The sequence below is a fragment of the Providencia sp. PROV114 genome (assembly GCF_032704305.1).
GTDB lineage: Bacteria > Pseudomonadota > Gammaproteobacteria > Enterobacterales > Enterobacteriaceae > Providencia > Providencia rettgeri.
The window spans coordinates 2,652,882-2,709,937 of the sequence record NZ_CP120528.1 but is presented as its reverse complement, the minus strand read 5'-3'; the positions used below and the strand labels follow the sequence as shown (position 1 = coordinate 2,709,937).

At 40.3% G+C, this 57,056-nt stretch carries 60 protein-coding genes (2 of these 60 cut by a window edge); 31 read left to right on the top strand and 29 right to left on the bottom strand.

Annotated features, from left to right (window positions below; all coding sequences use genetic code 11):
- A protein-coding gene (gene flgA, locus P3L37_RS12125) for a flagellar basal body P-ring formation chaperone FlgA (protein ID WP_110731850.1) crosses the window boundary here: on the bottom strand, positions 1 to 511 show its 5' portion. 158 nt of this gene lie to the left of the window's left edge; the window shows 511 of its 669 coding nt (coding positions 1-511); the start codon lies at positions 509 to 511; the stop codon falls past the left edge of the window.
- Between the two features lie 206 nt (positions 512 to 717).
- Here flgA and flgB point away from each other — a divergent pair, with 206 nt between their 5' ends.
- From flgB to flgL, 11 genes are all read left to right on the top strand, one after another.
- Positions 718 to 1,131, top strand: coding sequence for a flagellar basal body rod protein FlgB (gene flgB / locus P3L37_RS12120; RefSeq protein WP_110731851.1), 414 nt, complete (start codon positions 718 to 720; stop codon positions 1,129 to 1,131).
- Between the two features lie 5 nt (positions 1,132 to 1,136).
- Positions 1,137 to 1,541 carry a flagellar basal body rod protein FlgC gene (flgC, locus tag P3L37_RS12115; RefSeq protein WP_004909868.1) on the top strand — a complete coding sequence of 135 codons (405 nt, stop codon included), beginning with the start codon at positions 1,137 to 1,139 and terminating at the stop codon, positions 1,539 to 1,541.
- Positions 1,542 to 1,553: 12 nt separating this feature from the next.
- Positions 1,554 to 2,411 (top strand): flagellar hook assembly protein FlgD, encoded by an 858-nt coding sequence (locus P3L37_RS12110; protein ID WP_004909870.1) that lies wholly within the window; start codon positions 1,554 to 1,556, stop codon positions 2,409 to 2,411.
- A 27-nt stretch (positions 2,412 to 2,438) separates the two neighbouring features.
- On the top strand, positions 2,439 to 3,707 hold the full coding sequence (gene flgE, locus P3L37_RS12105) for a flagellar hook protein FlgE (RefSeq protein ID WP_004909872.1): 1,269 nt from the start codon (positions 2,439 to 2,441) through the stop codon (positions 3,705 to 3,707).
- Between the two features lie 15 nt (positions 3,708 to 3,722).
- Positions 3,723 to 4,478, top strand: coding sequence for a flagellar basal body rod protein FlgF (locus P3L37_RS12100; protein ID WP_109911160.1), 756 nt, complete (start codon positions 3,723 to 3,725; stop codon positions 4,476 to 4,478).
- 18 nt (positions 4,479 to 4,496) lie between these two features.
- Positions 4,497 to 5,279, top strand: a complete 783-nt coding sequence (flgG, locus tag P3L37_RS12095; protein ID WP_004909875.1) for a flagellar basal-body rod protein FlgG — start codon at positions 4,497 to 4,499, stop codon at positions 5,277 to 5,279.
- A 70-nt stretch (positions 5,280 to 5,349) separates the two neighbouring features.
- Positions 5,350 to 6,132, top strand: a complete 783-nt coding sequence (locus P3L37_RS12090; RefSeq protein WP_004909879.1) for a flagellar basal body L-ring protein FlgH — start codon at positions 5,350 to 5,352, stop codon at positions 6,130 to 6,132.
- 35 nt (positions 6,133 to 6,167) lie between these two features.
- Positions 6,168 to 7,271, top strand: coding sequence for a flagellar basal body P-ring protein FlgI (locus tag P3L37_RS12085; protein WP_109911161.1), 1,104 nt, complete (start codon positions 6,168 to 6,170; stop codon positions 7,269 to 7,271).
- Positions 7,271 to 8,251: a flagellar assembly peptidoglycan hydrolase FlgJ gene (flgJ, locus tag P3L37_RS12080; RefSeq protein ID WP_109911162.1), complete on the top strand. Its 981-nt coding sequence runs from the start codon at positions 7,271 to 7,273 to the stop codon at positions 8,249 to 8,251. Before P3L37_RS12085 ends, flgJ begins: the two co-directional genes overlap by 1 nt.
- Positions 8,252 to 8,392: 141 nt before the next feature.
- A complete protein-coding gene (gene flgK / locus P3L37_RS12075) occupies positions 8,393 to 10,036 on the top strand; it encodes a flagellar hook-associated protein FlgK (RefSeq protein WP_110731852.1) in 1,644 nt (547 codons plus the stop codon).
- Between the two features lie 28 nt (positions 10,037 to 10,064).
- Positions 10,065 to 11,000, top strand: a complete 936-nt coding sequence (gene flgL, locus P3L37_RS12070) for a flagellar hook-associated protein FlgL (RefSeq protein ID WP_109911164.1) — start codon at positions 10,065 to 10,067, stop codon at positions 10,998 to 11,000.
- Between the two features lie 885 nt (positions 11,001 to 11,885).
- Here the strand turns inward: flgL and fliR are convergent.
- The 13 genes from fliR to fliF all read right to left on the bottom strand — a co-directional run bounded on the left by fliR (position 11,886) and on the right by fliF (position 22,841).
- A complete protein-coding gene (gene fliR, locus P3L37_RS12065) occupies positions 11,886 to 12,665 on the bottom strand; it encodes a flagellar biosynthetic protein FliR (RefSeq protein WP_109911165.1) in 780 nt (259 codons plus the stop codon).
- Positions 12,666 to 12,667: 2 nt separating this feature from the next.
- Positions 12,668 to 12,937, bottom strand: a complete 270-nt coding sequence (gene fliQ, locus P3L37_RS12060; RefSeq protein WP_004255630.1) for a flagellar biosynthesis protein FliQ — start codon at positions 12,935 to 12,937, stop codon at positions 12,668 to 12,670.
- Positions 12,938 to 12,959: 22 nt separating this feature from the next.
- Entirely contained in the window at positions 12,960 to 13,703 is a 744-nt protein-coding gene (gene fliP, locus P3L37_RS12055; RefSeq protein WP_004909893.1) for a flagellar type III secretion system pore protein FliP, read from the bottom strand.
- Positions 13,704 to 13,716: 13 nt separating this feature from the next.
- A complete protein-coding gene (gene fliO / locus P3L37_RS12050) occupies positions 13,717 to 14,175 on the bottom strand; it encodes a flagellar biosynthetic protein FliO (RefSeq protein ID WP_109911166.1) in 459 nt (152 codons plus the stop codon).
- A 22-nt stretch (positions 14,176 to 14,197) separates the two neighbouring features.
- A complete protein-coding gene (gene fliN, locus P3L37_RS12045; RefSeq protein WP_004255621.1) occupies positions 14,198 to 14,614 on the bottom strand; it encodes a flagellar motor switch protein FliN in 417 nt (138 codons plus the stop codon).
- On the bottom strand, positions 14,607 to 15,614 hold the full coding sequence (gene fliM, locus P3L37_RS12040) for a flagellar motor switch protein FliM (RefSeq protein WP_004909898.1): 1,008 nt from the start codon (positions 15,612 to 15,614) through the stop codon (positions 14,607 to 14,609). The genes fliN and fliM overlap by 8 nt, the downstream gene beginning before the upstream one ends.
- Before the next feature lie 5 nt (positions 15,615 to 15,619).
- Positions 15,620 to 16,099: a flagellar basal body-associated protein FliL gene (fliL, locus tag P3L37_RS12035; protein WP_109911167.1), complete on the bottom strand. Its 480-nt coding sequence runs from the start codon at positions 16,097 to 16,099 to the stop codon at positions 15,620 to 15,622.
- Positions 16,100 to 16,261: 162 nt separating this feature from the next.
- Positions 16,262 to 17,629 (bottom strand): flagellar hook-length control protein FliK, encoded by a 1,368-nt coding sequence (locus P3L37_RS12030; protein ID WP_109911168.1) that lies wholly within the window; start codon positions 17,627 to 17,629, stop codon positions 16,262 to 16,264.
- On the bottom strand, positions 17,630 to 18,073 hold the full coding sequence (fliJ, locus tag P3L37_RS12025) for a flagellar export protein FliJ (protein ID WP_004909907.1): 444 nt from the start codon (positions 18,071 to 18,073) through the stop codon (positions 17,630 to 17,632).
- A gap of 11 nt (positions 18,074 to 18,084) precedes the next feature.
- On the bottom strand, positions 18,085 to 19,449 hold the full coding sequence (gene fliI / locus P3L37_RS12020) for a flagellar protein export ATPase FliI (protein ID WP_004909909.1): 1,365 nt from the start codon (positions 19,447 to 19,449) through the stop codon (positions 18,085 to 18,087).
- Positions 19,446 to 20,174, bottom strand: coding sequence for a flagellar assembly protein FliH (fliH, locus tag P3L37_RS12015; RefSeq protein ID WP_109911169.1), 729 nt, complete (start codon positions 20,172 to 20,174; stop codon positions 19,446 to 19,448). The genes fliI and fliH overlap by 4 nt, the downstream gene beginning before the upstream one ends.
- A complete protein-coding gene (gene fliG / locus P3L37_RS12010) occupies positions 20,167 to 21,159 on the bottom strand; it encodes a flagellar motor switch protein FliG (RefSeq protein WP_004909913.1) in 993 nt (330 codons plus the stop codon). The genes fliH and fliG overlap by 8 nt, the downstream gene beginning before the upstream one ends.
- The gene (gene fliF, locus P3L37_RS12005; RefSeq protein WP_109911170.1) at positions 21,156 to 22,841 is read right to left on the bottom strand and encodes a flagellar basal-body MS-ring/collar protein FliF; all 1,686 of its coding nucleotides are present in this window, start codon (positions 22,839 to 22,841) and stop codon (positions 21,156 to 21,158) included. The genes fliG and fliF overlap by 4 nt, the downstream gene beginning before the upstream one ends.
- Positions 22,842 to 23,087: 246 nt before the next feature.
- Here fliF and fliE point away from each other — a divergent pair, with 246 nt between their 5' ends.
- Positions 23,088 to 23,399: a flagellar hook-basal body complex protein FliE gene (gene fliE / locus P3L37_RS12000; RefSeq protein ID WP_004909916.1), complete on the top strand. Its 312-nt coding sequence runs from the start codon at positions 23,088 to 23,090 to the stop codon at positions 23,397 to 23,399.
- Positions 23,400 to 23,837: 438 nt separating this feature from the next.
- Here the strand turns inward: fliE and P3L37_RS11995 are convergent, their stop codons facing one another.
- Positions 23,838 to 23,969, bottom strand: coding sequence for an entericidin A/B family lipoprotein (locus P3L37_RS11995; RefSeq protein ID WP_109911171.1), 132 nt, complete (start codon positions 23,967 to 23,969; stop codon positions 23,838 to 23,840).
- 400 nt (positions 23,970 to 24,369) lie between these two features.
- Here P3L37_RS11995 and P3L37_RS11990 point away from each other — a divergent pair, with 400 nt between their 5' ends.
- The 5 genes from P3L37_RS11990 to P3L37_RS11975 all read left to right on the top strand — a co-directional run bounded on the left by P3L37_RS11990 (position 24,370) and on the right by P3L37_RS11975 (position 27,163).
- The gene (locus P3L37_RS11990) at positions 24,370 to 24,885 is read left to right on the top strand and encodes a lipocalin family protein (RefSeq protein WP_004261469.1); all 516 of its coding nucleotides are present in this window, start codon (positions 24,370 to 24,372) and stop codon (positions 24,883 to 24,885) included.
- Positions 24,886 to 25,026: 141 nt separating this feature from the next.
- Complete coding sequence (locus tag P3L37_RS21410; protein ID WP_410479527.1) at positions 25,027 to 25,170, top strand: terminase small subunit; 144 nt, start codon at positions 25,027 to 25,029, stop codon at positions 25,168 to 25,170.
- A 65-nt stretch (positions 25,171 to 25,235) separates the two neighbouring features.
- The gene (locus tag P3L37_RS21405; RefSeq protein ID WP_004909922.1) at positions 25,236 to 25,409 is read left to right on the top strand and encodes a hypothetical protein; all 174 of its coding nucleotides are present in this window, start codon (positions 25,236 to 25,238) and stop codon (positions 25,407 to 25,409) included.
- A 727-nt stretch (positions 25,410 to 26,136) separates the two neighbouring features.
- Positions 26,137 to 26,403 (top strand): helix-turn-helix domain-containing protein, encoded by a 267-nt coding sequence (locus tag P3L37_RS11980; RefSeq protein ID WP_109911172.1) that lies wholly within the window; start codon positions 26,137 to 26,139, stop codon positions 26,401 to 26,403.
- A gap of 199 nt (positions 26,404 to 26,602) precedes the next feature.
- Complete coding sequence (locus P3L37_RS11975; protein ID WP_109911173.1) at positions 26,603 to 27,163, top strand: DedA family protein; 561 nt, start codon at positions 26,603 to 26,605, stop codon at positions 27,161 to 27,163.
- A gap of 85 nt (positions 27,164 to 27,248) precedes the next feature.
- Here the strand turns inward: P3L37_RS11975 and uraH are convergent, their stop codons facing one another.
- On the bottom strand, positions 27,249 to 27,659 hold the full coding sequence (gene uraH / locus P3L37_RS11970; protein ID WP_109911174.1) for a hydroxyisourate hydrolase: 411 nt from the start codon (positions 27,657 to 27,659) through the stop codon (positions 27,249 to 27,251).
- Positions 27,660 to 28,821: 1,162 nt separating this feature from the next.
- Here uraH and P3L37_RS11965 point away from each other — a divergent pair.
- On the top strand, positions 28,822 to 29,034 hold the full coding sequence (locus P3L37_RS11965; protein ID WP_004909940.1) for a cold shock domain-containing protein: 213 nt from the start codon (positions 28,822 to 28,824) through the stop codon (positions 29,032 to 29,034).
- A 93-nt stretch (positions 29,035 to 29,127) separates the two neighbouring features.
- Here the strand turns inward: P3L37_RS11965 and aes are convergent, their stop codons facing one another.
- The 3 genes from aes to P3L37_RS11950 form a co-directional block, all read right to left on the bottom strand.
- Positions 29,128 to 30,093, bottom strand: a complete 966-nt coding sequence (gene aes / locus P3L37_RS11960; protein WP_110731853.1) for an acetyl esterase — start codon at positions 30,091 to 30,093, stop codon at positions 29,128 to 29,130.
- 218 nt (positions 30,094 to 30,311) lie between these two features.
- On the bottom strand, positions 30,312 to 30,443 hold the full coding sequence (locus P3L37_RS11955) for an entericidin A/B family lipoprotein (protein WP_004909948.1): 132 nt from the start codon (positions 30,441 to 30,443) through the stop codon (positions 30,312 to 30,314).
- A gap of 551 nt (positions 30,444 to 30,994) precedes the next feature.
- Positions 30,995 to 31,462: a DUF1097 domain-containing protein gene (locus P3L37_RS11950; RefSeq protein ID WP_004909951.1), complete on the bottom strand. Its 468-nt coding sequence runs from the start codon at positions 31,460 to 31,462 to the stop codon at positions 30,995 to 30,997.
- Between the two features lie 464 nt (positions 31,463 to 31,926).
- Here P3L37_RS11950 and P3L37_RS11945 point away from each other — a divergent pair, with 464 nt between their 5' ends.
- Positions 31,927 to 32,427: a hypothetical protein gene (locus tag P3L37_RS11945; RefSeq protein ID WP_042851567.1), complete on the top strand. Its 501-nt coding sequence runs from the start codon at positions 31,927 to 31,929 to the stop codon at positions 32,425 to 32,427.
- Positions 32,428 to 32,561: 134 nt separating this feature from the next.
- Here P3L37_RS11945 and P3L37_RS11940 read toward each other — a convergent pair whose 3' ends face one another.
- Entirely contained in the window at positions 32,562 to 33,476 is a 915-nt protein-coding gene (locus P3L37_RS11940) for a YadA C-terminal domain-containing protein (protein WP_228367055.1), read from the bottom strand.
- 706 nt (positions 33,477 to 34,182) lie between these two features.
- Here P3L37_RS11940 and def point away from each other — a divergent pair.
- Positions 34,183 to 34,692 carry a peptide deformylase gene (gene def / locus P3L37_RS11935; RefSeq protein ID WP_004909962.1) on the top strand — a complete coding sequence of 170 codons (510 nt, stop codon included), beginning with the start codon at positions 34,183 to 34,185 and terminating at the stop codon, positions 34,690 to 34,692.
- Between the two features lie 52 nt (positions 34,693 to 34,744).
- Here the strand turns inward: def and fliT are convergent, their stop codons facing one another.
- The 3 genes from fliT to fliD are packed head-to-tail and all read right to left on the bottom strand — an operon-like array spanning position 34,745 to position 36,977.
- On the bottom strand, positions 34,745 to 35,134 hold the full coding sequence (gene fliT / locus P3L37_RS11930) for a flagellar protein FliT (protein ID WP_109911176.1): 390 nt from the start codon (positions 35,132 to 35,134) through the stop codon (positions 34,745 to 34,747).
- Positions 35,124 to 35,522, bottom strand: coding sequence for a flagellar export chaperone FliS (gene fliS, locus P3L37_RS11925; RefSeq protein ID WP_004909969.1), 399 nt, complete (start codon positions 35,520 to 35,522; stop codon positions 35,124 to 35,126). The genes fliT and fliS overlap by 11 nt, the downstream gene beginning before the upstream one ends.
- Before the next feature lie 18 nt (positions 35,523 to 35,540).
- Entirely contained in the window at positions 35,541 to 36,977 is a 1,437-nt protein-coding gene (gene fliD / locus P3L37_RS11920; RefSeq protein ID WP_109911177.1) for a flagellar filament capping protein FliD, read from the bottom strand.
- Positions 36,978 to 37,358: 381 nt separating this feature from the next.
- Here fliD and P3L37_RS11915 point away from each other — a divergent pair, with 381 nt between their 5' ends.
- Together P3L37_RS11915 and P3L37_RS11910 are read left to right on the top strand one after the other, a co-directional pair.
- Complete coding sequence (locus P3L37_RS11915) at positions 37,359 to 38,453, top strand: FliC/FljB family flagellin (protein WP_004909974.1); 1,095 nt, start codon at positions 37,359 to 37,361, stop codon at positions 38,451 to 38,453.
- Between the two features lie 449 nt (positions 38,454 to 38,902).
- On the top strand, positions 38,903 to 39,616 hold the full coding sequence (locus tag P3L37_RS11910; protein WP_109911178.1) for an RNA polymerase sigma factor FliA: 714 nt from the start codon (positions 38,903 to 38,905) through the stop codon (positions 39,614 to 39,616).
- A 368-nt stretch (positions 39,617 to 39,984) separates the two neighbouring features.
- Here P3L37_RS11910 and P3L37_RS11905 read toward each other — a convergent pair whose 3' ends face one another.
- Complete coding sequence (locus tag P3L37_RS11905) at positions 39,985 to 40,434, bottom strand: GNAT family N-acetyltransferase (RefSeq protein ID WP_110731854.1); 450 nt, start codon at positions 40,432 to 40,434, stop codon at positions 39,985 to 39,987.
- A 209-nt stretch (positions 40,435 to 40,643) separates the two neighbouring features.
- Here P3L37_RS11905 and cbpA point away from each other — a divergent pair, with 209 nt between their 5' ends.
- Positions 40,644 to 41,585 (top strand): curved DNA-binding protein, encoded by a 942-nt coding sequence (gene cbpA / locus P3L37_RS11900; RefSeq protein WP_123382179.1) that lies wholly within the window; start codon positions 40,644 to 40,646, stop codon positions 41,583 to 41,585.
- On the top strand, positions 41,585 to 41,878 hold the full coding sequence (locus P3L37_RS11895) for a chaperone modulator CbpM (protein ID WP_004910002.1): 294 nt from the start codon (positions 41,585 to 41,587) through the stop codon (positions 41,876 to 41,878). Before cbpA ends, P3L37_RS11895 begins: the two co-directional genes overlap by 1 nt.
- 225 nt (positions 41,879 to 42,103) lie before the next feature.
- Here the strand turns inward: P3L37_RS11895 and P3L37_RS11890 are convergent, their stop codons facing one another.
- Together P3L37_RS11890 and P3L37_RS11885 are read right to left on the bottom strand one after the other, a co-directional pair.
- A complete protein-coding gene (locus P3L37_RS11890; protein WP_110731856.1) occupies positions 42,104 to 42,721 on the bottom strand; it encodes a bifunctional 4-hydroxy-2-oxoglutarate aldolase/2-dehydro-3-deoxy-phosphogluconate aldolase in 618 nt (205 codons plus the stop codon).
- Between the two features lie 12 nt (positions 42,722 to 42,733).
- Entirely contained in the window at positions 42,734 to 43,693 is a 960-nt protein-coding gene (locus tag P3L37_RS11885; RefSeq protein ID WP_109911181.1) for a sugar kinase, read from the bottom strand.
- Between the two features lie 237 nt (positions 43,694 to 43,930).
- On the opposite strand from P3L37_RS11885, the gene kdgR reads away from it, so the two are divergent.
- Positions 43,931 to 44,710: a DNA-binding transcriptional regulator KdgR gene (gene kdgR, locus P3L37_RS11880; RefSeq protein WP_110731857.1), complete on the top strand. Its 780-nt coding sequence runs from the start codon at positions 43,931 to 43,933 to the stop codon at positions 44,708 to 44,710.
- A 19-nt stretch (positions 44,711 to 44,729) separates the two neighbouring features.
- Here kdgR and P3L37_RS11875 read toward each other — a convergent pair whose 3' ends face one another.
- Positions 44,730 to 45,650: a chitinase gene (locus P3L37_RS11875; protein WP_109911183.1), complete on the bottom strand. Its 921-nt coding sequence runs from the start codon at positions 45,648 to 45,650 to the stop codon at positions 44,730 to 44,732.
- A 714-nt stretch (positions 45,651 to 46,364) separates the two neighbouring features.
- On the opposite strand from P3L37_RS11875, the gene P3L37_RS11870 reads away from it, so the two are divergent.
- The gene (locus P3L37_RS11870; protein ID WP_232800765.1) at positions 46,365 to 46,724 is read left to right on the top strand and encodes a hypothetical protein; all 360 of its coding nucleotides are present in this window, start codon (positions 46,365 to 46,367) and stop codon (positions 46,722 to 46,724) included.
- A gap of 52 nt (positions 46,725 to 46,776) precedes the next feature.
- On the opposite strand, the gene P3L37_RS11865 is transcribed toward P3L37_RS11870, so the two are convergent.
- Positions 46,777 to 48,819: a choline transporter gene (locus P3L37_RS11865; protein WP_109911184.1), complete on the bottom strand. Its 2,043-nt coding sequence runs from the start codon at positions 48,817 to 48,819 to the stop codon at positions 46,777 to 46,779.
- Between the two features lie 209 nt (positions 48,820 to 49,028).
- Between P3L37_RS11865 and betI the strand changes: the two genes are divergently transcribed.
- From betI to P3L37_RS11845, 4 genes are all read left to right on the top strand, one after another.
- On the top strand, positions 49,029 to 49,631 hold the full coding sequence (gene betI / locus P3L37_RS11860; RefSeq protein ID WP_164528940.1) for a transcriptional regulator BetI: 603 nt from the start codon (positions 49,029 to 49,031) through the stop codon (positions 49,629 to 49,631).
- A gap of 22 nt (positions 49,632 to 49,653) precedes the next feature.
- The gene (gene betB, locus P3L37_RS11855; protein WP_272537819.1) at positions 49,654 to 51,132 is read left to right on the top strand and encodes a betaine-aldehyde dehydrogenase; all 1,479 of its coding nucleotides are present in this window, start codon (positions 49,654 to 49,656) and stop codon (positions 51,130 to 51,132) included.
- Between the two features lie 39 nt (positions 51,133 to 51,171).
- Positions 51,172 to 52,851, top strand: a complete 1,680-nt coding sequence (gene betA, locus P3L37_RS11850; RefSeq protein WP_123382056.1) for a choline dehydrogenase — start codon at positions 51,172 to 51,174, stop codon at positions 52,849 to 52,851.
- Between the two features lie 368 nt (positions 52,852 to 53,219).
- A complete protein-coding gene (locus tag P3L37_RS11845) occupies positions 53,220 to 55,475 on the top strand; it encodes a TonB-dependent receptor domain-containing protein (protein ID WP_109911187.1) in 2,256 nt (751 codons plus the stop codon).
- Positions 55,476 to 55,827: 352 nt separating this feature from the next.
- On the opposite strand, the gene cutA is transcribed toward P3L37_RS11845, so the two are convergent.
- Positions 55,828 to 56,175, bottom strand: coding sequence for a divalent-cation tolerance protein CutA (cutA, locus tag P3L37_RS11840; RefSeq protein ID WP_004910033.1), 348 nt, complete (start codon positions 56,173 to 56,175; stop codon positions 55,828 to 55,830).
- 638 nt (positions 56,176 to 56,813) lie between these two features.
- Between cutA and P3L37_RS11835 the strand changes: the two genes are divergently transcribed.
- Positions 56,814 to 57,056: the beginning of an anion permease gene (locus tag P3L37_RS11835; RefSeq protein WP_004910038.1), read on the top strand. The gene runs 1,230 nt beyond the window's last position; 243 of the gene's 1,473 nt are visible here — the first part of the coding sequence; the start codon lies at positions 56,814 to 56,816; its stop codon lies beyond the right edge, outside the window.

Sequence of the window (57,056 nt, the reverse complement as noted above, 5' to 3'; positions counted from 1 at the left end):
ATACCGTTTGTCCCGCTTTTATTGCCCAAGGCTGTCTTGTCATTGATTTTGTGAATGTTTGCCCGGCAGGAATATTACGCAGGGCTATCGCACCACGTAGCGCGATTTTATCGGTGCTTGCACCTGTGGGGAGTTTATGTAATAAGCCCTTCTTGGTACCGATATCGACAAATTGTATGGATTCCCCTCTATTTATATTACGTGTTGCCACGTAATACTGACCTGTCACATTCACGGTAAGCTGAATAAACTGCTTTTTCTTACCACATTGTATCGGTAGGGAAACATTACCCATATTGCGCCCACCAACTGGGGGGTTGAGCTGGGGGTTTTCACAAGTCGGCCAACGCTCAATCGGCGTTTTAATCTCAATTGAAACTTGCTTGCCTTTACCATGAATTTGGCGAAAGTATTGGTTGATATCTTGAGGTAACGACGCTTGAGAAAGTGTTGGAGTAAATCCTAACAAGCTGATTATCAAGTAAAATGGCAATTTTTTAGCGTAATTCATCCCTTTTATCTCCCCCAGCAAGCAAACTTTTTCACGATTGCAGTTTACGCAGCTCTGAAATAACGAATGAGCCAAATAGGTCAATTATTTTGCCTTTATCTCGCCATTAGAATTTTTCGTAGGCCGCTAAGATATGCAGGTCGAATTTTAATTTTTACTCGCGAACGTTCAAATCAGGGATCGCGTTATCTCCATTGAGGGCCACTATGATTGATAAATTAAACGCCACGTTTGCTTTCCAGCAACAGGCTTTGTCAATACGCGAAGCAAGGCAGACCGTATTAGCTTCAAACATTGCTAATGCCGATACACCCGGCTACCAAGCACGTGATATTGACTTTAATCGTCAACTTCAACAAGCCATGGATAAAGGTGTGGCAGGGGGAAAAGGTGTGACTCTTGCTGTCACTTCGAAAGGGCATATCGAAGGGCGAGGAGGCAAAGCCCCCAATATTGACCTGAAATATCGAGTTCCTTACCAAACCTCAATGGATGGTAATACGGTAGATATGGACATTGAACGTAGCCAATTCGCAGATAACACCTTGAAATATCAGGCCGACCTTACATTCATCAATAGCCGCGTCAAAAGTATGTTGGCTGTCTTACAGCAAGGGTAATCTTCATGGCTTTACTGAGTATTTTTGATATCTCTGCATCAGCATTGACCGCGCAATCTCAACGCTTGAATGTCAGTGCGAGCAATATGGCCAATGCAGAAAGTATAGCAGGGCCTGATGGCCAACCATACCGTGCAAAACAAGTGGTTTTTCAAATGGCACCACAAGGGCGCCATGAAGTAGGTGGTGTACGTGTGAGCGAGTTGATAGAAGACCCTACGCCACCTCGTATGGAATATAAGCCCGGCCACCCGTCAGCGAATGAAAAAGGCTATGTGCAAATGCCAAATGTCGACATGGTCGGTGAAATGATCAACACCATTTCAGCTTCCCGTAGCTATCAAGCCAATTTAGAAGTGATGAATACAGCAAAAACCTTGCTGCAAAAGACACTCACAATAGGCCAGTAAGGGAGCGTTTTCATGGGAATTGCAGCCACAATGTACGACCCTTTGGATAATACAACCGCTGGCCCTGAGCCAGCTGCGAGTAATGTGCCAAAGAAAAGTCAAAGTGACGATATGCGTGACACTTTTTTAAAAATGATTGTCACGCAAATGCAAAACCAAGACCCAACCAAGCCAATGGAAAACACGGACTTAACCAGCCAATTGGCGCAAATTGCCACGCTTGAAAGCATGAATAAACTCAGCGATAGCGTGAGTGGTATTTCCCAACAAATTGGTTCAGGTCAGTCATTACAAGCCACTCAGCTGGTTGGTAAGGGTGTGCTTATTCCGCGCAATGAAATCATCTTAGCGCCGCTCAAGAAAGAGAGCACAGGTGAAGACAGCAATGTGACTAAGCCATCAAACCCGCTTCCTGATGAAGGCATCAGCCCAAATAGCCCTTCAATGTTTGGATTGAGTAACAAAGATGCCATTGAAGGTGAAGAGGGCGCTGAAGAGCCGCAATCTGAATATATTTCTTCGCCGTTTGGTTTCTTTTTACCGAAATTGGCAGACAAAGTTGAAATTACTATTCGTGATAAAAACCGAATGGTTGTGCGAACCATTACCTATGATACGGAAGTTAAACCCGATATCTATGATATGGCGTGGGATGGTCGTGATAACAACGGAAACTTAGTCACAGATACAACAGGAAAATATTACTTTGATGTGAAAGCCGTCAGTTCGGGGGCTGAAATCGAAGTCACCAAACTGGGGTATACCCGTGTTAACGGTGTGACTCCAGGGGCTGACGCACCATTACTTGATGTTGGCATTGGGCAAAGTGTCCCGCTGAGCAGCATTTTCAAGGTTTATCCATCTTCTTAATTTACCCCCAATACTCATGGAGAAAATATGTCTTTTTCACAAGCAGTCAGTGGCTTAAATGCAGCCTCAGCGGGGCTTGATTCAATTGGTAATAATATTGCCAACTCCGCAACAAATGGTTTTAAAGGAGCGACAACCTCATTTGCAGATATGTTTGCAGGTTCAGGTGTTGGTCTCGGTGTTAATGTGGCCGCGGTGACACAAAATTTTAAAGATGGCCCAATCACGCGTACGGATAGAGCGACAGATGTTGCTATCTCCGGAAATGGCTTTTTCCGTGTACAAGACCAAAACGGTGATACTTATTACAGCCGAGATGGCCAATTCTTACGGGATAAAAGCGGTAACCTAGTGAATAACCAAGGTATGGTGGTCACAGGCTATCCTGCGAGTGTCGACGAAAAAGGCAATGTTACCATTCAAAGTGGTGGTGTACCTGAGGGCTTGAATATCCCAACGGATATGATGGATGCAAAAGCATCGGAGTTAGCGAAATTAACCATTAATTTGAATTCAGAAGACAAAATCAAAGATAAAGCTTTCGATGTTGATAACCCTGATGATTCCGCGACTTATAATTTCAGTACAACCATGACGGCGTATGATAGCCAAGGTAACACGCATGAAATCTCTGTTTATTTTGTAAAAACAGCGGACAACAAGTGGACGGCTTACGCTAAAGATGCGAATGACACAGCAGCAACTAAGCTGGGGGATATGTCATTTGATGGTAACGGAAAATTGGTGACAGAAACGGTAACACCGGGCCCGAATCCAGGTGATGACCCTGTTGTAACGCCAATAGAAACAACGTTTGATTTTGCATACAAAGGGCTAAATGGTGCAAATGATGGCACCTTAAAAGTTGATTTAGGGAAAACTCGTCAACAAAAAGTCAGCGAATCTTCCGTCAGTGCGATTGATGTGAATGGTTATCCTGCTGGTGAATACACCACCTTTAAAATTGAAGATAACGGTTTGATTACCGCTAACTATTCTAACCAACAAAAACGTGTGGTTGGCCAAGTGGCGTTATCTGCGTTCGCAAACCCAAATGGTCTGGTATCCCAAGGTGGCAACGTTTGGGCCTCTTCTAATGCCTCTGGTAACCCAATGGACGGTGTTCCGGGTGTCGGCCAGTTTGGTAAATTAACCAGTGGTGCATTGGAATCTTCTAACGTCGATATGAGCCAAGAGTTAATCAGCATGATTGTGATGCAGCGTAATTACCAATCAAACGCGCAAACCATAAAAACACAAGATCAGATGTTACAGACGCTGGTTAACTTACGATAAAACAAGAGGGTGGCCATGGATCACGTCATTTATACCGCGATGGGGGGAGCGCGTCATGCGCTGGAAAACCAAGCGATTGTTTCAAATAACATTGCCAATGTGTCAACTGCAGGCTTTAAAGCGCAATTGTCCGCAATGCGTGCCGTTCCAATAAATGGTGACAGCGAGCAAACCAGAACGCTGGTGGTGGCATCGACTCCTGGTGCTGATATGAGCCAAGGGCCACTCAATTATACGGGTAAACAAACCGATGTTGCGTTAAACGATAAGCATTTTTTGGCTGTTGAGTTAGCCGATGGCACAGAGGCTTATACCCGTAACGGCAACATCCAAGTGTCTAGCGAAGGTGAACTTGTCATTGGCGAGCGCCGCTTACAAGGTGATGGTGGGCCGATTAACGTTCCGCCAAATGCAGAATTAACCATTGGTGCAGACGGGACAGTTACCGCACTTTTAGCCACTGACCCGCCAACGATGTTAGGGCAAATCGGGCGTTTGAAAGTGGTTGAAGCGCAACCGCAAGACTTGATCCGTGGCGAAGATGGTTTGTTCCATTTATCACCACAAGGGCAAGCGGCAAATGGCAATGCTTTGCCACAAAGTGAACGAGGAATTGTCACCGCGGGAGTCATTGAAGGCAGTAATGTCAATGCCGCGGAAGCGATGGTTTCTATGATTGCTAATGCAAGGCACTTTGAAATGCAAATGAAAGTTGTCCGCAGTGCTGATGAAAATGCACAACGGGCGAACCAACTGCTCGCTGTTAGCTAATTTCACAAAGGAATTATTATGATCCGCTCATTATGGATTGCCAAAACAGGGCTTGATGCTCAACAAACTAACCTTGATGTTATTTCCAATAACTTAGCCAACGTTAGTACGAATGGTTTTAAGCGCCAACGTGCTGTTTTTGAAGATTTAATGTACCAAAATATTCGCCAGCCGGGTGCCATGAGTTCAGAACAAACTTCGTTACCATCTGGTTTACAAATGGGTACAGGTTCACGCCCTGTTGCCACAATGCGTATTCATGCGCAAGGCGCATTAAATAAAACGGGAAATACCAACGATATCGCTATCAGAGGGCAAGGTTTTTTACATGTGCAAATGCCGGATGGTACAGATGCTTATACTCGTGATGGGGCATTACAGCCAAACCAAGATGGCCAGTTAGTGACCTCAAGTGGTTATCAAATCGTTCCTGCGATTATGATCCCCGATAACGCGAATAGCTTGTCAATTGCGCGCGATGGTACCGTGACTATCACTGTATATGGCGATAACCAACCACAGCAAATTGGCCAAATAACATTAACCACCTTCATCAATGACGCCGGTTTGGAAAGTATGGGTGAAAACCTGTATATGGAAACGGCCAGTTCTGGTGCACCAAATGAGAGCGCACCAGGTACTAACGGCGCCGGTTTACTTTATCAACATATGTTAGAAACCTCTAACGTTAACGTGGCAGAAGAGTTGGTCAACATGATCCAAACTCAACGTGCTTATGAAATCAACAGTAAGGCGGTATCCGCTTCTGACCAAATGTTACAGCGCTTAACGCAATTGTAATTGGTAAAAAATACGTAAAAATAACTCATTGCGATAGTGATGAGTTATCAATGAGAGGGATCTCTTCGTGATGATAAAACGTACACAGCAGCAAAAGAGTAACATGATGATTGAAAGCGGCACGATTTCTCAACAGCAAAAAACAGCGTTGCTAACGCATTTCATAGCGCCTAAACAGGCAGGGTTACTTGCCATTTTGGTCTTAGTTACCAGCGGTTGTGCACAAATCAAATCGCGTCCATTAGTGGACACACAAACCACTGCAATTCCAACAGCACCGACAGCACCTGCACCCAATGGCTCGATATTTCAAAGCGCGCAACCCGCTTATTATGGTTATCAACCGTTGTTTGAAGACAGGCGCCCTCGTAATGTTGGCGATATTTTAACCATTAATTTGCAAGAAAACGTAAGTGCGAGCAAAAATTCCTCTGCGAATGCGAATCGTAGTGGGAAAACAGGTTTCTTAGCTGCGATCTTACCGGGTTTCATGCAAGGGTGGATTGGCGGTAAAAACACAGAATTAGATATTAAAGGTAACAGTGACTTTAGCGGCAAAGGCGGTGCCAATGCCAACAACACCTTTAAAGGCACCATTACTGTCACAGTAGATCAATTATTGGCGAACGGTAACTTACATGTGGTTGGTGAGAAACGTATCGCGATAAACCAAGGTACTGAGTCGATTCGTTTCTCGGGAGTGGTTAACCCACGCACAATTGGTTCAGACAATCATGTGAGTTCGACACAAGTCGCTGATGCACGTATTGAATATGTGGGCGACGGCTATATTAACGAATCGCAAAACATGGGATGGCTACAACGCTTTTTCTTAAATGTTTCGCCTTATTAATTAAACATTAGCGAGAAAACAGCCGAGATAATTCAATGAAAAATAAAGTAATAATTTTGCTATCACTATTTTTTTGCTTCGCTTTTTCAGCATACAGTGAGCGTATTAAAGATTTAACTACCGTACAAGGTGTACGAGATAACGCGTTGATTGGCTATGGTTTAGTCGTTGGTCTGGATGGGACAGGTGACCAAACCATGCAAACGCCGTTTACCACACAAAGCTTGAATAACATGCTGTCACAAATGGGGATTACGGTTCCGCCGGGTACCAATATGCAATTAAAGAATGTGGCAGCGGTCATGGTCACCGCGAAATTGCCGCCTTTTGCACGTACTGGGCAGTCCGTAGATATTGTTGTTTCCTCAATGGGTAACGCGAAAAGCTTACGTGGTGGTACGCTGCTGATGACCCCCCTAAAAGGGGTAGATGGGCAAATTTATGCAATGGCTCAGGGTAACATCTTAGTGGGTGGTGCGGGTGCCAGTGGCGGTGGGAGTAGTATTAAGGTTAATCAACTCAATGGTGGCCGTATTACAGGTGGAGCGACTATTGAGCGCGAATTACCGAGCAGTTTCGGGCAAAACGGTGCGATTAACCTGCAATTAAACGAAGATAGCTTCACATTGGCACAAGATATTGCTGATGCAATTAACCGTATGGGCGGTATGGGGACTGCATCGGCGTTAGATTCAAGAACGGTACAACTACTGGTGCCTGCCAATAACCGTGACCAAGTGCGTTTTTTAGCCCGGGTACAGGAACTGAATGTACGTGCGCCAGTGGCTGAGGCGAAAGTCATTCTCAATTCACGTACGGGATCTGTGGTGATTAACCGCAGTGTCACTTTAGATAGCTGTGCTGTTGCACACGGCAGTTTAGCGGTTACGGTAGAAAGACAAACTCAAGTTAGCCAACCGGATACCCCATTTGCGGGAGGGCAAACCGTAGTGACTCGTAATACCAATGTTGGGGTGCGTGATCAAGGTGGGGCGCTGCAAAAAGTCAATGCAAGTGTGCAATTAAACCAAGTTATTCAAGCACTGAATACACTCGGTGCAACACCAAACGATTTGATGTCGATATTACAAGCGATGGAAAGCGCAGGTTGTTTACGCGCGAAACTGGAGATCATCTAATGAGTGACATGCAGCTATTGCAAGGTGCCGCATTTGATTTACAGTCACTGGGGCAGTTAAAAGGTGAACTGAATAAAAATTCGGAGCAAGGGCTGCGCCATGTCACGCAGCAACTTGAGGCAACATTCGTTCAATTGATGCTAAAAAGTATGCGTGACGCACTCCCGCAAGATGGCTTATTTTCCAGCGACCAAACACGCATGCTGACCAGTATGTATGACCAGCAAATCGCCCAAGATCTTTCGCAAAAAGGTTTAGGTTTCGGGGAAATGATGTACCAACAGCTCACTCGAGACCAACATACTTCAAGCGAGCCAACATCCAACAGCTTACTAGCGTTAGATGAAAAAACAGCACAATCATTACCACCATTTAATATGGAACAAATGATGCGACACTTTGCGCCAATGGGCGATGCACTATCGGCACCATTCCAAAAAATCAAAGCATTATCGCTTAACAGCAGCAATTTTATTAGCCGATTAATTGGCCCCGCAAAAGCCGCGAGCCAAGACAGCGGTATTTCACATTTTCTGGTATTAGCACAGGCGGCATTAGAAAGTGGTTGGGGTCAGCGAGAAATTCTGAAGTCAGATGGAAAAACCAGTCATAACTTATTTGGGATCAAAGCGGGAAAAAACTGGCAAGGGCCTGTTACGAATATTATGACAACAGAAGTGATTAACGGCAAAACCATCAAAATACGTGATGATTTCCGCGTTTATGGCTCTTATGAAGAGGCGATTGCGGATTATATCAATCTATTGACAGAAAACCCGCGTTATAAAGACGTCAAAAAAGCGCCGACACCAGAGATTGCTGCACGCCGTTTACATCAAGCAGGATATGCCACAGACCCGAGTTATTCGGACAAACTGATTACTTTGATTAATCAAATACGTGGTCATCAACCAATAGGTAGTCATTCTGCTTCAAGGGCTGTACAGGCATATACCATAGATTTGAACGATATCTTCTAAAAATACGGAATTATTGGGAGTTTGGACTAAACAATTACGCTGAATTTCCGATAACCAAATATGCTCTAAATAATTTGAGTTGCTATCGCTTTCATTGTGTCAGCCAATGGTGGCGATAAGCACCCAGAACAGGAAAAGCTTATGCTGAACAATGTAATGAATAATGCGCTCAGTGGTGTGAACGCTGCACAAGGCGGGTTAAGTGTTATTTCTAACAACTTAGCCAACGCTGGTGTGGGTTACTATCACCGCCAAAGTGCTGTTTTCGGGGAGAATCCCGGTACGATGACACCTAATGGCTATTTTGGTAACGGCACTTATTTCAGCCATGTTCGCCGTGAGTTTGATGAATTTATCAATGCGCAGTACAGCCAATCCCGCGCACGTAGTGGCGACTATGAGGCGTACGTTAAGAATTGTAATAAAGTTGATGATTTGCTTACTAATGATATTGAAGATATCTCAAGCAATATTGGTAGCTTTTTCACCGCGTTAGATGCAGCTAGCAGTGATGCAAGTGACAAAACGTTGATTGACGTTTTTTTAGGCAATTCAAATGCACTACTAAGCCAGTTTAAAGAAGCGGATCGTCGTCTGCAGGAAATGGAACGCGATACCAATCATCAGATAGAAAATAAAGTAAAAGACATCAATATCTACGCTGAAAAAATTGCCGGCTTAAACCAGCAAATTTCACGGATCCGTTCAGTAAGTGGTTCAGAGCCAAACGATTTATTAGACGTGCGTGACCGTTTAGTCAATGAAATTAACTCATTAATTGGAGTGAAGGTTATTGAGCAAAACGGTAACTATAATGTGACCTTTGCCAATGGGTTACCACTAGTCACGGGGGAGAAAGCTAATCGTCTGGAAGCGGTTCCGTCTTCTAAAGATGATAGCCGTTTTAGTATTGGCTTTGTTGGAGCTAATGGCCAAGTCCGCGAAATTCCTGACGAATCATTTCGTGGTGGGGAACTCAGTGGTATTTTGCGTTCTCGCCAAGAAGTCATGGACCCGGCTTATCAAAAACTCAATAAGTTAGCATTAGTTTTCGCGACTAAATTCAATGAAGTACATAGCAAAGGTTATGATGCCAACGGCAACACGGGCAAAGACTTCTTTGAAATTGGTAAAGGAACTGTCGTTAGCAACACCCATAATAGTGGCAAAGCGGACTTTGATCTCAGTTATAGCGATGTGTCTAAAGTCACAGGCAATAACTACGAGATGCGTTTTGACGGCAGTGAATGGAATGTCACACGTTTACCAGAAGGTACCAAAGTACCTGTGGATTCAAATACGGCAGGGACACTGAAATTTGATGGTTTAGAAATCAAAATCAGCAATAGTACGGGTATGTCAAAAGGTGACTCATTTCTGGTGAAGCCAGTGAGTGGTGTGATCAACGGTATGCAGACCTTGGTCAGCAATGCATCCGATTTTGCGGCAGCGGGAAGCAAAGACAGTGGCCCTGGTGACAATGAAAACATTAAAGAACTGGTTAAATTACAAGACGAAAAACTGATTGATGGTAGTTCTACGTTTTCCGATTTCTATGCAACGTTAGTTAATGATGTGGGTAGTAAAACTAAACAAGCGCAAATTGATTCAGAAACACAGAACAAGATGACCGAGAGCTTCTATGAGCAAGAACAAGCTATCTCGGGCGTGAATATGAATGAAGAAAGTATTCAGATGCAGAAAATCCAACAGTTTTTCAATGCCAATGCGCAAGTGCTAAAAACGGTGGATGATTTATTTAACGCATTGATGCGTGCATTCTAAATATTAGCGATAGGATAAGGATTTAGCGATGCGTTTAAGTACCAATATGATTTATCACCAACGCTTGCAAGACATGAATAGTGCGCAAGCGCGTTGGATGGATGCAGGGAGCCAATTAGCTTCTGGTAAGCGTGTAAGCAAGCCTTCTGATGACCCGCAAGCATCTTCGCAAGCGGTGCGGATTAATCAGTCAGAAAACCGTAACCAACAATATGTAGCAAGCCGTGGATTTGCGAAAACGGGAATGACATTGCAAATGAGTATTTTGACTCAGATGACGGATGTGACGACGCAAATCGATACCACGATTATTCAGGCATCAAACCAAGGTGCTTTAAGCGATAAAGACCGCAGTACTTTGGCTGAACAGCTAACGGGTTTAAAAGAGCAATTAGTGGCGTTAGGTAACTCGACAGATGGAAATGGTCGGTATATTTTTGCGGGTTTTAAATCAGATAAACCGCCATTTGAAATTGATGCTAGTGGTGAGGTGCTCTATCACGGTGGTGATAAAGCCATTATGCAGAATGTGGCGAGTGACCGTGAGATGACAACCTATTTCACCGGTGCGCAAGTGTTTGATACAGACAGTAATGGTGTGGTCAATATTTTTAAAGCGTTGAACACGGGTATCGAATCACTGAAAAAACCATTGCAAGGAGCACCACAAGCAGATTTAGACCAAGCGCAAGCAGAGTTGGGTGAAGCGAACAGTGCCATCAAGTCCGCATTAGATCAAATTTCCAACATTGAAGCTAAGCAAGGTCTACAGCTACAGGAAATTGATAAATTAGACTTTTTAGCTGACACGCGCTCTATTCAAAATGCAGCCCGTAAAAGTGAGTTGTTAGAAACCAACTGGACTGGCACCACTACAGATTATTATAAAGAAAAAGCGATGTTTGAAGCTTCACAAAGTATTTTTAAAGACTTAAACAGCATGTCACTTTTCGGCAGCCGTTAATTATTTAATATTATTTTTACTCACCGCGCTTTGGAGTGATCCAAGCGCGGTTTTTTTGAGCTTTAAAAATGCTATGTTAGACAATATGTTATAGATTTGATGTAAAAAATTTGAATTAATGTTTTATTACGCAATAAACTTTAATAATTAAATGATAATATGTATTATTCTCATTTGAGTGTTTTGTGATATAGGAGATTTATGCGAGTTTTTAAGGTAAATACTAAATGGGTTTTCACTATTATTGTTTTATTAGGAGCTATTCCTTTAGCTGCAATATGGCTAAATGTGTTCTCAAATTCTACTGTAACTAATATTAATAACTGGTTGGGTGAGTTTCATGCAATATACATTAGCAGCATCACTTAACGAAATATTACCATGTGCTGTGGGAGCGATTCCATCGTATATCAAATTATCACGGAAACTACTATGTGGGGTAACTACCATTACATCATTCATCTGATTTCCTCTTTATGAAAATATAAATAAATTACAATATTTAAATACATTCATTAAAGAAATGAAACAATACACAAAATATAATGACACTTATTAAAATATTAATGAGAAGTCAATGATGTGAGAGAATGGCTATTGTGACATGTTCAGAGCGACACTGGCATATAAATTTATTTGCGAAAATAAATTAATTTTATACCTAAATTTTAGTTAGGTTTAGTATTGGGTATTTACTGAGACTGTCATTAGATAGTTTAGAAATGTATCAAATAATAGGTGATATTTACAACTATACTAGTTGCTTTTAATATAGACTACAAATAGGAAATTAAATCAGTTTTTCTTGGGCTACTTTAATTATCAAATTCGAAAAATTACTTTGATAATCAATTAATCATTAATTAATTGATTAATTATCTATTCTCAAACAAACAAATTAAACATCAATGATAGCTGCTCAAATGCTTGGTGGATAAGCCGTTCCGTGTAGCGGGGAAGTATAGAAATAATCAACCCTAACATACTGATACCGATGGTTAATGTAAGGGGGAAACCTACCACAAACACGGATAGCTGTGGGGTCATTCGGTTTAGAATACCGAGAGCAAGGTTAAGAATGAGAAATAGTGTAATGAACGGTAGTGCTAGCATTAACCCATTAATAAATATAGTGTTAGCAAATTGAACAAACACCCAAAAACCATCGCGATTTAATGGTGCGGTTTGAATTGGGATAAGTTCAAATGAATTGACCACAATATAAATAAGCCACAGGTGCCCATCGAAAGCGAGAAACAATAAAATAGTGATGACGTTAAATATGCGCCCTAAAATCGGCATATTAGGTCCACCGGTCGGGTCAAAAAAGGTGGCGAACGATAACCCCATTTGCAAACCAATCACTTCTCCCGCATGGCGCACGGCAGCAAATGCCATTTGCATTGTGAGTCCCATCGCAATACCAATCACCATTTGCTGCACGATAACCCATAGCCCCATGGCAGAAAATAGGGGAATATTTACGACAGGAAGTTGTGGGGAAACAATCAAGACGACAAAAAAAGCCAATGCGACGCGAACTTTGGTAATTGCCTGTTTTTCATTAAAAAAGGGCGCTGTACCAAACAGCGCCAAAAGGCGTATGAAAGGGTAAAAACCTTGGCTTAGCCACAATGTGAGTGTTTCGCTGGTGATAGTTAGCATTGTTAGCCAATAATAAACGGTAAATTGCTCAACAATGACCGCATATAATCGGTAAGTAAATTCAGCATCCAGGGCCCTGCAATAATAATCACAGAAATGACCGATAAAATTTTAGGGATAAAAGATAGCGTCATTTCATTCACTTGTGTGGCGGCTTGCAGTAAGCTGATAATTAAACCTGCGGCTAAAGCGGCTAATAACAAGGGAGCCGCTAGCATCAGTGCGATTTTCATCGCCTCAGTTCCCATCGCCATCACTGATTCAGGTGTCATAACTACTCCGAGTAAAATAATCCTAATTAAAAAAGCTTTGCGATAATGAGCCAAGTAATAATTGCCAGCCATCAACCAAAACAAACAACATTAATTTAAATGGCAAGGAAACTGTTGCAGGTGGAACCATCATCATCCCTAATGCCATTAAAACACTGGCAACCACTAAGTCGATGATTAAAAATGGAATAAAAATGGTAAAGCCAATTTGGAATGCGGTTTTTAGTTCGCTGGTAATAAAAGCGGGTACTAAAATACGTAACGGAACATCTTTCGCTTCTTGAATTTCACCGACTTTAGCTATCCTTGCAAACAGGGCCAAGTCGGATTCTCGCGTTTGCCCTAGCATGAAGGTTCTTAATGGTGCAGTGCCTTTCTCTAAAGCGGTTTCGAGGCTAATTTTATCTTCGCTAAACGGCTGGTAGGCTTCGCGGTAAACTTGGTCAGCAACGGGTGACATCACAAAAAAGGTCAAAAATAGCGCCAAGCCTAGTAAGACTTGATTCGGAGGCGCGGAGGGCGTTCCGAGAGCGTTACGTAATAAACCTAAAACAATAATGATGCGAGTAAAACTGGTCATCATTAACAATAAGGCAGGAATAAAGCCTAATAAGGTTAAAAATAATAGAGTTTGAACGGGTAAAGACCAAGTTTGTCCCCCATCTGCTAGAGAATGGCTAATAACGGCAGGTAGTGCCGCAGAAGCTGAATTCGGCAGTAAAAACAAGAGCGCAGTAATCGTGAAAAGAGATTTTAGAGGTAACATTGAGTGCTTCCGATTACTTATGCATAGATGTCACTGAAGCTGCAAATTTTGCAGCCTCTTGTTTTTTCTTTAATAAAGACTGAAATGTGAGCGGTTCAACTGGCAATCCCGTTGTGCTTTCAGGTTCTGATGAGTATTGGTGTAACAGGCTGATATTTTGTGTGGTAACACCTAATACTAAGCACTCATTATTCACCTCAACCACCACAATACGTTCTTTATTTCCTAATGAGCAGCGGCTTTTGACTTTTATGATTTGCTCATTGCCCATTTTTTTTGGCGCAAATCCTAATTTTTTCACCAACCAAGCCCCTGCTAATATCAATAAAATAATCCCCCCTAAAGTACCGGATATCTGCGTTAAGCTATCATTATGGTCAATAGCCGGCGCATTAGGTTCACTCGAGGAAACGGTTGTTGATAAAAAAGGCACAGATGTCGGTGCCTGCTCAGTTTGATTGGATATTGCCATTATTAGCGACTCACGTTGTTAATTAACGGCTTAAACGGCGCATACGTTCAGAAGGCGTGATGATATCAGTGATACGAATACCGTAATTGTCTGAAACCACGACCACTTCACCTTGTGCAATTAAATAGCCATTGATTAAAATATCCAGCGGCTCACCCGCTAAGCCATCCAGAGAAACCACTGAACCCTGGGATAAGCTCAGTAACTTTTTAATGGTCATTTTAGTGCGACCCAATTCAACAGAAAGACGCACTGGGATGTCCATGATCATATCGATATCGGACAGCTGATTTAGCGGGTTTTGTCCATCAAAGTTGTCGAAAGCCTGTGCACCAGCTGAGGCGGATTCCGCTTTTTTTTGCTGTTCCAGCGCTTCAGCCCATAGGTCTTCACTATCGTGATTGGTTGATGCATCAGGAGAGTTCTTCGCCTCACTCATTGGTACTTTCCTCATCTAGAGTGTTTAATACAGGGTTAATCAAATGTTCTACACGCAATGCATACTGGCCATTTTGAGTACCGTATTGACTGGTTAATACGGGAACACCATCAACATTAACGATGAGGCGGTCAGGTTTCTCAATTGGGATCACATCCCCTTTTTGCAGTTGCAGTAAGCGAGAAATTCGCATTGGAATGTCAACAAAGTTGGCAACCAATTCAAGTTCAGAGCGTTTTACTTGGGTAACAAGATTGGTTACCCAAGTTTCATTTTCTTGGTGACCTTGCTCCATTGGTGGGTTAATCAAGCGCTCACGCAATGGCTCGATCATGGCAATTGGAATACATATACTGAATTCACCAACGGTATTGCCTATCTCCACTAAAAACGGAGTGGTCACCACAATGTCATTAGGAGAGGTAGTGATATTGGTGAATTTGACTTGGATTTCAGAACGTACATATTCCACTTCAATATCAGCAATTGGTTTCCAAGCATCGCGATAAGCCCCTAAAGCTAATTTGAGCATGCGATTGATAATGCGTTGTTCAGTATTGGTAAACTCTTTACCTTCTTGCCGTACAGGGAAGCGACCATCTCCACCAAATAGGTTGTCGACAGCGATATAAACTAGTGCGGGTTCAAAGGTAAACAATGCCGTACCGCGTAACGGAGGCATATGAATTAAGTTGAGGTTGGTTGGTACCGGTAAATTACGCGCAAACTCATGATAAGGTTCAATTTTAATTCCGCCTACTGTAATGTCTGGGCTGCGGCGTAGCATATTGAACAAACCCATACGGAACTGGCGAGCAAAACGTTCATTGATGATTTCGAGAGACTGCATTCGCTCACGAATAACCCGACGTTGAGTGTTCGGGTCGTAAGGGCGAACATTATCTTTCCCTTGAGTCTCTGGCACAGGCGTACTGCTTGATGGCGTATCATCATTAAGCAGCGCATCAATTTCGGCCTGAGATAAAATATTATCGCTCATGAATATTACCGCAGAATAAAAGTAGTAAATAACACATCAGAAATATCCTGATCGGTATCCCCCGGGATCAGGGTAGGGGTAAGGGTTTGCTTGATATCTTTCATTAACTGCAACTTACCTTCATGCGTCTCGATATTTTTTGCTTTTTGCTCTGAAAGCAGCAGTAACATACGGCTACGTACTTCAGGGAGGTATTCATGAAGTTGTTTACGCGATTTTTCATTCGCCAGTCGCAAGGTCACATGGATATAAAGCACACGATCCGGCGCATCGGCAGCACCGGTTAAATTGACGGTAAATGGCTCTAATTCCATAAAAATAGGTTGTGGCATGTTCGGACGCTTTTCTTCCTCATTCGCCGTTTGTGTGCCTTGTTGTGTCGTCCACCAGGTATAACCCCCAAACCCTGCACCAGCAAGGGCGATAAGGGTAAGTAGAATAAGCAACCCTTTATTGGAACTTTTTGATTTTTTGCTCGACGACATTTAGCTGAATTCCTGTTTCTTGGATGCTAAACCCAAATGGGTTTTTACGTTATGATCTCTAGCATTATGGCTTGGTTGCCAAGAGTTAAAGGAGTGAAAAACGAAACAAAAAGGCGGTAACTCGGCGCTTTAGCTAGGAAATTACCGCAATTTGTTTATTTATTATGCAAAAGTGTTAATTCCACCTTGTCGTGATGCCGTTGTTATTGGTGTAACAGTGGCATTCGCTTCGCTGATACCGACAGCCCCCACGGATGGATGTGTGGCTTGAATTTGTCCATCGTGTTGGTGGGTATTTTGCTGCGAGCTATCAGATTGGTGGTTCAAGTTATCTTGGCCAACAGAGCCCTGAGCGAGATGAATACCACTTTCTTGTAATGCACTGCGTAGCACTGGCATCATCGACTCCATGGCGGCACGTACATGGCTATGTGGTGACACAAAATGCATCACCGCTTGGTTATCTTCGATACGTAAATGCACATTTAGTGAACCTAACTCTTCAGGATGCAAACGAATTTGCGCTTGAGAAACCCCTTGGCGAGAGAAAAACAGCATATGTTGGCTTAATTGCTGCTGCCATGCTTCGCTGCCTAATTGGCTGGCTAAATGCAGAGTTGGTGTAGAGGTTGGTGCATTCATCGTTGCCGCTTGGGCCGTTGATGTAGTTGGCATCATGCTAATCGGCGCAGTTGTTGTATGTTGTGACGATGTGGTAGTAAAAGCACCAGTTTCAGTTTGTAAGGTAAACGCACCTTTTGTGGTTTGGTTTAGGGTATCGCTTGAAACATTTTGTAGGTTTAATACGGGTTCTTTATCACTCACTTTTTTATTCAATGCCATAAAATCGGTAGTTAAATTTTTGCCACGTATATCTTTTGGGTTATCAAGGGGAAAAAGAGATTGGTCACGACGTTCTTCTTTTTCATTCTTAATAAATACCCCAAGCTCTGGGCTGTCTTCTTCGCCTGCCAACTGTAGCTGTGAACCCTCAAGATGCTTGCCATCATCTTGATTAATGATGCCATTCGTATTATCCGTTAGATGTTGCATTTTTTGACTAAATGCGCCTAATGCCGGATGAGCTTCAGTTCGGATTGTGGTATTCGCTGCTGTTTGTACTTGGCCTGCTAATGACTGTTTCAAGCTATTTAACCATGCTTGCTCGTTGGCGTCTTTACCTGTCAATAAGTCAGTATTAAGGGCAGTTTGTACACTATCTGCCCGTAAGTTACGGCTAAAATTGAGCTGTTCTATGGCACTTTCAGCCGTTTTTTGTCCAGCTTGGGTTTGCTCTATCGTTTCTTTACCCGCTATTGCCAATTTGTTGTCGACAATGTCTTTATTAAGAGCTTCTTCATTAACAGGTTGATTAGTAACGTTTTGTTTTTCAATCGGTTGTTGGCTATCAAGCATGGCTTGAAAGGGAAGAGCAGGGGCTTGATTTTCATCAGCGCGCGATTCATTTTGTGGTAGATTGCCATTTTTTGTCGATGACGAAGCTGGCATATTCAGGGCGTTGATGTCCATTTATTGAGGTCTCCGTAAAGTCGCTCGTTGAGCAAACTCATCCATTTGCTTTTGTTCTAAGCGGTTTTGACGTTGGTATTCAGTATGTTCAGCGCGTTGAATTAACGTATCGAACGCATTGACACGTTGTTGTTTTTCTTGCCAGTGACGATTAGCTTCGTTAACGCGTTGCTCCCATAAATTCAGTTGCTGTTGCTGCTGCTCGATGGTCAGCTCCAATGTGACCAAAAATTGCTGATAATTCTGCCACTTATCCGATTCCATGCCTGTATGCAAGGTTTGGTTGAGTTTTTGACGATATTCGGATTGATAGTTTTCCAACATACTCAGCTGCTGCGCCATTTGTGTATGCGTTTGGCGTACTTGAGCTAACACTTTCGCCGCTTCTTCCGAGGCTTCAACAGCTAAGGTGAGTAATGTTGTTAAGGCATTATTTTTGGCCATTTATCCCCTCGTTATTCGTTGGGAACCACTTGAGTCAACTGTTCGCATGCGGTTTGATAATCACATCGCTCATCAATATCTTGCTGCAAGAACTTCGACATCCGTGGGTAATATTGAATTGCTGTATCCAACATGGGGTCACTGCCCATGGCATACGCACCGACGTTAATTAAATCTCGGTTGCGTTGATAACTAGACGTTAACTGCTTGAAACGTTGAATTTTTCGGTAATGCTCTTTAGGAATGAGCTCCGTCATTGCTCGGCTGATGGATGCCTCGACATCAATCGCAGGGTAGTGCCCTGACTCTGCCAGTGAACGTGAAAGAACAATGTGGCCATCCAAAATGGCGCGAGCCGAGTCAGCAATTGGGTCTTGTTGGTCATCCCCTTCCGTTAAAACGGTATAGAAAGCGGTAATTGACCCACCATTTTTCCCATTTCCTGCACGTTCAACTAATGCCGGTAATTTGGCAAATACAGAAGGTGGATAGCCTTTGGTTGCAGGTGGTTCACCTACGGCTAACGCAATTTCCCGTTGTGCCATGCTGTAGCGGGTGAGTGAATCCATAATCAACAGCACACTTAAACCTTTATCGCGAAAATACTCAGCGATACGAGTGGCATAAGAGGCGCCTTGCATGCGCAATAAAGGGGACACATCGGCTGGCGCAGCAACGACAACGGCACGTTTTAAGCCATCAGCCCCTAAAATATTTTCAATGAAATCTTTGACTTCACGACCACGTTCACCGATCAACCCGACTACGATAATATCGGCTTGTGTAAAGCGAGCCATCATGCCAAGTAACACGCTTTTCCCCACACCAGAGCCTGCAAATAGCCCCATGCGCTGACCTCGACCAACCGTTAATAACGCATTGATTGCACGAACTCCAACATCCAATACACTGCTAATAGGCGTTCGTTCCAATGGGTTAATTGGTGGAGTGATTAACGGAGCACGTGTTTTTACCTCCAATGGGCCTTTTCCGTCTAATGGATTACCTTGCGCGTCAAGTACTCTGCCTAATAACTCATTACCAATGGGTAATAGGCGGCTAGTTTGCCCGTCATCGCCAGTTGATTGCGCATAAACACGTGCACCAGGAGCAATTCCTTCAAGGTCAGCAAGGGGCATTAATAGCATTCTTGGGCCGTTAAAACCGACGACTTCACATACCACTTCGTCCGAGCCGCCATTAATAGAGCGCTCAATAAAGCAGGTTGCCCCTAAAGGCATTTTAATACCTTCGGCTTCCATCACTAAGCCAGTGATTTTTGTGAGGCGGCCATAACGACGCACCATCGGGATCCCTTTCATCCGCGATTCTAAATCGTCCAGTGAGGCAATCCAGCGTCCCAATCGTGCCGTCATGAAAAGCTCTCCGGTGCATATAAACGGCACAATTCTTGCCAGCGTGTCGCCACAGTCATATCAATTTCACCGTCTTCTGCGACGACTCGGCAACCACCGATATGCAGTTTAGGGTCAGCCACTAAGCGCCAGCCATTCAAGTTGAGTAGGGAACCGAGATGCTGCTCGATTAATTCAAAATGATTTGGATTGACGTGCAGCTCAGGTTGCCCAGCAAAAATTGGTTTTTGCTGGAGTAAATGACTGATCTCTTCCAGTAATGCCGTACCATCACAGACGGTAGATTGGCCTAAGACTTGCTTAGCGGCGGTCAACGCTATCTGCAACAGCTTAGTGGTCACCACCGTATCAAAGGTATCGAGTGAATAATTGAACTCAGACAGCAATTTTTGCCATGTTTCAATTACGGGTTGTTGCATAGCGAGCGCTTGCTCACGGCCTTGCTCTTCTCCAGCACGCAAGCCTTGTTCAAAGCCAGCTTGATAACCTTCTTGCTGGCCTTTTTCATGCCCTTGTTGGTAGCCGGTGCGCTGCGCATCTTCTTTTATGTTATCGAGCAAGTTAATTTGCTCTAACACTTCTTTCGGCTCAAGGCATGGGACTTTGGGGGCGTCAGGTTCAGGAACATCGCTTAATGCAGGAATGCCTGAGTTGAGATCCCATTGATTAAGCTCACGAAGCTGCCAAGGTTGCCATTGGTCATTTGGAATTGTTGACTTAGACATACACGTCGTCTCCACCACCTATAGCGATTTCGCCTTTTTCGACTAAACGACGAACGATAAGCAAAATGGCTTTTTGTTCGTTTTCCACTTGAGACATACGTACAGGAGAGCGAGATTCCAAATCGTCGCGTACGATTTCCGCTGCACGAGCGGCCATATTGTTGAGGAAGTGGTCGCGTAGAGCTTGGTTGCTGCCTTTGAGGGCAATAACCAGCGAGTCTGTCGAAACATCCTGCAAAATACGTTGAATGCTGCGATTGTCCACTTCGATAAGGTTTTCGAATAGGAACATTTCATCAATAATTCGTTGAGCCAGTTCACCATCGTAATCACGCATTGCATCGATAACGCTTTCTTCTTGCTGGCTTTTCATCAAGTTGATGATTTCTGCCGCGGTTCTTACGCCACCCATTTTGCTGCGCTTGAGGTTTTGACCATCCAGTAAATTGTTCAATACCTCAGTCAATTCCGCTAATGCCGCAGGTTGTACGCCACCAAAGGTGGCGATACGTAGCATAATATCGTTGCGTTGGCGCTCTTCGAATAATTCAAGTACATCTGCTGCAAGGTTGCGTTTTAAATGAACCAAAATGGTGGCGATAATTTGTGGATGTTCATCGCGAATAATATCGGCAACGGTTTGTGGTTCCATATAGTTGAGGCTTTCGATCCCTGAGGTGGTTTCTTGTTTTTCAAAGATATCTTCCAGCAGGCTCGCAGCACGTTCTTCGCCCAGAGCCTTTATCAATACAGAACGTAGGTAATCGTTGGTGTTAATATTAAGCGCCGCAAATTGAATTGCGGACTCTTCAAATTCCGTTAACACTTCCGCCAGTTCATTATTTGAGATTTGGCGCATGTTTGACACCGCCATACTCAATTGCTGAACTTCTTTAGGGTTCAGGTGCTTAAACACTTCAGCAGCCTGATCTTCACCGAGTGTCATTAACATGACGGCACTTTTTTCTGTTCCACTTAAACTCATTGGGATTTTCCTAACCACTGACGGATAACCATTGCCACGATTTGTGGGTCTTTTTCTGCCATTTCACGTATGCGTTGGCTTTGGATTTCTGCGCTAACACGTTGACGAGTTAGACGACGACGCGTTTGCTCATCCATATCTTCATCAATCACTTCATCAACCACGAGAGGGGTTTTCATTTGTGTTGCAACGAAAACTTCAGCATCGGCTTGAGCTTGCTGTGTCTTACGGTATTTAACCCATTGTGGTTTGATACCAAAACGCCACATAAACCAAGCAATAATGGCAATAAGCAGTATTTTTCCGTAATCCAGAAGCTGAGCAATAAATTGTGGGCTTTCCAGTAACGATGGTACTTCCTCAACAGGCGTCTCATTGGTAAACAATGAATTAGTAATGTTGAGGGAATCACCTCGTGCAGTGGAAAAACCCATGGCTTCGCGTGTCAATGCTTCAATTTGTTGCAGCATTTCTGGCGGCAATGGCTTCATTTCTGGACCATTTTCGCCATCTTGTGAATGGTAATTAACAATAACTGCGACCGAGAGCCTATCAACGACACCAATTTGCCGTTGGGTATGGCTAATTTTGCGATCTACCTCGTAATTCGTAGTTTCATCGCTTTGTGAGTTTGAGACACTATTACGGTTATTTGCTGTTTGAGTGCCGTCTTTATTGTCTTTATTGGTTTCAATTGGTGCATTTGGTGCACTAACGGGTTGATTTGAAAGCGCTCCTGGTACTCCACCTGTTCCACCATTGTTATTTTGCATACTTTGGCTATTTTGGCGGGAACGAATAGCAGCGCTATCTGGCGTTTGGTTAGGCTTATATTCCTCTGAAGTTTGCTCCACTTTAGAGAAATCCATTTGCGCGGTAACCTGTGCATGGATATTGGCGCGCCCCACGAGAGGGGACAAAATATCTTCAATACGCTGTTTGAGATGCGACTCCATCTCTTTGGTCATTTTTATTTGCGCACTATTAACCGACTGCTGGCTATTATCATTATTGGTCAGTAAACGGCCCGCTTGGTCAACAATAATGACATTGCTTGCAGTTAATCCTGTGACACTGCTGGATACCATATGCACAATGGCGCTAATTTGCCCCTCATCGAGCATTCTTCCTGGTAATAAACCGACCGTCACCGAAGCTGTTGGCAGCTTTTGCTCACGCACAAATAAGGTCGGTTTAGGAATCGCTAAATGTACCCGAGCACTTTGTACTGGGCTTAATGATTCAATAGTTCGAGAGAGTTCACCCTCTAGCGCACGTTGGTAGTTGATTTGTTCACTAAATTGGCTAATACCAAATTGTTCTTTATCTAATAATTCAAAACCCGTATTGCCACCTTTAGGTAAACCTGATTGAGCGAGCTTTAAACGTAATTCATGCACTTTATCTGCAGGAACTAAAATAGCGCTACCATTATCAGCAATTTGATATGGCACATTCATCTGAGTTAGCTGGCCAACAATATCGCCACCATCTTTAGCACTTAAATTGCTAAGAAGTACACGGTAGTCAGGGCTGCGTAACCAGAGGAGAAGGGCGACAATAATTGAAACAGCCGCAGCCGCCGCAATCATTAACGGTATTTTAGGATCAGCTTTAATCCTTTCAACTATAGAGGCAAAACCCTTTTTGGCCTCCCCCGTGTCTTTAGATGCGGCACTCATAAATATTCCCTGCTTGGCAGACTACTAGACGGATGAAAATACTTTTGGTGAAACAATGTTATTTCCCTCTTCGTAACGTCACTTTTTCACTTTGCTATTATTTCTTGTCTTGCGGGAATCTAATGACGGAATCAGCCTATAAAATTGGTGTTATTTATCGGCTTCAAGTTAAAAAGGGTGTGATAGGGTAAGCTGGCCAATATAGGTTAGTGAAAAATTCACAATAATTAATAAGAAGAGAATCGAATGACAGTTCAAGCCATTGAAGGGGTTATTTCACAATTAAATGTCGTGGCAACCCAAGCCACTAACCCAATAAAACCAGCAATAGAGCCAGTTGGATTTGCTGACCATCTGGTTGCTTCTGTAAATCAAATTAATAAAACACGTAATGATTCTGCCAAGCAAATTGAAAATTTCACGTTAGGAAAGCAAGATATTTCCTTGAATGATGTAATGGTCGATATGCAAAAAGCCAGTTTAAGTTTACAAATGGGTATTCAAGTGCGTAATAAGCTGGTGGCGGCGTATCAAGAAATTATGTCAATGCCAGTGTGATTGGTTTATCTATTTGAATAAGGTCAAGTCGTTGATAGTGATGGCCGTATATTAACGTGTGTTAGAAAACATGGGCGTGGGAAACTGCGCTTGAGCAAATTCGGCAGGAATGTGAGAAAAACATGGTTCCACTTTAAAAGTGGCATTATTAAAATCTGATTTTTTTGTAGTTTCTTAGGCCTTCAGTTAATAGCTGATGGCTTTTATTTATAGAAAAACTGAAAAGCAAAGAAAAGCCCCAAATATCAAGGAAAAATAAACTGATACAATAGGTTAGAGTACACTATCAGCATAGACTCTTTATAAAGGATTTACATGAATAAAGTGTAAGCAATACAGAAAATAAAATACAAATTAGAGTCTCGTTAAATGAATAAGGAATACTAGAGGATTCAAAATAAATATACCCTCTAGCATTTGAAATAAGAGCATTAATGTTTATTGGGCCGCTCTTTGTATTGCTTCTCCTCCTGCTTCTATATCTTCACCAACACCTTTAGTGGTATTACAGGCAGTTAATGTGAAAGCAACAACTAATGAGCAAATGAGGAAATTGATTTTTTTTAACATATTATCTTCCTTTCAAGTTTAAAGTTATAAATTACAAAAGGTCATCTTTAATTATAGCAGAACAAGTCGATGACTATTTTTAGCTGTATACTGCAGTAAGGTTAGGATTAAACCCTCATATTTTTGTGGAATTAGTATTGTTAGTGATACCTGACAAATGAAAATGAGCTGCTATATTTTAAGTGTTAGTACTTATTTTGGGTGATCAATCTACATTAGCAATAAAGGGTATACTCTATGATATTAAAAGAGCTATTTATCCGTATGCTTTATGTTTTTCAATACTTATTATTTGGTTTTCTTTTGTTATTATCATCAATAGCCTTACCTAATTGGTTAGGTAACGCCACAAGTTTTTTGTAGGATAGTATCTCATCGAGAAATATTCAACGGAGTTACCATGCGAGTGAAGTCAATTTTTATGTTTTTAAGTATGCTTCTACTTAACGGATGTAGCGTTAAAGTGCCAAAAGATATATCACCTGTTGAGAAGTTTGATTTATCACGTTACCTTGGCGAATGGCATGAAGTAGCGAGAATAGATAATCGATTTGAAAAAGGATTAAGTAAAGTCTCTGCTAACTATTCTCTTCGTGATGACGGAGGTGTAAAAGTAGTGAATAGAGGATGGAATTCTGAAAGCAAAAAATGGAAAGAGAGTATAGGGAAAGCTTACTTTGTTGAATCCTCGGATACTGGGGCTTTAAAGGTTTCATTCTTTGGGCCCTTTTACGGCGGCTATAATATTATTAAGCTAGATGATAACTATCAGTATTCATTAGTTGTTGGACCTAATAAAGATTATCTATGGGTACTATCGCGTACTCCAACTATGCCACCAGAGTTATTAAATGAATACCTTAGTTTTGCAAGTAACCATGGTTTTGATAGGCAAAGAATATTGATATTCCAGTAGAATCTATTCTTTATTAAAAATGAGAAGTTTAACAAGTGAAATATATGACCCGCCAAGTGCGGGTTTCTTATTTGACATTATTACTTATATCCTCTTAAGCAAAGTTATAGGCATAATATGGCGCTTACCGACAGATAAGAAATGTTTTGTCGCGAGTACTTCAGCGATTTAAACACTACACAGGCGGCTATTCATGCAGGATACAGCGATAAAACTGCAAACGTAAAATCAAGCCGACTGTTAATAAATGTTAGCATTCAAAATAGAATTAAAGACTTAAATTAAATAGGAATGAACGTGTCGAAATAAATGCTGATTATGTTTTTAACCGCTTTGTCGAAATTGACCAAATGGATGTATCAGATATTGTCAATGATGGTGGGAAGCTAAAACCAATAAGCAGTTGGCCTAAATCATGGCGGACAACATTATCAGGTTTTGATATCTCTACGACAATCCGTGACTACGATGAGAGCACCAAAGAAACTATTCTCATGAAAATCAAATGGCCTGATAAAGATTAAAAATCATGAGCTCTTAGGTAAGAATGTCAAAATTCAGGCATTTAAAGAGCAAATTGAACGGAAAAGCTGAGAGACTCGCTAAGCTAGAAGCAGAGCAATTAGCGGACGAAGTGGAAATGGATTTGGAGATTTAGGTTAACTTTTGGGTGGTATTTTGATTATAACAGAGTGTTGTGTGGTTTGTTTTTGATAAGGAGTGCTTTTTGCTGAATTAATGGGGTGAATCCTAATGCTATTTGTGTGAATCAAAGTGTAGTTTTGAAACTCAAATTAATAACTCGAGTTATTATCACATGTGTTACAATGAAATAATATTATGTATTTTGGCTGCTTTCACTTTTTCATCGCAAGCTAATTCATTATGGACTTATGAAGATAGTGGCGCACCTGAAAACTGGGGAAAATTGAGTGATGAATTTAAAGTTTGTGAAAGTGGATTTAATCAATCATCGTAAGGAAAAAACTCATGTGTCAGCTTGAGTGGTTGGTATATTTAGAACATTATCTAATTATGTGAGTTTTCCAATTTTGGTATTCAATTACTTACTAAATAAACAGGCTAAAGAGTATGCAAAAGGTAGAGTCAGAAATTTAGTAATGAAATTTTTAATACTTACAGCATACGATATAAATTAAATGTTTCCATATATTATTAATTAGTCCATAAAACAGGTCACTACCTTCAAGGCTTTTTATGTAAATACTAATTAATAATAGGAGATATTTAATGGATAACCAAAATTCGATTTCTAATCATATTGCTTGCAGTCTTCGTCAATTAAGGATAAAAGCTAGGTTATCAGTATTCGAGCTATCTAGAATGGCGGGAATAGAGAGTGAGCAGCAACTATATCGTTATGAATATGAAATTGATAAGATAGGAATAGCGGAGACAGTAGCTATATTAAAGGTATTGAATGTTGATATTGAAAGTTTTTTTAGTAATTTGGATGAGTATAAAACTATAATTGTATGTAGCGGAGATATAAACTAAGTTTATTTCGATGAAACTTGCTTTCGCTTGAGTTATATAGCAAAAACCAACTGTAAACGGTTGGTTTTTACTATATAGGGAGGAGCGATAAAGTGATTACTATACTAGTATATAGTGTATTTATTTAATTCTCGCAATTGAATTAATTACATGATATTTATAGCTATTGTTAAACGTCATAATAAAGGTCAATCATAATATGTCGGAGGCTCTATCTCGTTGGATAATTGAATATGGATACTTAGCTGTGTTTCTGGGTTCCATGATTGAGGGAGAAACAGTAGCTTTCTTATCGGGCATAGCAGCACATAATCAATTACTTTCTTACCCTCAAGTAGTTATAGCCGCCTCTTTAGGTGGGATTGTTAGTGATAATGTATTGTTTTTTATAGGCCGTTATTTTGGAGCACAAATTTTACCCAAACTACATAGTCAAAAAGATAAAATAGTATATGCGCAAGAATATATTCAAAAAAATGAGAATTGGGTTGTTATAGGTATTCGCTTTGCTTATGGGTTAAGGACAATAGGACCTATTATTATCGGTGCTAGTGATGTAAGTCCATTTAAATTTTTTATATTAAATATTATCGGTGGCGCAATTTGGGGAGCTTTGATAGTTTCTGCAGGATATTTTATTAGTAAACTAGTTCTTTCACTACCAACTCATTTTTCAATAAGTATGCTAATAGCTGTAGGTATATTTTTGTTATTGCTAATTTTTTGGAGAAAACATCTATTGCAAAAAATGCGGAAATAATACGAGATAGCTACTTGTAATTATATTATGCGAATGCAGTATCAATACCTGATTAATACTGCATTGGTTTATAAGCTGAAAAGAGTTAATTCCCTCTATATGTTGAATAACCATATTGGCTTAAAAGCAAGGGGATATGGTAATGTTCATCTAAATTATCTATTTGAAATTCAACGGGGATTTCAGGGAAAAAACTGTGTTTACCTTGTTGCTTAAAATACTCACCAGTTTTAAAAATCACTCTATAGTCTCCTATAGAAGGCTTCTCAGGGCTGTCAGGTAAGATAGATTTAATTCTGCCATCATTACTTGTTTTTTCTGTGTTTATGAGTACCCAATTGTTTCCCTGTTTTTTCTCTAATGTAACCTCAACATTAGGGGCTGGCTTCCCTGTTTGCTGATTAAGAATATGAACACTTAAAATATTATTTGACGCTATTGAAGTTGCTGGAGTTAAAATAAAAGGAATGAATACTAAAAGTAGTTTTTTTTTCATTTAGATATCCTCTATTGATATATTGAGGATACTTTATCAATGGAGGCTAATGGTTAGCCTTACAGTTTGATTACATTTTTTTAATCTAAACTTCATTACATTAGTTAATGGTAGATAGATTAAAAATAGTAAGTTTATCGATTTCGACTGGAGTCTTTGTATGAAGACTGAAAGCACTGTGTCAACATTAATAGGAAAGAAAATTAAAATATTAAGGCGCAATGCTGGATATACCGTAAGTGAGTTTGCAAGATTGAGCGGCTGTAAAAGTGATCAATAATTGTATCGCGATGTACGAGGTGTTAATAAAATTGATACCATATGTTGGTATCAGTACTAAGGATCCTTAATATAAATATAAGTAGTTTTTTTGAGCAGATAGCTGATGAGATAATTAAAGAATTCGATGATTATAATGTAAATATATAGACATCTAGTATGGCGAGGCCGCTATAAATGGCTGCTTTTTATATTATGGAATAAATCAGTCAGTTGATTGATACTTTTTTATAGTCGTTTCTATTACCTATTATTCATTTAAATAGGATTAAGCCGCCAATCCTTAATGTTTTCAACATTCACATAGGATATTTAAGGTTGTTATCGATATTTAATTTTGCTAGGTTTTTCTATTGTCAATAATTACCCAAGTAGATCATTATGAAATTAATCTCTTCGCTTTTTTGCCTCTTTTTAGTGACAGGTTGTACATTTACACCTTCTTTTGAGCCCAATAAGTCAACCTGGCCTAAGCCACATAAAGACGCCCGTTCATCTGAACAAAAAAGAGCTGATAGAGAGGCTGTACATGAGCAACAGCGAGCTGTGATGAGAGGTGAAAGACCGGATTACGGCGTTTTTGATAGATACTAAACCCGAGGACGTAAGAACTTTTGGGTTAAGATTAAGATAAACAGCAAACTATTTGTTTATAAAATCGACGCGAAAATAAAATTTGCCATTTGGTTCTAAGTGTGGCTTAATATGCTCACTGGTTTGGAAGTACAGGCCTATTTATGTTAGTCAGTTTTAAGATGTTCACCATTAAGCGCTATCTCAGATACCACTTCATTGCGAATTCCTTCTAATTAATTCCCATAAGTACCACAAGAACAAACCGCAACATGCCTTATGGCAATTTTAATAAATTAAAGGAAATTCTATGTCTAATACAATGACTGGTACAGTAAAATGGTTTAACGATGATAAAGGTTTTGGTTTTATCACTCCTGCAGACGGCAGCAAAGATGTATTTGTTCACTTTTCTGCAATTCAAAGTGATAACTTCAAATCATTAGCAGAAGGCCAACAAGTTTCATTCAGCATCGAAAATGGTGCTAAAGGCCCAGCAGCAGCTAACGTTATCGCTAAATAACGATAACGAATCGCTAAGCATTCAAAAAACCTCGCTAAATGCGAGGTTTTTTCGTTTTATAGCCTGCTATTTTCAATAAATACAGAGTTAATATTATAAAAGTTGTTTGATAAAATAATTAGCACCATCACGAATCGCCTCGTCTGATATTTGCATCATGCGTGAATAATGTAAGAAGGCGTGCAAAGTTCCTGGGTACATTTTATATTCACAAGGTATATCATTGGCATCTAGCGTTCGGAATAAAGCCAAACTATCATCTAATAGTGGGTCAAACTCAGCACTGGCAATATAACAAGGTGGAATACCGTAGGTTAAATCATTATTGAATAAGCAATAATATGGCGCCTCTCTATCGCCAGCTTCACCAAGATAGGCATTATCATAATCTTCTAAATCTTGTTTTTGTAACCCATCCCATTCTCCACCATATAGCCGTCGGCTTATTGAATCCTGCAAACCATACAGCCCATACCACAATAAAACAGCTTTTATATTGGCACATTCTATCACGTTATCACGTAACCAAAGTACAGAAGCAAGAGATAACATCGCGCCAGCTGAGTCACCGGCACAGCCAGTTTGTTGCATATTGATATTATATTGTTCAGCATTTTGCTGATAGTACTGATAAACCATGGATATTTCCTCAATTGCTTGAGGGTAGCGTGCTTCAGGGGATAACGAATAATCAACTCCAATAACTGTACAGCCCGAATATAGTGCCAGTAAGTGCATAATACGTTCGTGGGTCTGTAAATTACCTAAAATAAACCCACCGCCATGGAGATAAAACAAGGTGGCTGATGGGGATTCAATCGGCTGAAATATACGCGTCAAAATATTGCCATATTTAGTTGGAACTTGAATATCGTGAATGGAGTGCATCGTTGGCGCTTCTGAATTCCAATATTTTCTATCTTCAATATACGCTTGTCGCATACCATTATAAGTGGCGTCAAGAGGTGCTGGAGATGGATTTTCTGCATAAAATCGCATTACAGATTGCATCTCAGGTGAAATAAGGTCTAACACATTAATTTTATTTTTTTTGTTCATTATGCTCTCCTAGCTAGATGTTTCCATTGTAAAAGGGGGGCATAATTAAGTTGTGATCCTGCTAACCAATATTAAAAGGTTCTGTATTTTTAAATTATAAGGCTTGAGAATTTATAGGTATTTTAATTTATATCTCAAACGGTGAGATCATCACCGTTTGAAATATATGTGAGTTTTAGGTGGGAAAGTTAATATTTAACGATGATGTCAGTTAACAATTATTTAGCAGCTCTTTGTATGGCTTCTCCACCGGCTTCTATGTCTTCACCAACACCCTGAGTGGTGTTGCATGCGCTTAAAGAGAATACTACAGCTAATGAACAGGCCAAAAAACAAATTTTTTTAATCATATCTTCTTCCTTTGGTTAAACTCACTTACGGGTTATAAGACATTTCACGTATAAGTATAGCAGAAGGATAAATGAGTGTTTTTTGAGCTGACGTATGTTGCGATTTGATAATATAAAAATTATCAGTTTATTATGCTTTGATTTTTCATTTTAATGAAGCATAAGGCTATAAGTTAATAAATAAAAAGAGAATTATAGCAATAAATGATAAATAGTTTTAACTATTTTAGAGAAAAGAAAGATACAGAAAAATCCGAATTCCACTATATCCTTATGTTAGTAAACATGAATGCGACTGATATTAGACCAGTTACATAAACTTTATTAATCTAAATGGATATTCCATGATGGAATTTTATCATTTTGTTAACAAATTCATCGTTATTATATTTGTGAGCTTATGTAATAATACTTAGTCGATTTTTTAATTAATCACAAGTTAAATCAAAATGTTATATATTGTCGTAAGAGAATTTTAATGTAATATCGAATCTGTTTGAAATTCCCTTGGTTTCATTGATTTATTTAAACCGCCATATAGGCGGTTTTTTTTAGTTTTTACCCAGTGAGAACTTTTCAAATAACCAAAGCCCACTTTTTTTCATTGCGAAACCAAATAGCACACCAATTAATAGTGATTGAATAGTGACCAACCAAACACCTTCTGCCGCAAAAATAGTACAGGTGCCGACAAACGTGCCGGGTATATAAGAAAGCCACTGTTTTTTAGCTTGTATACACATCAAAAAGGCAACAATACCAGTAACGAAGTATCCTACAAAGTGAGGTAACTGCTTCAGGTAGTCACCGCTGTGCAGGATCACTAAGCCCCAAACCACACCACTACAGACGGTTAATGCGGTAATACCAAGACCTTTTATCCCATCTTTAGGATAAGCAAAATAGGCTGTACAGCCTAAAAAGCCTGCCCAGCCGATTAGCCCTAAACTATCAGCAACCCAAGCCCATATACCAGAAAGAATGGCGGTTGTTAAAGAAAGACAAAATAGTAATTTCACAATATGCACTTTACGTTATGGTTGTTTGTTAATAATACGGACGATGAATGCTATGGCCTATCGCTTGGTTACTAAGCCCATTAGCTGCAAAGCCAATTTATTCTAGAGTTAAGCTTTAACGATTCAGCTATCTTTTATTCGAACACCATCTAGGGAGTTTTAGGTATGGCTAGAGGGGTAACTGACTAATAATAGGATAGTTATTTGTAATTGCAGTGACTCTGGGGCCGTGTAAAGAAAAGCATTGTATAGAGCTAAGGTAAATCTGGCAATGAGTATCCGATAATTTATATGTTTTAATTTTATCTTATTGATAATAAATAATTATCTGTAAATTTAACGTTAAATAAATAATGTATAATTTAAAGATTAATTTTGAGTGTGTGAATAGTTGATGGCTTTTTTACTTTAATTTAGCGACTCCTCGCTGTAGCATGAAGAAAATTGACTTGTGAGGTAAGGGTATGAAATGGATGATAGCTGGTGCTACTGCACTGTTATTGGTAGGGTGTGATAGCACATCGACTGCACCATTTGGCTTAAACTGGGGGCAAAGCATTGATAGCATCAGTTTTATTAAGGCGGGGAAATGCCAAGCAAGTGGTAGTAAAACAGTTTGTACTTTTGGGCAGCAAAAGCCATTTAATGATTGGAGCTATGAAAACCAACTCACTTTTGATGGTGGTACGCTCATTCAAGTGGCTACCACACTTGTTGGGGTTGAGGATTATGCCTCGCCAAAACCGGATTTTTTGGACTTCCAACAGAAGCTAGAAAATGAAATGGGCTATTTGACAAAGCAAGGGTTTAGCTCACAAGTCGCTAGTGACATTCTCACTAAATGCCAATCAGAGACTAGCTGTCACAAAGTGAGTGAGTCATCTCAAACTCGTAGTGGCATGTCTAATCTTTGGGTTACCATTAACCCTACACCAATTGCCATTATCACTTACAGCCAAGATTAAGCTTAATTTAAAGCCAGTTAATGTTGATATTAATTTGCGTGGCGAATATAAATAGTACCAATATATCATTGGTACTATTGGTTAAGGCTTATAAATAATTTATAAAAATGATAAGAACAATATAGGTTGAAGAATTACCACCCGAAGGCGACACCCGCTCCAATAACCGCAGCATCTGAATTATTCCAAGATACAGAACTGCGTAGGTTGATGTTTTCTTTTAGTTGATATTGAGCACCGGCAGCGATCGCTGAGCCATTTTTGTAATTACCTGCACCAATCCCTGCGCTAAAACGAGTATTTGTTGCGTAAGGAATATTGCTCATTGCTGCGACAGACGCAATACCGGAATTCGCTTCTTGAGCACGTTTATCTATTTTCCTATCAAGCTGATGGAGCCCATGATCAACTTTATTTTCTAAGCTGGTGAATTTGAGTTCATTAGCTTTTTGCGTTTTCGACGTGTCACTTTTTAGGGTCTTAATTGACGAGGTATTTCCAATCACTTTGTTATCTAGATTTTGCATATTGGTATTTAATTGGTTGGTGATTTGGTCAGCCGCATTGACACCAGTTAGTGCTCCTTGCAAATGTAATTCGACATCTTTTAATTTTGAGTCAAGTGCATGGTGCTCTTTTTCTCTGCCTTGTTGTATTGATGTGATTTTACTATTAATTAAATCATTGTTGTTTTTTATTTCCTGAAAAATATCTTGAGAATATATTTGTTCAAAACTAACGATTTCATCATTCAATGCTTTTAAATCATTTCGTATATCTATAGTTTCTGATTTAAGTTTACTATTATTTTGTTTTAATGTGTCAATGTCGCTATTAAAACGTGAGTCCATTTGGTTAATTGTAGTGTTGATATGGTCGATTTTTCCACTGATATCACTAATTTTTTTAACATTAGTGCTGATACCTTGCGCGTTGACACTGCTTAAGGATGGTGGAGGACTTGAAAATGAAGTGTTGGCTATTACATTGCAAGACACACCGCTAAGTAATAGAGCTGACAAAAGACGGGATGATATTTTCTTTTTCATTTGTTAATTTCCGTATTATTTAAAATTATTATCTAAAAGAAGAATGAAAGATAAATTTATTTTCCTTTATTCGTTTATAATAAAGGTATTTATTTGGTGGGTAAAATCGATTTTTAAAATGATATTTATTCGGGATATCCGTGTTTGAGTGAAATAAATACAGTGATATATATTTTTTATATTAACTAGATACTTTTATTTGATGGAATTATAGTTGATAGTGCTTATTTTGAAAATTTAATTTAAATTGATAGTAACTTTAATGTGGCCTAAATATATTCTCAATATTAATAAAAACTAAAAGCGAAAAAATAGCCACAAGCGAATAGATGCCATCAGTGGGTAAAAGCAAAAACAGTGAAGAGCCTACAAAGGGTCACCATTTTTCCTGTTTTAGATGTTTTTTTCCAAATAACGTGTTATTTTTCTGTAAAATTTTATGTGGCTTATGTTCCATGAAGGGGCAGTCTAAATAGGCAGGCGTTAATTTATTGATGTTTAAAATAAATTTTGTTTTCTGATTAACAATGCCATTTTTTGCATGTTGTTGGTGAAATAGAAAGACGATAATATTTTATCTGTTCTTCATACTTCACAGGCAGAGTTGTGGCGGCAGTTAGCGGCTATTGTATGCGTCACTGTTGCTTAAAATAGTTTGAATGATTGATATTTGAATGAAAGTAATCGAATTTATAGGGTTTAAATTATGGCAGTAAGAGAAATTATTGAAATTCCAGATGAACGACTGCGTATTAAATGCAGCCCAGTGACGGATTTCGCTGCGGTACAAACCTTGATCGACGATTTGTTAGATACCATGTACAGCACCGATAACGGTATTGGTCTCGCTGCCACGCAAATTGCGGAAACTAAATCCATTATGGTGATTGATATTTCAGAAAACCGTGATGAGCCGATGGTATTTGTTAACCCTGAAATCGTCGAAAGTGAAGGGGAAACCAGTTATCAAGAAGGGTGCCTGTCAGTACCCGAAATCTACGCCGATGTAGACCGCTTCCTGCGCGTTAAAGTGAAAGCGTTCGATAGGCACGGTAAAGCGTTTGAAGTAGACAGCGACGAGTTCTTAGCGATTGTCATGCAACATGAAATCGACCATTTACACGGTAAAGTGTTCCTCGATCACTTATCGCCGCTAAAACGCAATATGCTGTTGAAAAAGCTGAAAAAGCAGCAACGTTTAAAACAGCAGCAATAGGCTGAGAGTTGAAGATAAAAGGCGTGTCAGGTCTGTCGGCCTGACACTCAAATTATTCCATCGGGCGAACGACTAACGGGGTATCCGGCTCATCAAATTGGCCATAGCTGTTATTTAATACCCGTTTTTGGTCTAATTGCTTAATTTCTTTGCTTAAAAAGTTTAAATGCTGTTGTAAATATTCTTTAGTAATGCGTTCATTTTCAATAATTTTATGCAATAACTGAATAAACTCTTCAGTTATTGGCTGCTGTTCTTCGAACGCTTGCGTTAACTTGGTGAGGTTTTCCACCGCAAGGACATATTCTGTCTCTCGGGAGACCAATGTCTCCCATTCCCCGGATTGCGCTAAGGCAACTAAATTTTCACTTAATACTAAGACATTACGGTATATTTCATGTAAATCGATAGGATTTTTATTGTCCACCTGATTATCTTTCATCCACATTTGCACCGATTTGTTGCCACGCAGAGGCGATATCGGAGAGTAACTGATAAACTTCTTGGACATAAGCCACGTTGTTTTCGAGGTTGGCGCGAAGTAACTGCATTGTCATGTACTCATACAAACTTGCTAAATTTTCTGCAAGTTCGCCGCCAGCTTCATAATTTAACGACTGCTTTAACCCAGTGTCAATGATGTCGATAGCTTTTGAGATTTCTTTACCTTTTTCTGCCACCTTACCTTGCTGCATAAAAATCTCACCGCGTTTCAGGGCACTAAGGGCCCCTTTAAACAAGATTTGGATCAGTTGGTATGGGGTCGCGTTGGTGATTTCACTCTCTAAATCAACCTGTTGGTAAGCTTGCTGTGCGTGTCGTTGATACATGTTTTTAACCTAAAAGTGTTAGCCTAATAATCGGCCTAAAGAATTCGTAGTGCTATTGAGTGAGCTCATCATTTTATCGAGGTTTTGGAATTGACGACGGTACATGTCCATGGTGTTTTCGATTTGTTTATTGGTCTGCTCAATACGTTTATCTAAACTTTTCTTTTTCTTTTGGATACCATCGGTGGCGTTGTGTAGTGAACCATCTTTTGTATCTAAAGTACCCTTTAAAAAGTTAAAGTTTTCAGTCCCAAAACCGGTTTCTTTGCCGTCACCTGCAAAAAATACTTTGACGCTTGATGGGTTTTCTTTAAGCGCTTTATCCAGAACCTTATTGTCAATTTCTAAGGTTCCATCTGTTTTCTGTTTGATCCCCATTTTATTCAGCGTGTCGATTTCACCACTATTTTGTGGAGCACGGACTTGAGTACGCATCGTACTTTGAATAACTCGTAACGTGGAATCTCCAATGAGCGGGCCGTTGGTTTTATTAGGAGTTGTTCCACTTTCATTTGGTGTGTATTTTGTCAGTTCTTTCGCTAACGTTTGGAATTCATTATAGGCATCTACCCATGCTTTAATTTTATCTTTAGCGGGCTCGATATCTTCAGAAACCATTAAATGGTCAGCTTTATTGTCTTCGCTTTCTTTTTTTAGTGTCAGTGTTAAACCAGGGAACAAATCTTTGGCTTCATTGGTTTGCGACTCAAGTTCGAATCCATCAATAGTTAACTGTGCATTTTGAGGGGCAACCTTTTGCTCCATACCGCTAGTTTTCTCATCTTTGATGATAATTTTTCCGTCTTTATCAACATCAGATTCCACATTTAGTATTTTAGCCAGTTCATCGTCACCCTCCACATTAATGCTAATGCGGTTGTCAGTACCTTCTTTTTTTGAGGTTACGACAAGGTGGTATTGATTATCTCGGTCTTTAATAACAGATGCGGTAACACCTTTATCTGTTTTATTAATTGCATCAGCGAGCTCGATTAAAGATGTACTTTGGTCATCAAGTTTAATAACAATCTTATCTTTTTCTTCTTTTTGTGAAGGCTGAGTGATCGTGATGGTACGTTCGTTAGCATTACTGCCTAAGAGTTGCTTGTTGTCAGAATGGCCTTTAGTGGCGATAGTTTGTGCTTTAGCAAGTTGCGTCACTAACACATCGTGCACACCGGCGACTGCTTTACCATCGGTTTTTACGTCAAAGGCTTTATATTCACCAGTGACTTTGGTGGTACTGATATCGCCGTATTTTTTTAAGTCCTCAGCGGCTTTTTTCAGTTTTTCTAATGATGATTGCATTTTGCCATAGGCGCTAATTTGCGCGTCATAGCTGGCTTTCTGTGTGGTTAATGGGTCAAGGCGGCGACGCTCCATTGCCTCAATTTGGTCCATTTGCACATTTAAATCTAAGTTTGCCCCGATACCGAGAGTGGATATTCCTGCCATATTTTCTCCTACGCTATGTCTGAGACATAAAACCTGTAATAAAATCTATTTAGAGTCTTATCGGCAAAACGGAGCAAAATTTTAGACTATTCTGAAAAAGAGTGATGGCGGGAGCTGATAAGAGAAAAGTAGTTAATTATCGCTATTGAAATTAAATAATAAGAAAGTTAATAAAGATAAATGAGTGTGTTAAAAACGAAAGTGTTAAAAAATAATGGCATTAAAAGCGGGCGGTAAAGCCATTTCTAACCTTATAGATAAAAATTTTCATCAAAAAGCCTAAAGGGGACTTTTTTGTAGCCGATAACCTAGTTGCTGACGAAATTCATCAAGTTAAGCATTTTGGCTTAACGCATTAATTTGAATAATAAGGATCACATCATGGCACAAGTTATCAACACTAACATTCTGTCTCTGACAACTCAGAACAACTTAAACCGTTCACAAGGCGTATTAGGTTCTGCAATTGAGCGTTTATCTTCTGGCTCACGTATCAACAGCGCTAAAGACGATGCGGCAGGCCAAGCGATTGCTAACCGTTTTACTTCAAACGTTAAAGGTTTAACTCAGGCAGCTCGTAACGCTAACGATGGTATCTCTATCGCACAAACCACTGAAGGTGCATTGAACGAAATCAATGATAACTTACAACGTATTCGTGAGTTAACGGTTCAAGCGAAAAATGGCACTAACTCTAATTCAGATATCACTTCGATTCAGAATGAGGTTGATGAACGTTTAAAAGAAATCGATCGTATCTCTAAAGAAACGCAGTTTAACGGTGTTAAAGTTCTGAGTGGTGAAAAAACAGATATGAGTATCCAAGTGGGTACTAATGATAATGAAGTTATCAATTTTAAATTAGATAAAATTGATACTAAAGTTTTAGAAGTTGAAAAAGAAAAATTATTTGATGCGAAAGTTGCGGGCACAGCTACTTCTAAAGGTGACGCAATAGATGCAACAGTTGCTGATGCTGCGATTACAGGTGCAACTGGCTTCGGTGCGGGTATCACAGCGGTCACTAAATATCAAGAAGATGGTGCAGACGTTGCAAACAAATTTGTTGTAACGAAAGATGATGGTACCGAAGTGGTTGCGACATTAAAAGTAGGTACCGGGGCAGATGCTAATAAAGCAGTTATCGATGCTGAAGAGGGTGAATTTAAAGCTACTGACGGTAAAGCTGGGTTAGAAGTTAAAGCTGATGCTCTGAAAACTTTAGATGACGCAATTAATAAAGTTGATGAAAGCCGTTCTAAATTAGGTGCGATCCAAAACCGTTTCCAATCTACCATCAACAACCTGAACAACTCTGTTAACAACCTGAGTGCAGCACGTAGCCGTATTCAAGATGCTGACTTCGCAACAGAAGTTTCTAACATGAGCCGTGGTCAAATTCTGCAACAAGCAGGTACCGCTGTGTTAGCACAAGCTAACCAAGTTCCACAAGGTGTTTTAAGCCTGTTACGTTAATTCGTGATTGGTTGATTATATTGAAGGCCAGCATTGCTGGCCTTTTCTTTGCCCGTCATATTAGCCGTCATATTTCGCACCATAGCGTTGTTGGCTTCATAAGTTCATCCGAATCACGTACTTATGTACGCTCATCGGTATAAACTTATTTGCCGTCTAGCTATAGCACGAACTCTATAGGCTAAAGAAACATATTTTTAAAGCCAAAACACCAAAAGCTAAAAATGGTTCAAAAAGTGGTTTTAACAAACCAACCACTCCCACTTGTATTGCCAGTAAAATCCCCTGAAAGTTGTGTTAAAACAATCATTAACCTGGTAATTATTCAAATTTGACCTATTTAGGATAAGGCAAATAAAGCCACATTTAGTGCCTTACTCTACGGATTGAATTCAAAACCAACACAGATAATGAATACCTTTTATAAAGCTTGAAGGGTGATTCAGGTTGTGAGTGATTTGTATACTGCCGAAGGTGTGATTAATAAAAATAGCCTATGGGAGCGTTATTACCCTCTAATACGCCATGAAGCCCTGAAACTGCAAGTCAGACTACCCGCCAGTGTTGATATCGACGACTTAATTCAAGCGGGGGGCATTGGTTTACTGCATGCATTGGAACGTTTCGATGTTACCCAAGGGGCATCGTTTGCCACGTATGCAGTGCAGCGAATTCGTGGTTCGATGTTAGATGAATTGCGCAGCCGTGACTGGGTGCCGCGCAGTGTGCGCCGCCAAGCACGAGAAATGACCAAAGCCATTGGTGTGCTGGAGCAATCGTTAGGGCGCAGCGCCACCGAGCCGGAAATCGCCAAAGCGTTGGATATCGACCTTGCGGAGTATCGCCAAGCGCTACTAGATACCAATAATAGTCAACTGTTTTCCTACGATGAGTGGCATGAAATTCACGGGGAAAGCTGTGAGCCGCAAATGGATGAAGACGATGGCGGCAACCCGCTGAGTTTGTTGCTGGATTCTAGCCTACGTGACCAAATCGCGGCGGCAATCAATCAGTTACCAGAACGCGAAAAAATGGTGCTGACACTGTATTACCAAGAAGAGCTGAATCTTAAAGAGATTGGGGCGGTGTTGGATGTAGGGGAGTCGAGGGTGAGTCAGCTGCATAGTCAGGCTATCAAGCGCCTTCGTGGCCGCCTCAGATAGATGCTCGTCATACTTCGCACCACAGCGTTGTTGGCTTCACTAGTTCACCCTAGTCACATACTTGTGTATGCTCCTAGGGCTAAACTAGCTTGCCGCCTAGCTGTAGCACGAATTATTTAGAGCATCAGTATTGAGTACTTTTAAAACTTATTTAAATTTGTTTTTTCTATTATAGGATGAATTGGTTAGGCTGTTGATATTTAAGTTTTTTATACTTCAAGCACATCGCTGCTTTCTAGACTTATGTCTGCTCCGGCTTCCTACCCACAATACGAATTATTTAGAGCATACGCAGAGGGGTATTTTAAAGCTCATTTAAATTTGTTTTTTCTACTATATTTCTACGCTTTTAACGATGTTACTTTCTATTATTCATCCAGTTCTGTCGATCTAGCCAAATAGTTCTCTGCCGTGGTATGCCACGCTCTTGGGGATTGGGTGAAGCCCAGTTTTAAATATTCGGTGAGGTTGCTGTTGGTGGAAAAAAATAAAATCTGGCAATCGGCGGGGAGTTCTTCAGCGACGAGGCGCATTAATTGGCGGTCGATGCCGTGTTTTTGATAATGCGCATCAACGGCCAGTTCGCAGATATAACAACAAGAACTAAAATCCGTTACTGTGCGGACAAACCCTACCACCTGCTCGCCATCCCATGCACTAACCAATAAATCCGCATTATTCAGCATCGCATCTAATTGGGTAAGATTATCGGTTGGCACGGCTTCTTTAAACGGTGACTGGCGAATTAACCGAATAAAATCCTCAATAGAGATGGCAAAATTGACTTTATAGTTCAGGCGACTGGCAATAGCATCCATAGAGTTCCCTTTGTAATCAAACGATACTCTTATAGGTTTAGCCTGAAATAACGTAAATTTCCTGTTTTTTGTGGAATTTTATCATAGCCTAGCTATTCCAATTACTGCGTAAATGTCCTAAGTTAAATTCAAGGTAGTTGTGATGTTTAGCCCAACTGGGTAAATACCATAAGAATTCTATTCAACAGACAAGTGAACGAGATATGACTATGGAACTAAAGGATTATTACAGCATCATGGGTGTTAAACGCACTGATGATTTAAAAACCATTAAGACTGCGTATCGCCGTTTAGCGCGAAAATATCATCCTGACGTTAGTAAAGAACCGGATGCCGAAGCGCGCTTTAAAGAAATTGCAGAGGCATGGGCGGTACTTGGTGACAAAGAAAAACGCGCAGAATACGATGAAATGTGGGAACACAGGAATGACCCTTATTTTAACCAAGCTAACCAAGGCCAACAGAGCCATACCTATTCCCAGCAAGGGTTTGATGCAGGCGGCTTTGATGACATTTTTTCATCGATGTTTTCTCAACGAGCACGGGGTGGCAGCACAAGACAGGCGCGCAGTCATCGTGGGCAGGATTTAGAAGTTGAATTGGCTATTTTCCTTGAAGAAAGTCAAGAGTCGCATAAGCGTACCATCAGTTATAACCTACCGGTCTATAACGCTTTTGGTTTTATCGAAAATGAAGTTCCCAAAACACTTAATGTCACTATCCCAGCAGGCGTGATTGACGGGCAACGCATCCGTTTAAAAGGGCAAGGCACTGCGGGGGAAAATGGCGGTGAAAATGGCGATTTGTGGATAACCATCCGCATTGCACCACACCCATTATTTGATATCAAAGGCCATGATTTAGAAGTGGTCGTGCCGCTTGCTCCATGGGAGGCAGCCCTCGGAACTAAAGTCACCATTCCAACATTAAAAGACCCAATTGTGATCACTGTTCCTGCTAATAGCCAAGCCGGACAAAAATTACGTATTAAAGGTAAAGGACTGAAACATAAAGGTACAGCAGGGGATTTGTATGCGATTATAAAAATCGTGATGCCAAATAGCAGTAATGCAGAAGCGGATGCGCTGTGGCAGAAATTGGCGGAGACTCAGCAGAGTTTTGACCCACGTAAAAATTGGGGAGGCAAATAATGGAACAGTTCACATCATTAACCGTTATTGATTTCTGTATTCACACGGGTATTGCGGAAGAGGAATTACGGGAAATTGTCGGCCTTGGGATAGTTCAACCCATTGAAACTGCTAATGAATGGTTATTTGATGATCACGCAGTGATCATCGTGAGAAGGGCAGTGCGACTTTACCATGAGCTCGAAATTGACTGGCCGGGAATTGCAATGGCAATGAGCTTGATGGAGCAAAATGAGCGGCTTCAGCGTGAAAATGAGATGCTGCGGCTACAACTAAAACGTTTTATTGGTTAGTTAGCTAATAGTTTAATTGTTCACCACCACGAACCTTAATAAGTAAATTAGGTTTGTGGTGGTTATAGTTGCATCTAAAATCTAAATTATTAGTAAATTGTATTATATTTTTGATTAATTTGATAAAGCTAATAATTAAATAATATTTTAATGAACACGAACAACAAAAAAGCCCTTACCATCCAGTAAGGGCGTAATAACGACAACGAGATTTTTTATTGTTAATTAAATGGTTGCAGCTTCAGCAATTAACTTACCAAGCTCTTGCCAGTTCTCACTATCAATAAGGTCATTGGGCACCATCCATGAACCGCCGCACACTAATACAGAAGGTAGTGCTGTGTATTCTTTAATATTTTTCACACCAATACCGCCAGTTGGCATAAATTTAACCGGGTAAACGGCGCTGAGTGCTTTGAGCATGGCAACCCCGCCAGAGGCTTCGGCTGGAAAGAATTTCAACGTGGTGAGATTAAATTCAAGGGCTTGTTCTACTAAACTTGGATTATTCACACCAGGAATAATGATCACGTTCTTTTGTTGGCAATAGGCGACAATTTTGGGGTTAAAGCCCGGGCTGACGATAAAATCCACACCCGCTTCAATGGCTTGGTCAACTTGCTCTGTGGTTAATACGGTACCTGCAGCAATCAGTAATTCAGGGTAGGCAGCACGCATATTTTTAATCGCTTGTACCGCGGCCGAGGTGCGGAAGGTGACCTCTGCACATGGCAGGCCATTATCCACTAAGGCTTTTGCTAATGGCGCACCATGCTCTGCACTATTAATGGTGATAACAGGAACAACATTGAGTTTCTTAATTCTTTCAAGTAATTGATTCATGGTTAAAGCCTCTTAACATGTTTCTAAAGCAGTGGTTGGCATAGCTTCGGATGGAATAATCGCTCCCCGGTGTTGGATGACGGTTCCAGCCAGTAAATGACCTGTTTTTGCCGCTTCGCATGGGCTGCCACCTAAAATACGGCAAGCAAGGTAGCCGGCACTGAAAGAATCCCCTGCGGCAGTGGTATCAACCACATGGCTTATTTTATTGGCAGGAACTTCAATGCGTTCGTTATCAATAACCACAAAACAGGCATCGGCACCGCGCTTAATCACAATCTCATTCACGCCATATTGTTGGGTACGGGCAATTGCATCGGTTTCATCAATATCACCGTAAAGCAGTTGTTCGTCATCAAAGGTCAGAAAAGCGATCTCGGTTAACGTGAGAATTTGCTGGTATGCTTGTTGAGCGGCTTGTTTCGATGGCCAAAGTGCTGGGCGATAGTTATTATCAAATACAATTTTGGCGCCATTCTGCTTAGCTTGTTGTAACATTTCAAATAGTAACTGACGTGAAGCGTCAGGCAAAATGGCTAGGCTGATGCCACTTAAATAGATAAATTGTTGTGAATTTAGAATTTGCTGTGTGTGGGCTTTGCTGTTTTGATCAAGGCACACTGCATCAAGCCAAAATTTTGCCGCGGCATTATCTCGCCAATAGAAAAAACGGCGCTCGCCATCAGCAGCGGTTTCGATCAAATACATCCCGGGCAAATGTTTGTCTGAAATAAACACTTCTTCAGTATTGATGCCTTCTTGTTGCCAACTGTTTAGCATTTGTTGGCTGAATGGGTCTTTGCCTAAACCGGTGATGTAACGGGTTATCACACTGTGATCTTTGGTTAAACGAGACAGGTATAGTGCGGTATTTAGCGTATCCCCACCAAACGTTTGTTTATAAAGCTCACCCGATTTTTGCAACTCAACCATGCATTCGCCAATAACGGCAACTTGCGGATATGCACTCATTTTCACCACCGAATTAGTAAACTATTGCTGACTTGATAGTGCTATTAAAGCGCATTTCATTGCCAATTTCAATAAAAATGAAACGATGTTTTAAAAATATCGAATCATCGTTCTTGTTTTTGTATGAAGAGACAATTATGCTACTCAAACTTAGGTGATATCAGTTAGTTTCGTTAATTTGGGGTATAATATTGCTATCAATTTATAGGATGCAATTTATAGGATGATGGAAAGGTAATGGATAAGACAACACAAACGGATGCCGTGTCAGCGGTAGTAAAGGTATTTAGTATTCTTAGTGCCCTTGGAGAGCAAAAGGAGATTGGCGTATCTGAATTGTCCCAACGTTTGTTGATGTCAAAAGCCACTACATTTCGTTTTTTGCAAACGATGAAGCAGTTGGGGTATGTCGAACAAGAAGGTGAGGCAGATAAGTATTCACTGACCTTGAAGCTCTTCGAATTAGGTGCGAAATCCCTCGAGTATGTTGATTTAGTTGAAATTGCAGATAAGGAAATGCGCCATATAGGCCAACTGACGAATGAAGCGGTGCATTTGGGTGCATTAGATGAAGACGCCATTATTTATATTCATAAAATCGACTCGAGTTATAATTTGCGTATGTATTCACGAGTTGGGCGTCGTAACCCATTATATTGCACTGCAATCGGTAAGATTTTACTCGCTTGGCAAGATGAACAAACGATTCGTCTAGCATTGAAAGATGAAACCTTTAGCCAAAAAACAGCAACGACGATTTTAACCTTAGAGGACTTGCTGGCGGAATTAGCCACAGTTCGTGAGTGCCATTATGCGCAGGACCGAGAAGAGCAGGAGTTAGGCCTGCGCTGCATTGCAGTACCAGTGTATGACAGGTTAGGCCATGTGATTGCAGGGTTATCGATTTCATTCCCAACTATTCGTTTTGATGAACACCGCATTGGCGATTATGTCGAATTACTGAAAACAGCCGGGCGTAATATTTCACAGAAAATGGGTTATCACCAATATCCATAATATTGGTGATATGGGCTATTTATGAATTAAGTTGTTGAGTAAATAAATCGGTATATTCAAATTCATAGGTTTGTTCTGGGTTGCCAGAGCTTATGGCCTCTGGGAAAGGTTTATTTCCCGGGCGGTCACGGGTTAAGCTCCACATTGACACCAAGTTAAGGCCATTATTTTTAGCAAATTCAGCGAGAATATTGACATCATTAAAGTTAAACATGGTGAGGTCATCATTGAGACCAATCATGGGTGTAATTTGTACATAATTATATAGTTCGTTATCGTCTATCCCTGGATATAGCGGTTTTAGTTGGTTTTTGATGCTATTGGCGGCTTTTACCGCTGCATCCCCAAGGCTCGTGATATTCGGGTCGTAGTAGTCCATTGCCATCCCATTAACCTTCATCATTAAACCCGCATCAACCGATTTTTTCACGAGTGCTAAGCCTGTGCTGGTTAGCCCTGTTGGCATAGTCGGCAAGGTTAAGCTGAGGGTGATTTGTGGATTATTATCTACAATGACTTTTAAGGCATAAAATGCATTATCAGCATCGTACAGACCATTCTCGAAATCTAAATCAATATGTGAGGCATTGAGTGTATCAATGGCTTCTTGGTAGGTGTTGATGAGTTGTTCTTGTGTTTGTACCAATGAAACATCTTGGTTAGCAGCTCCCCCAAATGAAACAGCAACTTTAACACCGCCAGCAATCAGTTCATCACACAAAGGTTTAGCCCAGCTAATTGGCATGGATGGCTGGGCTGACCATGCTGCTTTTTTATCTAATGTGGCGGTTAAAAAACCAAGAGACAGTATATCTACCCCATACTTAATAGCGGCTTGGCTATATTTTGCATTAGGCCTGCCATTTGGGTAATTTTGCCAATCATTCCAAGTTGCATCAACACTGACATCCATATAAGGACCAAAATAAGTTTTATGCATTGTATACCCTTAGTTTATTAATTTATAAAAGGAAATTTTAGCCTATGCTCTACGGTGTAATTGATAGGACAAGGTCACTTTTATAGAAAATTGACTCTGTAACAAGAACAAAAATTATTAGTAACCTAATAGGTTATAGGTCGGTTATGAGCATGGAAATGGAAGTGATTCGCTGTCGACTGCGTTCAGAAAGCCGGATCATATACTGATATTTGCTTGTTCGCCTACCTCCACTTTTTATCTAGGAGCTGGCGCTTTGCCTTCTTTCAAATTTGTATTACTCCAATTAGCAGAGACGCTTAGATTGCCATTTGCATCATCATATGCCGTGTAAACACCCTTTTTGAGATTAATATTTCATCTTCGCATTGCCATAAAAATAACCAACAGATTTAAAATAAACCCATAATGGAACTAATTAATTATTCTGATTTGTTTTGAAGTTGAGCTTATATACTTGGACAAAATTGAAGAGGATAACAAGGTTGAAAAGTAACAGAAATTAATGGGTTGATGTGGGGGATGGTTGGTGAAAAAACACCCTTAGTATTCGGATAAGTCAATAACAGCGATGTATCAATCAATTGATTTAATAACTTATGTAAATTACTTATTTGAATATTAAGGTTTTTATAAATTTCACTTATTATTATTCAACATTCAGTGCTGCTGCTGACATATAATATTCACTTATGGACACAGCAGGAAATTGATATGTTTAAAAAGGTTATTGTTATTATTTTTCTTTGTTTCACTTCTTATGGCTTTGCCAGCGACTTTACATTTAAAGAAAAGTCACCCGCTGATCGCGAGTTTGATAAAGACTACCAAGGAATTAAAGAATTACAGGCACAACAAAAGTTTGTCTTTGATCCCAAAAAGAAACTTTCTCAAGAAGAACAAAGTTATCAAGCGTTGTTAGAACAGCGAAATGCAGATGAAAACGCGTTTCCACAGCGTTTTAATGTGTGTGATGTTAACCCGACGGGAGCAGGGTGCCCTAATTCAATGGCTTGGATGAATGACCGCGAGCAAATGAAAAAAATGCTGGAGCAAGCAGGTCGTCCTTATTAATTATTGGTTTATGTGTTGGCTCTAAGGGAGCATAGCCCCCTTAGAGTTCATATTATACAGATTCAGGGAATGTTAAGGTTGCACCGGGAGCTTCACGGCTTAAATGTATGAAATTCATATGTTTTTCATATTGATCGAGAATATCACTGATCACTTGTTCTTTAGTGTAATCCATTAAATCATTCCCTTGCGAGCCTTCCCATAAGAAAGTTTCTAAGCGGTAATAATGGGATTTTCCTGAACGTGCGCGATAGGTAAAACCAGGAACCGAATAGCGCTGAGGCCATACTTGGTAAATAAAGCTTTGTTCTTCGCCAAGGTCGACCGTTAACTCTAAATGGTCTAATCGCTCATCAGCAATCGGTGGTAAGGTGTTAAATTCCACTTTTGCTCCCCTTAAACTGAGCTCTTTTGCCACTTCTTGCATGGCTGGAATACAGACTAAATCAAGCATTCGCTGGGTATACGTTGTTCCAGGGAAATTCATCACTCGTCCCAAACGCTGTTTCCAATTGAGTGTTCCATTGCCATACAGTGGTGCTGGCGCATTGGTATTTAACGAACTAACTCGTCTAAAGTCCTCAACTTTTAATGACTTATATAGCCCAGCCATAATAAAGAAGATAACAAAACTGAATGGTAAGCCCATGATCACTGTCGTATTTTGTAACGCAGCGACGCCATCTGTCATTAACATCCCTAAGGTGAGTAAACCAATCGCGACAGACCAAAAAATCCGCAACCAATTGGGCGCATCGTTGTTAATATCACTGAGTTTTGAGGTGAAATTGCCTAACACCAAAGAACCGGAGTCCGCTGAGGTGACATAGAACAACAACCCAGTAATTGTGGCGACGGAAGCGGTTAGGCCAAAGCCGGGGTAAAGCTCAAGTAGTGAATAGAAGCCTTTTTCGGGTGCGTCGAGCACGGTTTTAGCAAGTTCGCTATTACCGTGAATGATTTCATACAATGCACTATTACCAAAAATAGATAACCACAATAGTGTGAAAACAAACGGAATAATTAAAGTGCCAATCACAAATTGTCTAATCGTTCGACCGCGAGATATACGCGCGAGGAATAAGCCAACAAATGGTGACCATGCGACCCACCAAGCCCAGAAAAACAGCGTCCAGCTATTCATCCAATCGGTTGGGCGATCAAAGGCAAAGCTGTTGAGAGTCATCCCCATAAAGCGATTGACATAGTCCCCCACATTCAGTACTAAGGCATTAAGTAAGAACTCGGTATCTCCGACAAATAAGATAAATAAAATCAAGCCAAGTGCCAAAAGCACATTGAGCTCTGATAACACGCGAATACCTTTATTTACCCCTGATGTAGCGGAGATCACTGCCATAATCACCGACAGCAGAATCAATCCACTTTGCACGGGAAGCCCTTGGGGTAAATCGAATAATACTTTGAGTCCATAATTTAACTGAACAACACCGATCCCCAGAGTTGTTGCGATACCGAAAATCGTCCCTAGTACTGCAGCAATATCCACGGTATGGCCAATCGGGCCGTCAATCCGTTTGCCAAAAATAGGATAAAGTGCGGAGCGAATGGTTAACGGCAAGTTATAACGATAACTGAAATAACCCAGTGCAATCCCCATTAAGGCATACATAGACCAGCCCGTTAGGCCATAGTGGAACAGGGTCCACACCATCGCCTGACGAGCTGCTTCTAAGGTTTCGCCTTCACCCGTTGGCGGCAGCATGTATTGAGTGACCGGCTCAGCGACAGAGAAAAACATTAAATCGATACCAATTCCTGCGGCGAATAGCATCGCAGACCAACTTAGTACGCTAAATTCAGGTTTAGATTGCTCGGGGCCGAGCTTGATATTACCAAAGCGCGAAGTGGCAACGAAAATGACGAAAACAATATACAGCGTCGCTGCTAACAAGTAATACCAACCAAAGGTTTTGGATACCCACCCAAGGGCAGCAACGATCCACTGATTTGCTGTTTCGGTCATCAAGATGGTGAAAAAAGAAAACGCCAGAATAAGGCCGGCGGAAGTAAAAAAAACCACAGAATTCAATTTATCCTTCTGCTTATTTTTTGGACTATTTTGAGTTGTCATTGGTAGTTCCACATTTTTATTTATTTAACAGGTTAAAATTACTTTCTAAGCTAATTAATTGATTTATCAGCTAAGATTTGATTTTTGTTATCCTCTCCTTTATGCTAATTGTGAACGAATTGTTGTAAACAATAGTTAATATTGATTGAACATTCAATTAAAAAAACGTTTAATACAAGGGATCAATGTATTTTTTAGGTTCAAATACCATGCCGAAGATAGGAATGCAGTCGATACGTAAACAGCAGTTAATCCAAGCCACGTTGGCAGTGATTAATGAAGTTGGAATGCAGGAAGCCAGTTTTGTGTTAATTGCCCGTAAAGCCGGGGTTTCTACAGGAATTATTAGTCATTATTTTCGTGATAAAAATGGCTTACTTGAAGCCACTATGCGCCATATTCAATATCAATTGGGGTTTGCGGTAGCAATACGCCTACGCATGTTAGCTGGGGCGGAGCCAAAATTACGCATTCAAGCGATTGTTGAAGGTAACTTCGACCCAACGCAAACCAGTGAGGCGGCGATGAAAACATGGTTAGCCTTCTGGGCTAGCAGTATGCATCAACCAAATTTAAACCGTTTACAGCAGGTCAATGACCGGCGTTTGTATTCAAATTTAAGTTATGAGTTTGGGCGAGTGTTAAGCAAAGTGGATGCGCGGATGGCTGCGAAGGGACTAGCTGCTTTAATTGATGGCTTATGGTTACGGAGTGCTTTGAGTAATGAGCAATTTCCTGTCAAGGATGCACTCAAGATCACCAACGAGTATATCGATATGCAACTGAAACGTGCAGAGGTTATCGGAACCTAATGACCAATTCAGAGGAGATAATATGCAACATCCACCGATACATAAGCTTTATATTCATGGTGGCTATGTCGACAGTTCACAACCTGAATGCGGGCAATTTCCTGCAATCAACCCTGCAAATGGTGAAACTATCGCGCATTTGCAGTCTGCAACGCTTGAAGATATCCAATGGGCGGTAGAAAGCGCCAAACAAGGCCAGAAAGTATGGGCGGCAATGACCGCAATAGAACGTTCACGTATTTTACGCCGTGCGGTGGATATCTTACGGGAACGTAACGACGAACTGGCTTACCTCGAAACGCTTGATACGGGGAAACCACTTTCTGAAACTCGTTATGTAGATATCGTTACAGGAGCGGATGTCCTTGAATATTATGCAGGGTTAATCCCTATGTTAGAAGGGCAGCAGATCCCTCTACGTGATAGCGCGTTTGCCTATACCCGTCGTGAACCGCTAGGAGTGGTGGCAGGGATTGGCGCATGGAATTACCCCATCCAAATCGCCTTATGGAAATCTGCACCTGCTCTGGCAGCTGGTAATGCTATGGTATTCAAACCTAGTGAAATCACTTCGTTAACGGCCTTAAAGTTAGCTGAAATCTATACGGAAGCGGGCGTGCCTGCAGGAGTATTTAACGTGGTGACCGGGCAAGGCGGTGAAGTGGGCCAATGGTTAACAGAGCACCCTGATATTGCCAAAGTTTCATTCACAGGGGGGATCGCAACGGGTAAAAAAGTGATGGCGAATGCGTCAGCCTCTTCATTAAAAGAGGTGACGATGGAACTAGGTGGTAAATCACCTCTCATTATTTTTGATGATGCAGACTTAGATAAAGCCGCGGATATTGCCATGATGGCGAATTTTTATAGTTCAGGCCAAGTGTGTACCAATGGAACAAGGGTTTTTGTTCCTGAATCGCTTAAATCGCAGTTTGAAGACAAGATCATTGAGCGTGTAGCTCGGATTAACATAGGTTCACCTGTTGACGAAAATACTAACTTTGGGCCATTAGTCAGCTTTGCTCATATGGAAAATGTATTGCGTTATATTGCGTTAGGTAAACAGCAAGGCGCGAAACTATTGTGTGGTGGTGAACGCTTAATGGAAGGTGATTTTGCGCAAGGTGCGTATGTTGCACCAACGGTATTCACCGATTGCCATGATGAAATGCAGATCACGCAGGAAGAAATTTTTGGTCCTGTCATGAGTATTTTGAGTTATCAATCAGAAGATGAAGTGATTGCTCGTGCAAACAATAGCGTATATGGGCTTGCAGCTGGGGTCGTGACACAAGATTTAACGCGTGCACATCGGGTTATCCATCAATTAGAAGCAGGAATTTGTTGGATTAATACATGGGGTGAATCACCTGCTCAAATGCCTGTGGGCGGATATAAGCATTCCGGCGTTGGTCGTGAAAATGGCATTATGACGCTACAAAATTACACGCAAATCAAATCTATCCAAGTAGAACTCGGGGAGTTTTCATCCGTATTTTAATCACATCATTTTAATTTGACTGAAACAGAGGAGATAACAATGGTCTATGACTATATTATTATCGGTGCTGGTTCAGCCGGTAACGTTCTTGCTACCCGCCTGACAGAAGATCCTGATGTTACTGTGCTGCTCCTTGAAGCAGGTGGACCGGATTATCGGTTCGACTTTCGCACACAAATGCCAGCGGCATTAGCGTACCCATTACAAGGTCGACGTTATAATTGGGCTTATGAAACTGACCCTGAACCGCATATGAATAACCGCCGCATGGAGTGTGGACGTGGAAAGGGGCTTGGTGGCTCATCATTGATTAATGGGATGTGTTACATCCGAGGGAATGCTCTAGACTTTGACGGTTGGGCAGAGGCACCAGGGTTAGAAGACTGGCGTTACCTCGATTGTTTACCTTATTTTAGGAAAGCGGAAACGCGTGATATTGGCCCTAATGATTACCACGGTGGAGATGGTCCCGTTAGTGTGACCACACCGAAGAATGGCAATAATGTGTTATTCCATGCGATGGTGGAAGCTGGTGTACAAGCGGGCTATCCAAAAACAGATGATTTAAATGGGGTTCAACAGGAAGGTTTTGGTCCGATGGATCGCACAGTCACACCACAAGGGCGACGTGCTAGCACCGCAAGAGGGTATTTGGACCAAGCGAAAGGGCGAAGAAATATCACCATTGTGACACATGCGACAACAGATACCATTGAGTTTGAAGGGAAAAAAGCGGTTGGTGTGAAGTATTACCAAGGCCAGAGCACGGCACCTACGGTGGTGAAAGCCCGTAAAGAAGTATTATTGTGCGCGGGGGCGATTGCGTCACCGCAAATCTTGCAGCGCTCTGGCGTGGGGCCTGAAGATGTTTTAGCTGAATTTAATATTTCGCCTGTCCATGTCTTACCCGGTGTTGGGCAAAACCTGCAAGATCACCTTGAAATGTATTTGCAGTATGAATGCAAACAGCCTGTTTCATTATATCCTGCATTAAAATGGATTAATCAGCCCAAAATCGGTGCCGAATGGCTATTTAAAGGTACTGGAATTGGAGCAAGTAACCAATTTGAAGCCGGTGGATTTATTCGTACCAGTGAAAAATTTGCATGGCCAAATATTCAATTCCACTTTTTGCCTGTGGCGATTAACTACAATGGTAGTAATGCAGTCAATCAGCATGGTTTTCAAGCTCATGTGGGCTCAATGCGCTCGCCTAGTCGAGGTCGTGTTCGCTTAAAATCTTTAGACCCAAGGCAACATCCGAGCATTTTGTTTAATTACATGTCATCGGAACAGGATTGGGAAGAGTTCCGTGCTGCTATTCGTATTACCCGTGAAATTATGGCTCAGCCTGCACTTGACCCATATCGCGGAGAGGAAATAAGCCCTGGAAAACAGATTAGTACGGATGAAGAGCTAGACGCATTTGTCCGCGAGAGAGCAGAAACCGCTTTTCACCCATGCGGAACCTGTAAAATGGGTCATGATGATATGGCGGTAGTTGATGGTGCAGGGCGAGTTCACGGTATTGAAAATTTACGGGTTATCGATGCATCGATTATGCCGTTGATTATTACGGGGAATTTAAATGCAACGACCATCATGATCGCGGAGAAAATTGCCGATAAAATTCGAAACCGTCCTCCATTACCCACAAGTGATGCAGATTATTATGTTGCAGGTGATAGGCCAGTGAGAAAACAGCCATTACGAGATTAGTTTATTCACGCAATTTTTAAATACAAAGCGATTGATATTCATATCAGTCGCTTTTTTTATGTGATTAAAGAATAAAGGTAAGTCAATTAACACCAATAATATTAATGATAATGCAAATGATATTCATTATGATCTTGATCATTATTATCATTGGTGTATATTCCAAGGCTTAATAATATTCACAAGGGAAATGAGTACGTAACCATTCAATAAATAAGGTTTTTCGAACTAGTTACATCTATGGCATAGCACTTAAATTTACTTTAAATGCATAAATGGAAAAGTATAAAAAATGTATCCTCACATCTTTTATACGCTATTTCTTCACGTCTATCTAATCATCATTAATTAATGAAGGCATTACTTAAATGATATTTCAAAATAAAAACATAATTAGCTTAATTATTATATGTTCTTCAAGCACAGCATTAGCGAATCAAACCAATACCACAACTCAAAAAGATAAACTTCTCGTCACAGCCAGCAAAATAAAGTCAAATAGCAAGCAAATAGACGCCAATGATATTTCTACCGTAAGAGGAACGACCAATTCAGATATATTTGCCAATGAAACTTCATTGCAAGTTAATAATGCACGAAATGAAGCGGGTGCACTGGATATCGGTATTCGAGGCTTACAAGGTAATGGTCGAGTCCCCATTATCATTGATGGCAGTTTGCAATCAACCAACACTTGGCGTGGTTACCAAGGAAGTACAGATAGAACTTATGTGGATATGGATTTAATCGATACAATTGAGATCGAAAAAGGGGCTTCGATGAGTAAATTCTCAGGAGGAGCCATCGGAGGTACGGTTAAATTAAAAACATTATCAGCAAATAGTATTATTCCTCAAGGTGACCAATTTGGTTTCTTATTTAAGGGGAATATTTACAATAATAACCGACGCCCGACTATCGCTTCAGATGAAAAAGGCGAGTCTGGGTATCGTGTTTCAAACGGTGTTAAGAATTCACATTTTAATAATGGCTCTATCACGACTGGGGTTGCATATCGAAATGATAAATTTGACATTTTGTTGGCTCATAGTGATAGAAAACAAGGGAACTTCTTTGCCGGTAAAAATGGTTATCATAAATACGCAAATACAGATGCTCCTATTAAACCTGGGCAAGAAGTCGTTAATACCAGCTATGAAAGTCAGTCAACATTATTAAAAACTAATATTTATCTTAACCCATACTCAAGTATTGAATTAAATTACCGACATCATGAACAAAAAGCAGGCGAGGTTTTAGCGGCGTATTGGTACCAATTCGATGGGAAAATGCCGCAGTGGTCATTAGGTAGCGCAGATATTGATACTGCCTCTTTAAACTATTCTTATAAACCCGATTCATTATGGGTAGACATGAATTTAGGCCTTTGGTGGACAAAAGGTAAATTTAAACAACGTAATGGCACAACGGATGATGTTACCGCGCACTACGGTAATCAATATCAGCATCGCTATACCGATGAACGAATGGGCTTTAACTTAGAAAATACGTCTGAGTTTGCAGATTATCCTATCGATATCACTTATGGTGTGGAATATATGCAACAAAAATCAAAGCCATTGACTAAAACCTATCAACCGATTTGGACACCAGAAGGAACCATACCCGGTGAGGAGTTAGATCCTGTAACGCGTAATGCTAAAGGAACGAATAAATCAGCCTTTACCAATATGGCATACAAAGGGGAATGGGTGAGTACTTTAGTCGGGTGGCGTATTCACGCTTTTGATGTTGATGACCATGTTTTAGGTAAAAGTATTAGCTACGGTCCGAAAAATGATTTAATGGGCGAGCTACGTTTTCATGTGACTGACGAATTTGATATTTATACCAAATATTCTGATAGCTATAGAGAACCGAGTTTATTCGAGACCACAGCATCAGGGCAAACCTACTCTTATTCTCCTGATGTTCCATTAAAACCAGAACATGCTAAATCATTTGAAGTTGGAATGAATTTAGAAAAAGAAAATCTTATATTTGATGAAGATAAAACTAAAATACGTGTGGCTTATTTTAATAATGATATAAAAAGCTATCTCTCTCAAGGAGTGAACCCAACGGGCGTATATCACCCTTATATCGTGATGAAAAACTACGATAGTTTCAAGCTCTCAGGTTATGAAATCGAACTGAAATACGATTCTAATTATGCATTTGGTTCCTTCGATGCGACATTTTATAACAATTCTGAGTTATGTTCACGAGACGAAATGGAGTTAGGTCGCCTTCCAACGGCATGTAATTCAGTTGGGTTTGCTTGGGGGTTATCGCCTTCACGTATTCCACCGAAAAAGGTTGTGACCGGAGTTGTTGGGGTGAAAATGTTTGATCAAAAACTACAAACAGGTTTGCGAGTTCGTTATAACTCAGGCAAAGACTACCCTCATGAGTGGCTAGTGGGAACCGCTGCGGCCCCAGTAACTAAGCTATATTCAACCACTACATTCGATTTGTTAGGCAAATATCATGTTTCGAAAAATATTCATGTGAATTTTAACATTGATAACCTCACTAATCGCTATGCATTTGACCCAGGAACTGTGATTTATATGCCTATCCCAGGAAGAACGTTTAGACTTGGCGTCGAAGCAACATTTTAGTTAATTTCGTGATTATTACCTTAGGTTTATATTAGCCTAAGGTAATATAGAATTCATTATATGGCTTTAATAGATTAATTTTTATGATAATTTAAATAAAACAGTGTGTAATGTTGTTTATTAGTTGCGCTTTTTATGACTTTTTTCTTCGGGTTTAAGGAATATGCACTAGTCAATTTTAGACAAAAAAAACCTCCAAATATTTAAGGAGGGAAAATAAATATAAAGCGAGCCTATTTATATAACATTAATTTACGGTAAACCATAGCCGACCAGTTGAATTAATTTATACAAAAACGACATTAGCTCACAATTTATAGCGTTTTAGTTATTCAATTTAGATGAACATCTATTATTTAACAGAATTAATCAGCCATTGTAGATAATTATCTTCAATTTGGCTTGGGTCTAAGCGAATGAGTTCTGGGGTTTCATATGGGTGTATTTTTTTTATCTCATTAAATAAATTGAGTTGATTTCCTTGAGTCGTTTTGATCAATAGTAAGATCTCCTTATCTTGTGTGATATTACCATGCCATAGATAAACTGATGTTATTTCTGGGAGTAGAGAAATACATGCAGCTAAACGATTAGCTAACAAATGTTGAGTTATTTTAATTGCACTTTCATGGCTATTGGTCGTACATAACACAATACATGGGCGTTGAGCATTTGTGGTGTAAATGTTATCAGTAGACATTTTATTTCCTTATTAGTCATATTTAGATGGGCTTTGTTACTCATATTAGATTAGTGATAAAAAGAGTATGAGAACAAAGGATAATCACTATAAGTGTTTTTTAGCATTATCAGATTAGATAATAACTAATATAAATTAAGCAGAGAGTATGGGTTCAATAGTAAAGTGTGCGTTTTTTAATCAGTTGTTATCATTATTATAATTTTTTATATATTCAACACAATTTAGAATATTTCTTGATTTTATTTTATTAATTCGATTCAGCAATCATAAATTGATGACGCTCTATAAAAATAATTGAAATTTTAGTATATTAAGAAAAAAATTGATTAGACGAAAAATGCGAGTTTATGTGCTGTTAGCCTAGTAAAAAAGCAAATAATAAGCCCAGTTTTATTCTTACTCTTATTAATGTAAGAATAAGCTTGTTTTTGTGTGCAAGATATATCAGAAGATTAATTGCTGAAATAATATATTACGTATTGTTACAAATTAGTTTGAGTTTTTATCATAAAAGAATCTACGTACTGATAAATATCAAGGTTTTTGAGCTATATATTGTTAATCTAAAGATAAAATTAGAATATATAACTGAAATTACTCTGTATTTCCATCTTTAAACGTGTATGGATAACCTTATGAATAAACTGACACCTTTAAAACCTGTTCCAACTCTAATCGCAGTCGCAATAACATTAATTATTTGGTTTTTAATTCCTGTTCCTGAAGGTGTTAATCCAAATGCGTGGCACCTTTTGGCATTATTTGTCGGCACAATCGCTGCCATTATTGGTAAAGCTTTACCGATAGGGGGTGTTTCTATTGTCGCAATTTCATTAGTTGCAGCTACAGGAGTCACTAATCCTGAATCAACCAAAGGG

What these genes read in the sequence shown, in the direction of transcription:
- P3L37_RS11905 (WP_110731854.1), bottom strand. Translation starts at nt 40,434, where the DNA reads ATGGATGCTATTGCCAGTCGCCTGAACTATAAAGTCAATTTTGCCATC.
- flgC (WP_004909868.1), top strand. Translation starts at nt 1,137, where the DNA reads ATGGCTTTACTGAGTATTTTTGATATCTCTGCATCAGCATTGACCGCG.
- fliJ (WP_004909907.1), bottom strand. Translation starts at nt 18,073, where the DNA reads ATGGCCAAAAATAATGCCTTAACAACATTACTCACCTTAGCTGTTGAA.
- P3L37_RS12100 (WP_109911160.1), top strand. Translation starts at nt 3,723, where the DNA reads ATGGATCACGTCATTTATACCGCGATGGGGGGAGCGCGTCATGCGCTG.
- P3L37_RS11995 (WP_109911171.1), bottom strand. Translation starts at nt 23,969, where the DNA reads ATGTTAAAAAAAATCAATTTCCTCATTTGCTCATTAGTTGTTGCTTTC.
- P3L37_RS11945 (WP_042851567.1), top strand. Translation starts at nt 31,927, where the DNA reads ATGAAATGGATGATAGCTGGTGCTACTGCACTGTTATTGGTAGGGTGT.
- P3L37_RS12085 (WP_109911161.1), top strand. Translation starts at nt 6,168, where the DNA reads ATGAAAAATAAAGTAATAATTTTGCTATCACTATTTTTTTGCTTCGCT.
- betB (WP_272537819.1), top strand. Translation starts at nt 49,654, where the DNA reads ATGCAACATCCACCGATACATAAGCTTTATATTCATGGTGGCTATGTC.
- P3L37_RS11890 (WP_110731856.1), bottom strand. Translation starts at nt 42,721, where the DNA reads ATGAATCAATTACTTGAAAGAATTAAGAAACTCAATGTTGTTCCTGTT.
- flgB (WP_110731851.1), top strand. Translation starts at nt 718, where the DNA reads ATGATTGATAAATTAAACGCCACGTTTGCTTTCCAGCAACAGGCTTTG.
- P3L37_RS11870 (WP_232800765.1), top strand. Translation starts at nt 46,365, where the DNA reads ATGTTTAAAAAGGTTATTGTTATTATTTTTCTTTGTTTCACTTCTTAT.
- flgL (WP_109911164.1), top strand. Translation starts at nt 10,065, where the DNA reads ATGCGTTTAAGTACCAATATGATTTATCACCAACGCTTGCAAGACATG.
- flgG (WP_004909875.1), top strand. Translation starts at nt 4,497, where the DNA reads ATGATCCGCTCATTATGGATTGCCAAAACAGGGCTTGATGCTCAACAA.
- P3L37_RS11955 (WP_004909948.1), bottom strand. Translation starts at nt 30,443, where the DNA reads ATGATTAAAAAAATTTGTTTTTTGGCCTGTTCATTAGCTGTAGTATTC.
- fliN (WP_004255621.1), bottom strand. Translation starts at nt 14,614, where the DNA reads ATGAGTGAGGCGAAGAACTCTCCTGATGCATCAACCAATCACGATAGT.
- fliG (WP_004909913.1), bottom strand. Translation starts at nt 21,159, where the DNA reads ATGAGTTTAAGTGGAACAGAAAAAAGTGCCGTCATGTTAATGACACTC.
- kdgR (WP_110731857.1), top strand. Translation starts at nt 43,931, where the DNA reads ATGGATAAGACAACACAAACGGATGCCGTGTCAGCGGTAGTAAAGGTA.
- uraH (WP_109911174.1), bottom strand. Translation starts at nt 27,659, where the DNA reads ATGAAAAAAAAACTACTTTTAGTATTCATTCCTTTTATTTTAACTCCA.
- fliO (WP_109911166.1), bottom strand. Translation starts at nt 14,175, where the DNA reads ATGGCAATATCCAATCAAACTGAGCAGGCACCGACATCTGTGCCTTTT.
- fliE (WP_004909916.1), top strand. Translation starts at nt 23,088, where the DNA reads ATGACAGTTCAAGCCATTGAAGGGGTTATTTCACAATTAAATGTCGTG.
- fliI (WP_004909909.1), bottom strand. Translation starts at nt 19,449, where the DNA reads ATGACGGCACGATTGGGACGCTGGATTGCCTCACTGGACGATTTAGAA.
- P3L37_RS11885 (WP_109911181.1), bottom strand. Translation starts at nt 43,693, where the DNA reads ATGAGTGCATATCCGCAAGTTGCCGTTATTGGCGAATGCATGGTTGAG.
- flgK (WP_110731852.1), top strand. Translation starts at nt 8,393, where the DNA reads ATGCTGAACAATGTAATGAATAATGCGCTCAGTGGTGTGAACGCTGCA.
- fliS (WP_004909969.1), bottom strand. Translation starts at nt 35,522, where the DNA reads ATGTATCAACGACACGCACAGCAAGCTTACCAACAGGTTGATTTAGAG.
- P3L37_RS11875 (WP_109911183.1), bottom strand. Translation starts at nt 45,650, where the DNA reads ATGCATAAAACTTATTTTGGTCCTTATATGGATGTCAGTGTTGATGCA.
- fliT (WP_109911176.1), bottom strand. Translation starts at nt 35,134, where the DNA reads ATGAAAGATAATCAGGTGGACAATAAAAATCCTATCGATTTACATGAA.
- P3L37_RS21405 (WP_004909922.1), top strand. Translation starts at nt 25,236, where the DNA reads ATGGATGTATCAGATATTGTCAATGATGGTGGGAAGCTAAAACCAATA.
- betI (WP_164528940.1), top strand. Translation starts at nt 49,029, where the DNA reads ATGCCGAAGATAGGAATGCAGTCGATACGTAAACAGCAGTTAATCCAA.
- def (WP_004909962.1), top strand. Translation starts at nt 34,183, where the DNA reads ATGGCAGTAAGAGAAATTATTGAAATTCCAGATGAACGACTGCGTATT.
- P3L37_RS21410 (WP_410479527.1), top strand. Translation starts at nt 25,027, where the DNA reads ATGTTTTGTCGCGAGTACTTCAGCGATTTAAACACTACACAGGCGGCT.
- fliQ (WP_004255630.1), bottom strand. Translation starts at nt 12,937, where the DNA reads ATGACACCTGAATCAGTGATGGCGATGGGAACTGAGGCGATGAAAATC.
- fliH (WP_109911169.1), bottom strand. Translation starts at nt 20,174, where the DNA reads ATGTCTAAGTCAACAATTCCAAATGACCAATGGCAACCTTGGCAGCTT.
- betA (WP_123382056.1), top strand. Translation starts at nt 51,172, where the DNA reads ATGGTCTATGACTATATTATTATCGGTGCTGGTTCAGCCGGTAACGTT.
- fliD (WP_109911177.1), bottom strand. Translation starts at nt 36,977, where the DNA reads ATGGCAGGAATATCCACTCTCGGTATCGGGGCAAACTTAGATTTAAAT.
- cutA (WP_004910033.1), bottom strand. Translation starts at nt 56,175, where the DNA reads ATGTCTACTGATAACATTTACACCACAAATGCTCAACGCCCATGTATT.
- P3L37_RS11990 (WP_004261469.1), top strand. Translation starts at nt 24,370, where the DNA reads ATGCGAGTGAAGTCAATTTTTATGTTTTTAAGTATGCTTCTACTTAAC.
- P3L37_RS11965 (WP_004909940.1), top strand. Translation starts at nt 28,822, where the DNA reads ATGTCTAATACAATGACTGGTACAGTAAAATGGTTTAACGATGATAAA.
- fliF (WP_109911170.1), bottom strand. Translation starts at nt 22,841, where the DNA reads ATGAGTGCCGCATCTAAAGACACGGGGGAGGCCAAAAAGGGTTTTGCC.
- P3L37_RS12090 (WP_004909879.1), top strand. Translation starts at nt 5,350, where the DNA reads ATGATAAAACGTACACAGCAGCAAAAGAGTAACATGATGATTGAAAGC.
- fliR (WP_109911165.1), bottom strand. Translation starts at nt 12,665, where the DNA reads ATGCTAACTATCACCAGCGAAACACTCACATTGTGGCTAAGCCAAGGT.
- P3L37_RS11980 (WP_109911172.1), top strand. Translation starts at nt 26,137, where the DNA reads ATGGATAACCAAAATTCGATTTCTAATCATATTGCTTGCAGTCTTCGT.
- P3L37_RS11895 (WP_004910002.1), top strand. Translation starts at nt 41,585, where the DNA reads ATGGAACAGTTCACATCATTAACCGTTATTGATTTCTGTATTCACACG.
- P3L37_RS11975 (WP_109911173.1), top strand. Translation starts at nt 26,603, where the DNA reads ATGTCGGAGGCTCTATCTCGTTGGATAATTGAATATGGATACTTAGCT.
- P3L37_RS11915 (WP_004909974.1), top strand. Translation starts at nt 37,359, where the DNA reads ATGGCACAAGTTATCAACACTAACATTCTGTCTCTGACAACTCAGAAC.
- fliL (WP_109911167.1), bottom strand. Translation starts at nt 16,099, where the DNA reads ATGTCGTCGAGCAAAAAATCAAAAAGTTCCAATAAAGGGTTGCTTATT.
- fliM (WP_004909898.1), bottom strand. Translation starts at nt 15,614, where the DNA reads ATGAGCGATAATATTTTATCTCAGGCCGAAATTGATGCGCTGCTTAAT.
- aes (WP_110731853.1), bottom strand. Translation starts at nt 30,093, where the DNA reads ATGAACAAAAAAAATAAAATTAATGTGTTAGACCTTATTTCACCTGAG.
- fliP (WP_004909893.1), bottom strand. Translation starts at nt 13,703, where the DNA reads ATGTTACCTCTAAAATCTCTTTTCACGATTACTGCGCTCTTGTTTTTA.
- P3L37_RS12030 (WP_109911168.1), bottom strand. Translation starts at nt 17,629, where the DNA reads ATGGACATCAACGCCCTGAATATGCCAGCTTCGTCATCGACAAAAAAT.
- flgE (WP_004909872.1), top strand. Translation starts at nt 2,439, where the DNA reads ATGTCTTTTTCACAAGCAGTCAGTGGCTTAAATGCAGCCTCAGCGGGG.
- P3L37_RS11845 (WP_109911187.1), top strand. Translation starts at nt 53,220, where the DNA reads ATGATATTTCAAAATAAAAACATAATTAGCTTAATTATTATATGTTCT.
- P3L37_RS12110 (WP_004909870.1), top strand. Translation starts at nt 1,554, where the DNA reads ATGGGAATTGCAGCCACAATGTACGACCCTTTGGATAATACAACCGCT.
- P3L37_RS11940 (WP_228367055.1), bottom strand. Translation starts at nt 33,476, where the DNA reads ATGAAAAAGAAAATATCATCCCGTCTTTTGTCAGCTCTATTACTTAGC.
- flgJ (WP_109911162.1), top strand. Translation starts at nt 7,271, where the DNA reads ATGAGTGACATGCAGCTATTGCAAGGTGCCGCATTTGATTTACAGTCA.
- P3L37_RS11865 (WP_109911184.1), bottom strand. Translation starts at nt 48,819, where the DNA reads ATGACAACTCAAAATAGTCCAAAAAATAAGCAGAAGGATAAATTGAAT.
- cbpA (WP_123382179.1), top strand. Translation starts at nt 40,644, where the DNA reads ATGGAACTAAAGGATTATTACAGCATCATGGGTGTTAAACGCACTGAT.